Origin of the sequence: Cupriavidus consociatus (assembly GCF_017814975.1) — a bacterium.
Taxonomy (GTDB): domain Bacteria; phylum Pseudomonadota; class Gammaproteobacteria; order Burkholderiales; family Burkholderiaceae; genus Cupriavidus; species Cupriavidus consociatus.
Genome location: NZ_JAGIQA010000018.1, coordinates 57360 through 115030 on the forward strand (window position 1 = coordinate 57360; position 57671 = coordinate 115030).

The following is a 57671-nucleotide window of genomic DNA, read 5'->3' on the forward strand; positions in this document are numbered from 1 at the left end:
ACGACAAGCCGCGCTGGCTGGTGCTGAACAAGCTCGACATGGTTCCCGAGGACGAGCGCGCGGCGAAGGTGAAGGATTTCCTCAAGCGCTACAAGTGGAAGGGCCCCGTGTTCCAGATCTCGGCACTGACCGGCGAAGGCTGCCGCGAGCTGATCTACGCGATCAAGGACCACCTGGCGGCGATCAAGGCCGAAGAGGCGGCGGCGCTGGCCGAACCGGACATCCGGCTCGACGATCGGCTGCATAACGTCGGCCAGGACGAGCGCGAGGCATAAACAAAACCAACGGTCAAAAACGAATTCCGGAGACAGGATTCCCGCCATGCAATCGGTCATCGCGCAGGCAAAGCGCATCGTCGTCAAAGTCGGCTCCAGCCTGGTCACCAATGATGGCAAGGGACTGGACCACGACGCCATCGCCCGCTGGGCATCGCAGATCGCCAAACTGCGCGTGGCGGGCAAGGAAGTGATGCTGGTCAGCTCCGGCGCCATCGCCGAAGGCATGCAGCGCCTGGGCTGGGTGCGCCGGCCGAAGGAAATCCACGAGCTGCAGGCCGCCGCTGCCGTTGGCCAGATGGGCCTGGCGCAGGTCTATGAAAGCCAGTTCACGCGCTACGGCATCCGCACCGCGCAGGTGCTGCTGACCCACGCCGACCTGGCCGACCGCGAGCGCTACCTGAACGCACGTTCCACGCTGCTCACGCTGCTTTCGCTGGGCGTGGTGCCGATCATCAACGAGAACGACACCGTGGTCACCGATGAAATCAAATTCGGCGACAACGACACGCTCGGCGCCCTGGTCACCAACCTGATCGAAGGCGACGCGCTGGTGATCCTGACCGACCAGCGCGGCCTGTACACCGCCGATCCCCGCAAGGACCCCGCGGCGCAGTTCGTCGACGAGGCCATGGCCGGCACGCCCGAGCTGGAAGCGATGGCCGGCGGCGCCGGCACGTCGATCGGGCGCGGCGGCATGCTGACCAAGATCCTGGCGGCCAAGCGCGCCGCCAAGTCCGGCGCTCATACCACCATCGCCTCCGGGCGCGAGGCCAACGTGCTTGAGCGGCTGGCCGCGGGCGAGGCCATCGGCACCCAGCTGCTGGCCCCGACCGGCCGGCTGACCGCGCGCAAGCAGTGGATGGCCGACCACCTGCAGCTGCGCGGGCGCGTGGTGATCGACAACGGCGCGGTCGAGAAGCTGACCGGCGGCGGCAAGTCGCTGCTGCCGATCGGCGTGGTCGAGGTGCAGGGCGAATTTGCCCGCGGCGAGGTGATCGCCTGCGTCGATCCGCAGGGCAAGGAAGTGGCGCGCGGCATCACCAACTATTCCAGCGCGGAAGCGCGCCTGATCGCGCGCAAGCCGTCGTCCGAGATCGAATCAGTGCTGGGCCACCTGAACGAGCCCGAGCTGATCCACCGCGACAACCTCGTGCTGATCTGAGCGGCGCCGAGCGCCCCAGCAAAAAACGGCGGAACTGCCACGCAGTCCCGCCGTTTTTTTATCCCGATGCCGTCTGGCTCAGCGGCGGCTGGGCGCGCGCGATTGCAGTTCGCGCACCATGTCCTCCGGTTTGCCGGCCACCGTGCGGCCTTCGCAGAAGAACTCGATGGCCAGCGTGGCAGCATAGGCGTTGCGCACGCCGGTCTCCATGCGGTGCCAGGACTCGCCGTAGTCGCTGGTGTTGGGCACCCATTCGGTGGCGCCCTTGGGCAGCGTGGCGTAGAGCTTGCGCTCGAACGCGTCGCAGCGCATGCCTTCGAAGGTCACGTTGCGGGCGCCGCTCTGGCTGGTGGTGACCACGGTGTAGCGCACCACGTTGTCCTTGCCTACCGAGACCGACTTGCTGTCCACCGCGAACGACAGCGTACCGGTGCCGGAAACCGAGAACGGCACCAGGTTGGCATCCTGCGGTGGCGCCGGCAGCATTGCCTTGGCTTCCTCGAAGGTCTTGGGCGCGAAGGGGCTGAGCCAGGTGCTTTCTTCTTCCGCCATTTCCTTGCCGGTGGTCTTGCAGCCCGCCAGCGCCAGCGTGGCGGCGGCAAGCAGCAGGCCGGCAGCGCTCAGGCCGCCGCGGCGGCCCGGGCCGGTGCAACTAGTCATCAGTACTCCGTGAGTTGGTAACCGGCGCCGCCGGCGAAACAGTTTCTTGCGCGGCCACGCTGCCACCATCGGCAGCGGCGGGCCTTGACGGCTGGCCAACGGCTGCAGGCGGGACGCCGCGCTGCCCGCCGCCATGGCGGCCGTGCGCGTGCGTGCCATAGGGGCTGAGCGGCACGCGCGGATGCCGGTTCAGGAAGCGCGACAGTTCCGTCAGCGCCATCTGGTAGACATCGCGCTTGAATTCGATCACCGCCTCCAGCGGCACCCAGTAGTGGCTCCAGCGCCAGGCGTCGAACTCCGGATGGTCGGTTGCCCGCAGGTGGATATCGCAGTCCCTGCCCGCCATGCGGAGCAGGAACCAGATCTGTTTCTGGCCCCTGTAGTGGCCGCGGATCTCGCGGCGGATGAACTTGTCCGGCACCTCGTAACGCAGCCAGTCGCGCGTGCGACCAACGATCCTGACGTGCTCCGGGAGCAAGCCGGTTTCCTCATGCAGTTCGCGGTACATGGCCTGTTCCGGCGTCTCGCCGTACTTGATGCCGCCCTGCGGAAACTGCCAGGAGTGTTCGCCGATGCGCTTGCCCCAGAAAACCTCGTTGCGTGCGTTGAGGAGGATGATGCCGACGTTCGGGCGAAAGCCTTCACGATCGAGCATGACTGCACCTCGAATCCTTTAGAATTACGCTGATTATAAAGGAAGCGCGCAGCCGGGCTCTGGCGGGGGGATGCTGGTTTTCCCCGAGCAGAAGGGCAGTTTCAGGCGCGTGCGCGACAAATCAGTGCCGCCGCTCCCGGAATTGGCCGGGCAGGCGTTGCGGCCTCGAGAGAAAGCTACGGATGAAAGCCTCGCAATTCTTCATTTCCACCCTCAAGGAAGCGCCCGCCGACGCGGAAATCGTGTCGCACAAACTGATGATGCGTGCCGGCATGATCAAGAAGCTGGGCGCAGGCATCTACACCTACATGCCGATCGGGCTGCGCGTGATCCGCAAGGTGGAGAACATCGTGCGCGAGGAAATGAACCGCGCCGGCGCGGTGGAAATGTCCATGCCGGTGATCCAGCCGGCCGAGCTGTGGCAGGAGACCGGCCGCTGGGACAAGATGGGCCCCGAACTGCTGCGCCTGAAGGACCGCCACGAACGCGACTTCGCCGTGCAGCCCACCTCGGAAGAAGTGGTGACCGACATCGCCCGCACCGAGATCCGCAGCTACAAGCAGCTGCCGCTCAACTTCTACCAGATCCAGACCAAGTTCCGCGACGAGCGCCGGCCGCGCTTCGGCATCATGCGCGGCCGCGAGTTCACCATGAAGGACGCCTATTCCTTCGACCGCGACACCGACGGCCTGCGCAAGTCGTACGAGAGCATGTACGACGCCTATGTGCGCATCTTCCGCCGCTTCGGGCTGGAGTTCCGCGCGGTGGCGGCCGACAACGGCGCCATCGGCGGTTCGGGTTCGCATGAATTCCACGTGATCGCCGATACCGGCGAAGACGCCATCGTCTACTGCCCGACCTCCGCCTACGCCGCCAACATGGAGGCCGCCGAGGCGCTGCCGCTGCTGGCCGAGCGCGCCGCGCCCAAGGCGGACCTGGTCAAGACCTTCACCCCGGAGAAGGTCAAGTGCGAGCAGGTGGCCGAATTCCTGAACATCCCGCTGGAGACCAACGTCAAGTCGCTCGTGCTGGCTACCGACAGCGAAGCCGGCGCCCAGATCTGGCTGCTGCTGATCCGCGCCGACCATGAGCTGAACGAGGTCAAGGCCTCCAAGGTGCCGGGCCTGGCCGAGTTCCGCTTTGCCACCGAGAACGAGATCGTCGACGCCTTTGGCTCGCCCCCGGGCTACCTGGGCCCGATCGACATGAAGAAGCCGGTCAAGGTGGTGGCCGACCGCACCGTCGCCAACATGAGCGACTTTGTCTGCGGCGCCAACTACCGCGATTACCACTACACCGGCGTGAACTGGGGCCGCGACCTGCCCGAGCCGATCGTCGCCGACCTGCGCAACGTGGTGGCGGGCGACGCCTCGCCGGACGGCCAGGGCACGCTGGAAATCTGCCGCGGCATCGAGGTGGGCCACGTGTTCATGCTCGGCACGCGTTACTCGGAATCGATGAACGCCACCTTCCTGGACGAAAACGGCAAGACCCAGCCGATGCAGATGGGCTGCTACGGCATCGGCGTCACCCGTATCCTGGGCGCAGCGATCGAGCAGAACTTCGACGAGCGCGGCATCATCTGGCCGGCCGCGATCGCGCCGTTCGAGGTGGTGGTCTGCCCGGTGGGTTACGACCGCTCCGAGGCCGTCAAGGCCGAGGCCGACCGCATCCATGCCGAGCTGCTGGCTGCCGGCATCGACGTCATCATCGACGACCGCGGCGAGCGCCCGGGCGTGATGTTCGCCGATTGGGAACTGATCGGCGTGCCGCACCGCGTAGTGGTGGGCGACCGCGGCCTGAAGGAAGGCAAGGTCGAGTACCAGGGCCGGCGTGACGCACAGGCCACCGCGGTCAGCGTGGCCGACGTGGTCAGCCACGTGCGCAACCAGCTGGCGAACTGAGCCCGATGCGCGCCGCACGCGCAATGCCCGCTGCCCGCCGCCTTGCCGGCGGGCTGCTGCTGGCGCTGGCCGCGGCGGCCGCGCATGCCGGCGCGCAGAAGGAAGAAGACCTGGCAGATTCCGTGCGCGGCGCGCTGGCCGCGGCGATTGCGGATGACCGGCCCACGCGGCCGGTCTTTGCTTCTGGCGGCGAGCGCCTGGCCTACCTCAAGTGGCTGGGCGAAATGTCTTCCCGGCTGGCCACGCGCATCCCCGAGCCGCAGGTGCGCGTGGAACTGATCGAGGTCGCCTACTACGAGGCCAAGCGCGCGGGGCTGGAACCCGCGCTGGTGCTGGGCCTGGTCCAGGTCGAGAGCAATTTCCGCAAGTACGCGATCAGCTCGGCCGGCGCGCGCGGGCTGATGCAGGTGATGCCGTTCTGGGTCCGCGCCATCGGCGACAACGACCCGCGCAAGCTGTTCCACCTGCAGAGCAACCTGCGCTACGGCTGCACTATCCTGCGCTACTACCTCGACCGCGAGCAGGGCGACCTGTACCTGGCGCTGGGCCGCTACAACGGCAGCCGCGGCCGTCCCGAATATCCCAATGCGGTACTGGCGGCGTGGAAGCGCTGGCAGTATTCCGAAGCCTCGGTCACCGTCGCCGGCGATCCGGACAATACGCAGGCACGCGCTCCGCGCACGCAGCCGTCCGACCCGCCGGAACGCAACCCTTTCTCGCCGCGCCGCGTCGCCAACCCGTCATGATCCGCGAAGCATCCGTTGCCGGCGGCAGGGCCGGCTATACCGAATCCTCGCCCGAGCTGGAGCAATGGCTGGCCAGGCATATCGCACAAGGCTTTGGCGCCGATGCGCTGGTGCTGTCGATGCTGCGTTCGGGCTATGACGACAGCTTTGCGCGCCGGGCCGTGGCGGCGGCGTTCGGTGCGGACGCCGCGCTGGCCAGTGCGGACAAGCTGGCGCCGGCGCGCGCCGCGGCTCCGCAGGCCAAGGCCGTGGCAGGCGCCGTGTCCGGATCCCCGGCACGTCCGGCGTCCTATGTGGCCGACGGCGGCGATCGCCAGGTGCCGATCCTGTTCCGGCTCGCCTCGCCGCAGATCCGGCTGTACCAGCAACTGCTGAGCGCCGAAGAATGCGACGCGCTGGTGGCGCTGTCGCGCGGCCGGCTGGCACGCTCGCCGGTGGTCAACCCCGACACCGGCGACGAGAACCTGATCGACGCCCGCACCAGCATGGGCGCCATGTTCCAGGTGGGCGAGCATGCGCTGATCGAACGCATCGAGGCGCGTATCGCCGCGGTCACCGGCGTGCCGGCCGAGCACGGCGAAGGCTTGCAGATCCTCAACTACAAGCCCGGCGGCGAGTACCAGCCGCATTTCGATTTCTTCAATCCGCAACGGCCGGGCGAGGCACGCCAGCTGACCGTAGGCGGCCAGCGCATCGCCACGCTGGTGATCTACCTGAACACGCCCGAGGCCGGGGGCGCCACCGCGTTCCCTCGCGTGGGTCTGGAAGTGGCGCCGGTAAAGGGCAATGCGGTCTACTTCAGCTACCTGCTGCCCGACGGCATGCTTGACGAGCGCACGCTGCATGCGGGCCTGCCGGTCGCCGCGGGCGAGAAGTGGATTGCGACCAAGTGGCTGCGCGAGCGGCCGTATCGCAGCGAAGGCTGACCGCGCCATCGGGACGTTGCCCGTGATGGCCAAGCCCTTCCTGTATCGGCAATTTGCTGAAGAAGTGTACCGGTACTGTACCGCTGACTGACCGTAGACTGATTCCCTGAACGCCCTGGAGTCAGTCATGGAAGTATCCCAACTCGCCGCCGGTACCGGTGTCTTCGCCGCTTTTGCCGGTTTTGCGCTGGTGTCGTCGATCACCCCTGGTCCGAATAACACGATGCTGCTGGCTTCCGGCGTGAACTTCGGGTTCTTGCGCACGGTGCCGCACCTGCTCGGTGTCAGCATCGGCTTTGCACTGATGGTGGCGCTGGTCGGGCTAGGGTTGGGGTCGCTGTTCCATGCCTTCCCGTGGACCTGGCAGGTGCTGCGCGTGGTGGCGACGGTCTACCTGGTCTGGCTGGCGTGGAAGCTCGCCACGGCCGGCGGCGTGCAGGACCAGCAGGTGGCGCGGCCGATGGGCTTCTGGGCCGCGGCGGCGTTCCAGTGGGTCAATCCCAAGGCGTGGGTAATGGCCGTGGGCGCGTGCAGCACCTATGTGCTGCACGGCAACCTGTGGCTCAACGTGCTGCTGCTGGCCGGGATCTTCGGGGTAGTGAACCTGCCCAGCGTAGCGATGTGGGCGTTGTGCGGTTCGGCGCTGCGGCGCTGGCTGGCGCGGCCGAAGGTGCTGCGCGCGTTCAATGTCGGGATGGCGGTGCTGCTGCTGGCGTCGCTGTGGCCGATTTTGGCGTCGCATTAAAGCTGAGCAACGAAGTGACTCCCCTCTCCCGCCTGCGGGAGCGGGGCAGGGGGTGAGGGCAGGAGCCTCCACGAAGTGAGGGCCGTCGCTCTTGCAAGCGCCGGCCCTCTCCCCCAACCCCTCTCCCGCGCGCGGGAGAGGGGAGCAAACCATGAGTCGATCCGGTCAGGTCAGCGCCCGGATCGCCCCCAGGTTCCGCCAATACCCCTTGGCATCCATGCCGCACCCGAACACATAGCGATCCGGCACTGCAAAGCCGCAGAAGTCCGGATGCATCGGCTTGAGCTTGGTCAGCGTCTTCTCGCAGAGCACCGCGGCGTGGAATTCCTTCGCGCCCATGTCCATGATGCGCTCGCGGATCGCGGCCATGGTCTCGCCTTCATCCAGGATGTCGTCCAGCACCAGCACCACGCGGTCCTTGACCGATTCGCGCGGGGCCACGCGCCACTGCATCTCGCCGCCAACGGTCTTGTTGTTGTAGCGCGAGAGGTGGATGTAGTCGAACTCCAGCGGGAACGCCAGCTTGGGCAGCAGCATGCCGGTGAACACCACCGCGCCGCCCATCACGGACAGCACCAGCGGAAAGGCATCGCCCATCTTGGCGGTGATCTCGGCGGCCATGCGGTCCAGCGATGCCTGGACTTCCTCGGCCGAGACGATTTCTTCGGAGTTGGCCCACAGCTCGCGGGCCTGTACGGCGCTCATCATGATGTCTTTCCTGTTCTTTTGCGGGGGAGGCAGTGCAGCCCGGGCTCAACGATTGAAGAGGCCCTTCATGCCGCCCTTCATCGCGCCCATCTGGCGCATCATCTTCATCATGCCGCCGCCCTTGAGCTTTTTCATCATGGATTGCATCTGGTCGAACTGGTTCAGCAGGCGGTTGACCTCCTGAACCGGCACGCCGGCGCCCGCGGCGATGCGGCGCTTGCGGCTGGCCTTGATCAGGTCGGGCTTGGCGCGCTCGGCCGGCGTCATGCTGTTGATGATGCCTTCCATGCGCGCCACCTGCTTCTCGGCCTGGTCCATGTTGGCGCCCTGCGCCTGCTGGGCGAACTGCGCCGGCAGCTTGTCGACCAGGCTGGCCATGCCGCCCATCTTCTTCATCTGGCCGATCTGCGCCTTGAAGTCTTCCAGGTCGAAATCGCCGGTCTTCTTGATCTTCTTGGCCAGCTTCTCGGCCGCTTCCATGTCGACGCCGCGCTGGGCTTCCTCGACCAGCGCCATGATGTCGCCCATGCCCAGGATGCGCTGCGCCATCCGGTCCGGGAAGAACGGCTCCAGCCCGTCGAGCTTTTCGCCCACGCCGACGAACTTGATCGGCCGGCCGGTGATATGTCGCACCGACAGTGCCGCACCGCCGCGGGCATCGCCGTCCAGCTTGGTCAGCACCACGCCGGTCAGCGGCAGGGTGTCGTTGAAGGCCTTGGCGGTGTTGACCGCATCCTGGCCGAGCATGGCGTCAACCACGAACAGGGTTTCGGCGGGCTTCAGCTCGGCGTGCAGGGCAGCGATTTCCTGCATCATCAATTCGTCGATACCGAGGCGGCCGGCCGTATCGACGATCAGCACGTCGTGGTAGTGCTTGCGCGCCCAGTCGACCGCGGCGCGGGCGATCTCGACCGGCTTCTGGTCCGGCTGCGACGGGAAGAAGTCAGCGCCAACCTGCTCGGAAACGGTCTTCAGCTGGGCGATAGCAGCGGGGCGGTAGACGTCGCAGGAGACCGTCAGCACCTTCTTCTTCTTGTTTTCCTTGAGCCACTTAGACAGCTTGCCGACGGTTGTGGTCTTGCCGGCACCCTGCAGGCCGGCCATCAGGATGATGGCGGGCGGCTGCACGTTCAGGTTCAGCTCGGCTTCCTTGTTGTTGCCGCCAGCGGCCTCGGCGCCGCCGATGACCGAAGTCAGCTCGCGCTGGACCACGCCGACCAGCGCCTGGCCCGGCGTGAGGCTGGTGATCACATCCTCGCCCAGCGCCTTTTCCCTGACGCGGGCGATGAATTCGCGCACGACCGGCAGGGCCACGTCGGCTTCGAGCATGGCAAGGCGCACTTCGCGCAGCATCTCGGCGGTGTTGGCCTCGGTCAGGCGCGCCTCGCCGCGCATGGTCTTGACCACACGCGCCAGGCGTTGAGTGAGATTGTCCAGCATGGCAGGAATCGGGGGAGATATCGGAGCAGGAGCTCGGTCTGGAATCGGGGCAGGCCCGTGCCGGTTGCAGGGCCGGAGCACCGGTTCAACCGGCTGCCACCGTCCGTGGGCACTAAGGTAAACTGCGCAAATGGTCATTGTACTGTATGCCCTGACGGCACTTCTCTATTGCGGCCTGGCCTGGCACGGCTGGGCCACGCGCCATGCCGGCGTTGCCTCCACCGCCGCAAAGGCCGGACCAGCCGGCGGCGCGGCCTCTGCCGTGCTGGTCGCCGGCGGCCCCGGCAACGCCCTGCCACCGGCGGGCGGTGCGCACGGCGAGGGCCGGCCGGCCTGGTGGCACGTGCTGATGCTGGCGGCGCTGGCCAGCCACGGCATGCTGCTGCACGAAACCATCTTCCCGGCCGAGCGCATGGTGTTCGGCTTTGCCTTCGCGCTGTCGGCCATGCTGTGGCTGGGCGTCGGCATCTACTGGATCGAGAGCTTCTTCTTCTCGCTGGCCGGGCTGGGGCTGATCGTGATCCCCGTCGCGCTGGTCGCCAGCCTGATGCCGCTGGCCTTTCCCGGCTCGCAGATCCTGGGCTACGCGGCGCAACCGCTGTTCAAGCTGCACTTCATCATCGCCAACGTGGCTTATGGGCTGTTCACGCTGGCGGCGTTCCATGCCTTCCTGATGCTGCTGGCCGAGCGCCGGCTGCACGGTTTCCGCCACACGCCGGCACGCCCGGCCGATGGCAAAGCCACGCAACCCGGCCAGTGGCTGGGCCGCTGGCTGGACCTGCTGCCGCCGCTGCTGACGCTGGAAAAGCTGCTGTTCCGCCTGATCGGCGCCGGCTTTGTGCTGCTGACGCTGACGATCGGCTCGGGCCTGCTGTTCTCCGAAGAGCTGTTCGGCCGCGCCTTCCGGATGGATCACAAGACCGTGTTCGCGCTGATCTCGTGGGCCATGTTCGGCGGCATCCTGGCCGGCCGCATCTTCCGCGGCTGGCGCGGCAAGGTGGCGCTGCGCTGGGTCATCGCCTCGTTCGGCATCCTGCTGCTGGCCTATGTCGGCAGCCGCTTTGTGATTGAAGTGGTCCTGCACCGTCTCTGAACACCATGGCACGTATCCTGATCCTGCTGGCCGTGGTGCTGGGCGTCTTCTGGTGGTTGCGCGCCCGCGCCGAAGCGCGGCTGGCGCAGCAACGGGCACGGCAGCAAGCCAGCGAAGCCGCGGCCCGCGCCAACGCCAACGCCAACGCCAATGCCGGCCAAGCCGAATCCGCCGAACCGATGGTCCAATGCGCCCAGTGCGGTGTGCACCTGCCGCAAGGCGAGGCCATTGCCTGGCGCGGCCTGCACTACTGCCGGCGCAGTCATCTCCCTGACGAAGGCAGCAACGTTGATGGCGGCGGTGCGCGCCCATGACCCAGCCGGCGCCGTCAGGCTGGCAGCGGCTGAACGCCTGGCGCGGCCTGGCGCAGCTGTGGCGGCAGGCTGAACCGCCCGAATTCCACTGGCGCCTGCTGCGCTATTTCTGCTGGACCCGCGTCGCCGTGGGCCTGCTGCTGCTCGGCTACGCGCTGATGCGGCGCGGCGAGCCCGCGCCGGCACCATGGCCGCCCTCGCTGCTGCCCGATTTGCCCTTCGGACTGGCCGGCGCCGAGCACGCCGCGGCCATGACCGTCGCCGTGCCTTACCTTGGCATTGCGCTGGCGATGCTCGCCGGCACGTTGTGGCGCCGCCATTTCCACCTGCGCGTGCGCATGCAGGTGCTGGCCGACCTGGCGCTGCTGGCGCTGGTGTTCCTCGCCATCGGCCACCCGGCCAGCCAGGGCCAGGCCGACGGCCTCGCCATGATCTTCCTGCTGCCCGCGCTCGAAGCCGGCGCGCTCACCAGCCTGCCGTTCGCGCTCTTTGCCGCGTCGATCTCCGCGCTGGTGGTGATGGGCGGCCCCTTCATGCACACCATCCTGCTGCGCCAGGCCGATGCCGGGCTGCTGGGCTCGGGCCTGTTCGGCCTGGTGTTCATGATCGCGGCGCTGCTGATGTACATGCTGGCCAACCGCCAGCTCGCGCAGGAGCGGCTGGCGCTGGCGCGCGAGCAGGAATTGCGCATGCAGCAGCTGGTCAACCGGCTGATGGTCAACGACATGCAGGACGGCGTGATGCTGGTGCGCGCCAACGGCGCAGTGGTGGCAGCCAATCCGGCCGCGGTGGTGCTGCTGGGCGTGCAGGCGCACGAGCGCATCTATTCGCGCCGGCTGGCTGCGCCGGCGGGGCAGAGCAGCGATGGCGACACCGTGCTGTTCGACCTGCGCCGCATCCCGCGCCTGCAGCCGCTGATGGAAATGCTGCGCGACTGGCTGCGCAGCAAGGACGATGTGCCGCGCATCCTGCAGCTGCTGCCGATGGCGTCCGGCACCGCACTGGCGGACGGCACCATGCAGCACACCCGGCTGCGGCTGCGCTTCGTGCTGCCGGGGCTGGCGGGTTTGCGCTCGACGCTGGCGCACGGGCGCACCGTGCCGTCGCATCTCGATACCGCTGCCTGGAATGAACTGTCGCCCGAGGCCGCCGCCCGCCTGCGCCTTGCCATCGCGCAGAACGAGGCCATGGCCTGGTCGCAGGAAGACGAAGCGCTGCTGCGCAGCGAGATGCGCGACACCGTGCTGGTCCATATCGAAAGCTGGGAACGCATCGCCGAACAGGTGCAACAGGAAAAGCTGGCTGCGATGGGCCGCCTGGTGGCCAGCATCGCGCACCAGATCCGCAACCCGCTGGCGGCCATCAGCCAGGCCAGCGAACTGCTGGCCGACTCCGCGCGGCAGGAGCCTGTTGCCACGGACAGCGGCGCCGACGTCGATATCGACGCGCGCCTGCTGCGCATCATCAATGACAACGTGCGCCGCCTCGACCAGGTGGTGTCCGACGTGCTGCAGATGTCGCGCCGCCCGCGCACCGGCCGCAGCACCGTGCACCTGGCGCAGGCGCTGCCCGAGATCGTCGAGCGCTGGCGCCTGGAAATGCGTTCGCGCCGCCCCCAGGCCGGCGAGACCCGCCCGGCCGGCCGTGCCGACGTCAACGCCAACGCCATCCGCCTGACCGTGGACGTGTCCCAGGCGGTGGTGTTCGACGCCGCGCAGCTGCAACAGGTGCTGGGCAACCTGCTCGACAACGCCTGGCGCTACTGCAGCCGGCTGCCGGGCTCGATCCGGATGCTGGCGCATGCGCTGGACCAGCACCACGCCGAACTGATCGTCTGGAACGACGGCGCCGAGGTTACGCGCGAGCACCAGCGCAGCCTGTTCGAACCGTTCTTCACCAGCAACGCGCAGGGCACCGGCCTGGGCCTGTTCATGGCGCGCGAGCTGTGCGGCGCCAACGACGCGCAGGTGCGCTACGGCGCGGTCTCGGTGCCGGCGCTGATGGAGCGCACCGGCGTGCTGGCCGCCTCCGCACGCGATACACTGCCGGCCAAGGCCTTCGTGCTGACGCTGCGCATCGAGACCGCCGACGCGGCCGTCGCATGAACGGCGTCCGCCCATCCACACCCACCGCCATGCCACCCCGAACGCCCGATCCCATCCTCGTCATCGACGACGAGGCCGACCTGCGCGAGCTGCTCGACATCTCCATCCGGCGCATGGGTCATGACGTGGTGCTGGCCGGCTCGCTGGCCGAGGCCCGGCAAAAGCTGGCGCAGGGCCGCTACAGCCTGGTGCTGACCGACATGCGGCTGGGCGACGGCCTGGGCATCGAGATCGTGCGGCAGCTGTCGGCCGCGCCCGAGCGCATCCCGGTGGCGGTCATCACCGCCTACGGCAGCGCCGACAACGCCGTCGAGGCGCTCAAGGCCGGCGCCTTCGACTACATCGCCAAGCCGGTCTCGCTGGAACAACTGCGCAGCCTGGTGCTCAACGCGCTCGGCCGCCAGCAGCGCGACAGCACCGAAGCCGATGCCGGCGGCAGCGCCGGCGCGGACGCCGCCGCCGACCGCGCCGCGGCACTGCTGCCCGGCCATTCCGCCGCCATGCAGGAGGTGCGCCGCTCGCTGTCGCGGCTGGCGCGCAGCATGGCTCCGGTGGTCATCAGCGGCGAATCGGGCAGCGGCAAGGAACGCGCCGCGCGCGCGATCCACGCGATCAGCGCCCGCGCGTCGCACCCGTTCATCGCGGTCAACTGCGGCGCCATCCCCGAGACGCTGATGGAGTCGGAGTTCTTCGGCCACGTCAAAGGCGCCTTCACCGGCGCCGACGGCGAGCGCGGCGGCTTCTTCCACGCAGCCAACGGCGGCACGCTGCTGCTCGACGAGGTGGCCGACCTGCCGCTGGCGATGCAGGTCAAGCTGCTGCGCGCACTGCAGGAGCGGCGCGTGCGCAAGATCGGCGCCAGCCGCGAAGATGCCGTGGACGTGCGCGTGATGTGCGCCAGCCACAAGGACCTGGCCGCGATGGTCGCCGCTGGGCAGTTCCGCCAGGACCTTTATTACCGCCTGAACGTGCTGGCGCTGCGCATGCCGACGCTGCGCGAGCGCGGCGAAGACATCCCGGTGCTGGCGCGCGCCATCCTGGACCACCTGGCGGTGCGCTATGGCGACCCGCATCCCAAGCGCCTGGCACCGGCCGCGCTGGAGCAGCTGGCCGCCTACCGCTTCCCGGGCAACGTCCGCGAGCTGGAAAACCTGCTCGAGCGTGCCTACGCCTTTGCCGAGAGCGAGCAGATCGAAGTGGCCGACCTCGGCCCGCTGGATGCCGGCGCCCCCGGCGCCGGGCTGATGGCGCCCGCGCCCACGATCGCGTCACCGGTTCCGGTGCCTGCGACGCAGTACGCTCCCTGGGGCGCGCCGGGTATGTGGGCGCCGATGCCGCCCGCGGCGAAGCCCGCAGCCGTGGCCGCAACCGCGCCCGCAACCATCGCAGAACCCGCTGCGGCGCCACAGGTCGCCGCGCCGTCCCCGGCCGAGCCCGAACCTGCCGGCGACGCCACCGAGCGCGCCTGCCGCGGCGTCGTCTTCCCGATCGACCTGCCGGCCCGGCTCGAAGCCGTGGAGCGCGAGCTGATCCTGCAGGCGCTGGCGCAGACCAATTTCAACCGCACCGCCGCCGCGCCGCTGCTGGGCCTGAACCTGCGCCAGCTGCGCTACCGCATTCAGCAGCTGGGCATCCGCGAAGCCATGGACGCCGCCGACCGCGGCGTGGCCGACAACGCCGGCGACGGCGCGGGCGAGGGCACGCCATGACCAGGCCCAGCCAGCCCAGCCAGCCCGCGCCCGCCTTCCTGCCCGACGCCGACGGCTGGGTGCCCGCCGCCCGCTGCGTGCCGTCGCCCAATTTCGACCAGCGTCCGCCGGGCATGCCGGTAGACCTGGTGGTGCTGCACAACATCAGCCTGCCGCCCGGCCAGTTCGGCAGCGGTGACATCGAGGCGTTCTTCCAGAACCGGCTCGACCCGGACAAGCACCCGTTCTTTGCCACCATCCACCAGGTCCAGGTGTCCGCGCACTTCCTGGTCACGCGGCAGGGCGAGCTGGTGCAGTTCGTGCCGTGCACGCAGCGGGCCTGGCATGCCGGCCAGTCGGACTTCTTTGGCCGCACGCGCTGCAACGACTTCTCGATCGGCATCGAGATCGAAGGCTGCGACGACCTGCCGTTCACCTCTGCCCAATACGACACCGTGGCCGCGCTGGTGCCGGCCCTGATGGCGGCCTACCCGGTGCGGGCGATCGCCGGCCACAGCGACATCGCCCCGGGACGCAAGACCGATCCCGGCCCGCATTTCGACTGGGACCGCTTCGCCGCCAGTGCAGCCGTGCCGCAAGGCATGTTGCCCTATCGGCACCCCTCTGAGTGATGCGTTCGTAACGTCATTCCATGCAGTCGTGCGCGGCGTTTCGGCGCACACGCCGCATGCGGCCAAGAGCTATCGCATGCTCGCAACAATCAAAAAAATTTTTGTGAAATGTGCAGTTGCGAACGGTTTCTCTGAAACCCTTGTGTGTACTAGGCTGCCGGGCATGTGGCGCTGCCGCACCCGCCGGCCCGACCCCGGGACGACCCCGAAATAGCGGTTGTCAAGACTGGTCATTCGGATTCGTTTCACTATACTTAGCCAAGTTTTCAGCAGCACCCACTATATCTAGTAGTCAAACCGGGGGCTGGCCCAAGTGTGAGGTGGCGGTGGCGCAGTGAGTGCAACCCGTCCGGAAACCTCCGCAAGGCTGGCGAATCACAAAGAGTCCCTGGCGAAATGTTCACGCAGAGGCAGTTTGTCCGTGCGCGGTCACACCGAAACGGATCCTTCTTTCCGCCGCATTTCGCCAGGGACTCTTTTGTCTCTTATATCCAGGGTAAAAACCACATGCAAACGGCCCAGAACGAACTCACCACGGGTGGCGCCGCCGCCGGCGTTGCCAACCAGGCACCGAACGCACAGCAGTCCAGCACGGCTTCCACGAACTACCCGGATCACAAGATCATCCGTCGTAATGGCGCCGTGGTGGCGTTCGAGCCGTCCAAGATCAACGTCGCCATGACCAAGGCCTTCCTCGCCGTCAACGGCGGGCAGGGCGCCGCTTCCGCGCGCGTGCGCGAGATCGTCGAGCAGCTGACCGACAACGTGGTGCGCGCACTGGTGCGCAGCCGCCCGAGCGGCGGCGCCATCCATATCGAAGACGTGCAGGACCACGTCGAGCTGGCCCTGATGCGCTCGGGCGAGCATGAAGTGGCCCGCGCCTACGTGCTGTACCGCGAGAAGCGCGCCCAGGAGCGCGCCAGCGCCAGCGCCCAGGCCGTGGCCCGCGTGCAGGAAGGCGGCTACTCGGTCAACGTGACCGACGCCGGCGTGACCAGGCCGCTGGACATCGTCGCGCTGCATGCGCTGATCGACAACGCCTGCTCCGGCCTTGGCGATTCCGTCAGCGCCGAGCCGATCCTGAAGGAAACCCTGAAGAACCTGTACGAAGGCGTGCCGATGACGCAGGTGTACGACTCCGCCATCCTGGCCGCGCGTACCCTGATCGAAAAGGACCCGGCCTACAGCCAGGTCACCGCCCGTATCCTGCTGCACACCATCCGCAAGGAAATCCTGGGCGCCGAAGTGACCCAGACGGAGATGTCGGCCCGCTACGCCGAGTACTTCCCCAAGTTCATCGCCCGCGGCATCGAAGCCGAGCTGCTGGACGAAAAGCTGGCCACCTATGACCTGGCCCGCCTGGGCGCCGCGCTGGACGCCGGCCGCGACTTCCAGTTCAACTACCTGGGCCTGCAGACCCTGTACGACCGCTACTTCCTGCATATCGATGAAACCCGCATCGAAATGCCGCAGGCCTTCTTCATGCGCGTGGCCATGGGCCTGGCGCTGAACGAGAAGGACCGCGAAGCGCGCGCCATCGAGTTCTACCAGCTGCTGTCGTCGTTCGACTTCATGTCGTCCACGCCGACCCTGTTCAACTCCGGCACCCGCCGCTCGCAGCTGTCGTCGTGCTACCTGACCACCGTGTCGGACGACCTGGAAGGCATCTATGAAGCGCTGAAGGAAAACGCGTTGCTGTCCAAGTTTGCCGGCGGCCTGGGCAATGACTGGACCAACGTGCGCGCGCTCGGCTCGCACATCAAGGGCACCAACGGCAAGTCGCAAGGCGTGGTCCCGTTCCTGAAGGTGGTGAACGACACCGCCGTCGCCGTGAACCAGGGTGGCAAGCGCAAGGGCGCCGTCTGCGCCTACCTGGAAACGTGGCACCTGGACATCGAAGAATTCCTGGAGCTGCGCAAGAACACCGGCGACGACCGCCGCCGCACCCACGACATGAACACGGCCAACTGGATCCCGGACCTGTTCATGAAGCGCGTGATGGAAGGTGGCGAGTGGACGCTGTTCTCGCCCGCCACCTGCCCGGACCTGCACGACAAGGTCGGCAAGGAATTCGAGAAGGCCTACCTGGGCTATGAGGCCAAGGCCGCCAGCGGCGAACTGAAGCTGTTCAAGAAGCTGCCCGCGCTGCAACTGTGGCGCAAGATGCTGGGCATGCTGTTCGAGACCGGCCACCCGTGGATCACCTTCAAGGATCCGTGCAACATCCGCAGCCCGCAGCAGCACGTCGGCGTCGTCCACAGCTCCAACCTGTGCACGGAAATCACGCTGAACACCAATGACAGCGAAATCGCCGTCTGCAACCTGGGCTCGGTCAACCTGGTCGCTCACCTGACGAAGCAGGCTGACGGTTCGTACGCCCTCGACCACGCCAAGCTGCAGAAGACCGTGCGCACCGCCATGCGCATGCTCGACAACGTGATCGACATCAACTACTACGCGGTGGAGAAGGCGAAGAACTCCAACCTGCGCCACCGTCCGGTCGGCATGGGCATCATGGGCTTCCAGGACTGCCTGCACGTGCTGCGCACGCCGTACGCCAGCAAGGCCGCGGTGCAGTTCGCCGACACCTCGATGGAAGCGGTGTGCTACTACGCCTACCAGGCTTCGACCGAGCTGGCTGAAGAGCGCGGCCGCTACAGCACCTACGAAGGCTCGCTGTGGGACCGCGGCATCCTGCCGCAGGACTCGCTCAAGCTGCTGGCCGAAGAGCGCGGCGGCTACCTGGAAGTGGACCTGTCCAGCAGCATGGACTGGGACAGCCTGCGCGCCCGTATCAAGCAGCACGGCATGCGCAACTCGAACTGCATCGCGATCGCCCCGACCGCGACCATTTCGAACATCATCGGCGTGTCGGCTTGCATCGAGCCGACCTTCCAGAACCTGTACGTCAAGTCCAACCTGTCGGGCGAGTTCACCGTGGTCAACGACTACCTGGTGCGCGACCTGAAGGAACGCGGCCTGTGGGACGAAGTGATGGTCGCCGACCTGAAGTACTTCGACGGCTCGCTGTCGCGCATCGACCGCATTCCGCAAGACCTGCGCGACATCTACGCCACCGCGTTCGAAGTCGAGCCGACCTGGCTGGTCGAAGCCGCCAGCCGCCGCCAGAAGTGGATCGACCAGGCCCAGTCGCTGAACATCTACATGGCCGGCGCGTCGGGCAAGAAGCTGGACGACACCTACAAGCTGGCATGGGTGCGCGGCCTGAAGACCACGTACTACCTGCGCACGATGGCTGCCACGCACGTGGAGAAGTCCACCGTGTCACGCGGCTCGCTGAACGCGGTGTCGTCGGGCAGCGATGGTGGATCGGCGCGGGATGCAGCGGCGGCTTCGGCCCCGGCCATGCCGGAAGCGGAAGGCGCGGTCTGCACGATGCGCCCGGGTGATCCCGGCTTCGAAGAGTGCGAAGCCTGCCAATAAGGCAAAAAAGACTAGAGAGCAAAAACCACCCCTTGTTTGTTCCCCTCTCCCGCATGCGGGAGAGGGGCGGGGGTGAGGGCCGGCGCATCAACGAAGTGAAGCGTCAAACCTGACCAACGACCGCGCCCCCCAAAACCGAATCACGGAGAACAACATCATGCTGAGCTGGGACGACGACGTTCAAGCCACCCCGCAGGCCGCACCGCAGCCTGCCCTGCAACCCGCTGCATCGGCTGCCACCGCTGACCAGCAAGGCGTTCTGCCGCCGAGCGCCACGCAAGCCGGCATCCTGGGCAACAACCCCAACGCCGCCGCCGCGCAAAGCAACCGCCGCGTCAACGCCGCCGACAAGCGCGTCATCAACGGCTCGACCGACGTCAACCAGCTCGTCCCGTTCAAGTACAAGTGGGCGTGGGAAAAGTACCTGGCCGGCTGCGCCAACCACTGGATGCCGCAGGAAATCAACATGTCGCGCGACATCGCGACGTGGAAAGACCCCAACGGCCTGACCGAAGACGAGCGCCGCATCATCAAGCGCAACCTCGGCTTCTTCGTCACCGCCGACTCGCTGGCCGCCAACAACATCGTGCTGGGCACCTACCGCCAGATCACCGCGCCGGAATGCCGCCAGTACCTGCTGCGCCAGGCCTTTGAAGAGGCCATCCACACGCACGCCTACCAATACATCGTTGAATCGCTGGGCCTGAACGAAGCCGAGATCTTCAACGCATACCACGAAGTGCAGTCGATCCGCGACAAGGACGAGTTCCTGATCCCGTTCATCGACACGCTGACCGACCCGTCGTTCAAGACCGGCACGCCGGAAAACGACCAGAAGCTGCTGAAGTCGCTGATCGTGTTCGCCTGCATCATGGAAGGGCTGTTCTTCTATGTCGGCTTCACGCAGATCCTGGCGATGGGGCGGCAAAACAAGATGACTGGGGCGGCGGAGCAGTATCAGTACATCCTGCGGGATGAGTCGCTGCACTGCAATTTTGGGATTGATTTGATTAATCAGATCAAGCTGGAGAATCCGCATCTTTGGACGGCTGAATTCAAGGCGGAGATCACCGAACTGTTCAAGAAAGCTGTTGACCTTGAGTACCGCTACGCTGAGGACACTATGCCGCGTGGGGTGCTGGGTCTGAATGCGCCGATGTTCAAGTCTTACCTGCGGTTTATCTGCAATCGTCGTTGCCAGCAGATTGGGTTGGATCAGCTGTTCCCGAATGAGGAGAATCCGTTCCCGTGGATGAGCGAGATGATTGATCTGAAGAAGGAACGCAACTTCTTTGAGACTCGGGTTATTGAGTATCAGACGGGTGGAGCGTTGAGCTGGGATTGAGTTTGTCGCCGAGCGACAGACCCGTTGCCTTTTTTGACAATAGTTTTGCCTTTGCAATGACATCGTAGTGCCTTTCAGCACATCGTCACGAGATGGCGATTGCAAGAGACTATTCGAGGGGTCGGAAGGTGCGACGATCGTAATGATCGCCGCACTTTTTTTTGCCGAATCCGGGGAGAAACTGCCGTGCCGCACAAGCATACAGATTGGTCTGAGCTGGCATACCGGGCGTCGGAAGTCCTTTTTGCCAGGAAGGGGAAGAACGTAAAGGACGTCGTCGATCTTCTTGTCGAGGAAAAAGTGGCGAGTGCCCGTGGTCTCGAGGCCAAGTTGAAACGCGGAACCTACCGTTTCGCGCTTTTTCTTGAGTTGATGTCAGTGCTTGGCGTAGATGCCCCCCCCGAATGGCAGCCACTCTTTGTAACGAACGACCTAAGCTATGCAACCCGGGCTCGGCTTGTGTTGATCAGAGAGCTCAACAAGCGGAATCTTGATCGTAGCGGATTTCTTGCGCGTTTGAGAGACGCGCACATTCGCGTACCACGAAACGATTCTTCGGAGGAGGCCATGGAGGACGGAACGTTTACCATGGTGTTGATGTTGCAGTTGGCCGCACTGGCGCCAGTTGAAGGTATGGAACGCTTTGTCGATATGAGTGACGTGCTACGCGTTGCCTCTCAATCAGCCAAAGGTGAGATGTAAAGGCTGCGCCCCTGGAGGGGACGACTTCCAAAGCTGGCTAGTGGCTTGACTTGAGTAAGAATACATACGCAGTGAAACGTACATACAGGGTCAAGAATGGCTATCGATCAATGGGAATTGAGAAGTGCCGCTAGTAGAAGGGCTGCAACGCGTACGTACGCGACGTCGGGCTACGGGAAGAAGAAAGGGTTCCTTTGCCACAGCCATCAGGACCGCGATTTAGCCCTAGGTCTTCAACAAACGCTCAAAGAGGACGGGCTGGAACTGTATATCGATTGGCAGGACAGCGAGATGCCCAGTGCACCCAATCGTGATACCGCAAGTCGAATTCAACGAGCGATTCGCGAAGCCAACGTCTTCCTGTTTCTCGCGACACAGGCTTCCATGGCGTCTCGCTGGTGTCCCTGGGAAATTGGATATGCAGATGGTGTGATGGTGCCTAATCAAATCGCGATCGTGCCGACGCGCGACGGATATGGAAATTTCCACGGGAACGAGTATCTCCAGCTCTATCGACGCATAGATCGCATCTCACCGGGCGCCCCTCTATCGTGGTTTACCGCAGGCGGTTCGTATCCTTTTGGTATCAGCACTTTCTGAGGCTCAAGAATGACACCAAAGCATGAAGTCGAAGCGTTCATCAAGAGTTTCGTGAGTGACCTCGAGGAAGACAGTGTTGCCATCTTCGCTGGAGCCGGAATGTCGAAGGCATCCGGGTACGTAGATTGGCCGGAACTGCTTAGAGACATCGCGGCTGAGTTGGGGCTAAGGGTTGAGCTGGAGCACGATTTGATTTCTCTAGCACAATTCCATGTCAATCAACGGAAGACCAGCGACGGCCTCGCGAAGAAGATCTTGCAGGAGTTTTCGGAGCAGGCCGAACTTTCGGATGTCCATAAGGTCATCGCTCGGCTGCCAATTAAGACGTACTGGACCACGAACTACGATACCCTAATCGAGGACGCGCTGCGCCAGGCTGACCGTGTCGCTGACATCAAATCGGACGTGGATGATCTTTCTACCATCCGCCCGAAGCGAGATGCTGTCGTCTACAAGATGCACGGAGACGTTCGTTCTTCCGGTAAGGCAGTGCTCTACAAGAAGCAGTACGAGACCTACTATAAAACGCATGAGCGGTTCGTGACCGCTTTGAGCGGGGATCTTGTCTCCAAAACATTCTTGTTCATCGGTTTCAGCTTTACGGATCCCAATCTCGACTATGTGCTAAGTCGACTACATGGCGGCGGGGCGGGGAAGAAGACCCACTACTGCTTCATGAAGGCAATTGCGCGCGATGACAAAGACGACGACGAGGCGTTTCGCTACAAGCAGCGAAAGCAAGAACTTCGAATCGATGATCTTAAGCGTTTCGGAATTCAGACGCTGCTTGTTGGCGAATATGATCAGATTCCGCAGATCCTTCTCGAAGTTGAGAAACGCTTTCTCAAGAAAACTATCTTTGTGTCCGGTAGCGCGGAAGAGTACGGCACTTGGGACCGCAACGCAGCGCTTGGCTTCGTTCACTCTCTAGCTGAGGATTGCATTAAGGCGAACCTGCGAATCGTCAACGGATTTGGTTGGGGGATTGGTAGTTCAGTCATCAATGGTGCACTGAAAGCGATTTATGCGAATCCGCTGAAGTACTCAGAGGATCAACTGATATTGCGTCCATTTCCTCAGCATGGTGACAACATGCAGGCGCTCTGGGAAGAGTACCGTCAACGAATGATATCGCTGGCAGGTATCGCCATCTTCATGTTTGGAAACAAACTACAGGATGGAAAGATCGTCCCGGCCGGTGGTGTTCGCCGGGAGTTTGAAATTGCGATCGAGCACGGCCTCGTACCGATTCCTGTAGGTGCGACTGGATACATGGCTCGGGAGTTGTGGGTGGAGGTAATGAAGGATCCGAAAAAATACTATTCCGGCATCGAGTGGATCATTCCATTGGTCGAAGAGCTGGGAAAGGAATCGGCGGATCCTTCGGAGCTTCTCAAGACTGTTGTTAAAATCTTTAAGCAGCTAAATAAATGAACAATATTAAGCGAAAAGTTTTTTACAGCTTCCACTTCGATAACGATGTGTTTCGTGTTCAGCAGATTCGAAACATGGGTGTCATCGAAGGTGATGAGCCCGTACAGCCGAACACCTGGGAGGAGATCAAGCGGAAGCCGAGTGGCGTAGAGCGCTGGATCGATGACAATCTGCAGGGAAAGTCGTGTTTGATCGTGCTCGTTGGCTCTGAGACTGCGAACCGCCCATGGGTAAAGTACGAGATCAAGCGCGCCTGGGAACTTAGTAAGGCGATCTTCGGGATCAACATTCATAACCTCAAGTGTCCAAAGGCCGGGACGTGCTCGAAAGGGCGAAATCCGTTTGATGGGATCACGTTTAAGAAGGCAAATGGTCAAATCTATGTGCCGACGGTCTACGAACCCTCATCCACGGACGCATACAACGACATCAAGCAAAAAATCTCTGGTTGGATTGAAGCTGCAATCAAGGGTGCGGCCTAGACCAGTCCACTTGGCGGGGCCTTGAGTGCCCTGTCTTCCTGAGTTCAGCGGTTGCGCGACCGCGACATCGGTCGAGTCGTGCGCGTCGATCCACATGAGGAGCTGACATGAAGGCCGGAGTATGTAGGCTTACTGGTCAGCATGGAATTTTCCTGAAATCTCATATCATCCCGGCAGCGCTCACCCGCAGGGAGAAGGGCGAGGCCTTCATAGAAGCAGGCCTTGGCCGCGAGCCAAAGCGGGCATGGAATAGCTGGTTCGATGCCGAGCTCGTTAACCAGGACGGCGAGAAGATCTTGACGGCCCATGATACGTGGGCCATTAATTTCTTGCGCAAGCATCGGATGATTTGGAGTGGTTGGGGAGCGGAAGATGAGCTTGAGCCTTCCTCCGACCCCAATACCACTTTCGCCGTAGTCGATCGAGAAAGAGGCCTCGGCATTCGCAGCATCAGCGATGTTGATGCCCGGCCGCTTCGATTGTTCTATTTGAGTCTGCTTTGGCGAGCTGCGGCGACCCGGCGGTCGGAATTTGCTGAGGTGTGCTTAACATCAACCGAACTAGAAACACTTAGGCAGATCGTTACGGGAGAGTGCGCTGATCGCTTCGACCTTTTTCCGATCGCTCTCACCCAGCTTAGTACACGTGGACCACTTCACAACCTGACTCCAATTCGAAGCACCCAGGACTTCGTTTGGCAGAGAAGCAGCCAGTAACGCTTAACACTTACCGCTTTTACTTCGATGGTCTCATCGCGCATATGTATTTGCCGTCGAGTGAGCTCGATGTTTGCGCGACGATGAGCGGGATTGCTGTAGGAAACGAAGCACGGGAACTCGTTATACCCACCGTAGAGTACGAAAAGTCGTTTCAGCTAAAGAACGTGATGAATCTCGCCACGGAAACAGCCACTCGTTGGCCTGAGAAATCGACGCATCTCCGGAATGCCAGCGGGAAGCGGCGGTCGGTCTAATTCGACTGACTCCGTTTGGGTGCGTTGGTAGATTCGTCCGGAGGGTGTAGCGGACGACCCCGAGCCGGTGCCGTCCGCAAGGGAGGGCTCTAGCCCTCAGGCGTTGGTTACTTCTTTGACCTTTGCTTCGATCGCCATCGGTGCGATTGCCTTGATGCGGCGGACCTTTGCGGCGGCGGGCTTGGCCGGCGCTGGGGCTGTCTTTGCGGACGATACCGGCATGTCGCCCTTACTGCCTCGAAAGAGCTTGGCCCCATGGTTATCGCCATGATGACAGCGGAGATCATCTTGGATGGTCGTGAAACGTCGGAGGCGGACGAGATAGTGTTTGAGGCTGCGGAGCTTCTGAGAGATCGAGATTTTGGCGCACTGTGCGCCTGGCTTGAGCGCGGGCGATTCAATTCGCCAGCCAACAAAGCTGGACCAGCAAGTGAACGCTTGATGCCTAACAAGTTTCAGATCAAATCCAACCCGTCGCGGCTTTGACCTTCCGACGACTCCGGCAGATCCCCATCTTCCGGCCACCACTCGGGTGGCCAGGGCCTCCAACGAGGTCCGTCCACACTTGCCTGCAATTGAGCGAGCACGGGATCTGTACGCTCAAGCTCTTCCCGCACGACACGAATCCACACAGCAACGCGTTCGTTATATGGCTCAACAAATTCGTTGCAACGCACGGACAGACCGTCAAGAAACTCCCGCAGCCGAGCAATCTTTTCGTGCATCTCCACAATGCTTAGCGCCTGCTTGAATACCTCCTCGCGTGCTTGAAGCCGTCTGCGCACCCGTGCTTCCTCTTCGGCTCGCTTACGGCTCTCTTCCTCACGCGCTTCTCGCTCCCTTCTTGATATGCGCTGCAACGGCACTAACGCCAGTATCCCGTGAGTAATCTCACGCAGTTGCTCTTGCAACTTCTGCCCCGTGGCCTCCCAAATCTTGCTGGCGCTATATTCTGTGCCCTTGACCCTCAGCGAAAAGCGATCTGCTGGCTCGGATACATATTCGCTGGCCCACGACTTTTCCTTTCGGAGGTTTGCATATTCTGACGCTGACAGCTTCTTTCGGTGATAGCCCTGGACAAACTCCATGGCAAAGCGTTCGCCGCCCATGACGAGTTGTACGCGATTAGCTTGGCTACTTCCCGCTCTGCGGCCAGAATCCCCCTTGGTCCACTCAGTTTTCATGCCAGCCGCATTCAGCGCTTTCAGCAGACCATCATGGAAGCGCAGGATCCACTCCATGCTATCGAGGGAAGCTGTAATATTCAGAACACCCTCTCTGAACAACATGTAGCGGCCGTGCTCGCCGTACGGCGGATTTTCTTCCTCCGAAAGCCTTGACCATTCACCCAGTTTCCGTCGAGCTTGCGCAGCTATCAGCTTCGGCGTCCTATCCATCAAACGCTTGGTTGCCACGACCAAGGGGTGCGGTCGCTCGAGAACGGCCGGCATGACAACCTCGACCTCGCGAACAGCATTCTCAATTTCTGTTCTAATCGCGCTCTCGCGCTGGTCTCGTAGCGACTTCTGTCTCGCACGCTCCTCGGGATCATCAGTCGCGAAATCCACCATCGTGTCCAACTCAGGAGCCGGCAAGGCAATCTTTTGCGGGTGCTTTCCTGCCTGGAGCTTCGCCCAATATCCTCGCGGTGGCACTGGTATTGCATTTCGTCTGCAAGCCTTCGCCAATCCCGCATCGGAGATGCCTAATTCGGTCGACAGCTTGGAGACGGGCTTCTCCCAAACCATTTTGTATAGTTCGCTGCGCTTCAATGCCATTCTCCAGGTGAAAATGATGTGTTCCACGGTCTGTGCGACACCATCAAAGACCCGCCCTACCTTGCCTCCGCTACGCCGACAGTAACCGATCAGCTACGTCAAGCACGATGCTGACCGGTTGAATCCGCAGTGTGGATCCCAGGCCGCGAGTGTTCGAAGCCTGCCTAGCTTTTCAGCCCTCCAATCGAGGAGTGTGAACCGCCCATGGGTAGAATCTGGGGACTTCGTCAGCGGTCAGCTCGTTGATCTGTAAAATTCGCAGATTAATGCTGGGGGCATCCCCGGCCGAGACCAACGCACGGCCCACCCACACCGATGGCAATCAAGAAATCCGAGCTCTACTCTTCCCTCTGGGAATCCTGCGACCTGTTGCGCGGCGGTATGGATGCCAGCCAGTACAAAGACTATGTGCTGGTACTGTTGTTCATCAAGTACGTCAGCGACAAATACGCCGGTCAGCGCTACGCACCGATCACCATTCCCGACGGTGCCAGCTTCGCGGACATGGTGGCCCTGAAAGGCAAGCCGGACATTGGCGACCAGATCAACAAGAAGATCATCGGGCCGCTGGCCGCAGCCAACAAGTTATCGGACATGCCGGACTTCAACGACACCGGCAAGCTCGGCACGGGTGCGGAAATGGTCACGCGCCTGTCCGATCTGATCGCGGTGTTCGAGAGCCCCGATCTGGATTTCTCGAAGAATCGTGCCGACGGCGACGACATTCTCGGCGACGCATACGAATACCTGATGCGCCACTTTGCTACCGAAAGTGGCAAGAGCAAGGGGCAGTTCTATACGCCTGCCGAAGTCAGCCGCATTCTGGCTGCCGTCATCGGCATTGGAAGTGCCAAGACCAGCACCGAAACCACCGTGTACGACCCGACATGCGGTTCCGGTTCGCTGCTGCTGAAAGTAGGAGACGCAGCGCATACAGACGTCACCCTGTACGGTCAGGAAAAGGATTCGGCGACCAGCGGTCTCGCGCGCATGAACATGATCCTGCACGACAACCCCACAGCGTTGATTGGCCAGGGCAACACGCTGACCGACCCAAAATTTCGGGACGGCGCGTCCCTGAAAACGTTCGACTTCGTGGTCGCCAATCCGCCGTTCTCGGACAAGCGCTGGAGCACGGGGCTTGACCCGCTTCATGATCCGTACGGGCGATTCGATACGTTCGGTGTGCCGCCGGCCAAGCAGGGCGACTACGCCTATCTGCTGCATATCGTGCGCAGCCTGAAATCCACCGGCAAGGGCGCGTGCATCCTGCCGCATGGCGTGCTGTTCCGTGGCAATGCGGAAAGCGAGATCCGCCGGAACCTGATTCGCCACGGCTACATCAAGGGCATCATCGGCCTGCCGGCGAACCTGTTCTACGGCACCGGCATTCCCGCCTGCATCATCGTCATCGACAAGGAAAACGCCCAGGCCCGCAAGGGGATCTTCATGATCGATGCCAGCAGCGGCTTCATCAAGGATGGTCCGAAGAACCGCCTGCGCGAACAGGACATCCACCGCATCGTGGACGTGTTCACCCGCATGGACGAGAGCGACCCGCGCTATGCGCGACTGGTCGGCCAGGATGAAATCGAGAAGAACGACTTCAACCTGAACCTGCCGCGCTACATCGACAGCAGCGTGGCGGAAGACATCCAGGACCTTCATGGCCATCTGCAGGGCGGCATTCCACTCGCGGATGTAGACGCCCTGAACGACTACTGGGCCGTGTGCCCGCAACTGAAAGATGCGTTGTTCAAGCCACTACGCGAAGGCTATGTCACGCTGGCCGTGGACAAGGTGGATATCAAGCCGACGATCTTCCAGCATCCGCAGTTCGCCGGCTACCTCAGCGACATGGGCCGGCACTTCGATGCTTGGCGAGCAGCCACTGTTCCCACACTCAACGCGCTGGATACAGGTTTCCACCCGAAGCAGTTCATTGTGGGGCTGGCCGATGGCCTGCTGGAACACTACGAAGGCAAGCCTCTGGTGGATGCCTACGACGTGTACCAACACCTGATGGATTACTGGGCGGAAACCATGCAGGACGATGCTTACGTGCTGGCGGCCGATGGCTGGGTGGCGCGGACATACCGCGTCATCGAGAAGACGAAGAAAGGCAAAGGCGAAAACGCCAAGGTCGTGGAGAAGGACAAGGGCTGGGCCTGCGACTTGGTGCCGAAACCATACATCGTGGCGCGCTACTTCGCGGCCGAGCAGACTGCGATTGACGAAACCAGCGCCGCGCTGGAGGCCGCCAGCAGCGCACTGACCGAGCTGCAAGAAGAGCACAGCGGGGAAGACGCCGTGTTCAGCGGCTTCGACAAGATCAATGCGGCGGCGGTGAAGGAGCGCATCAAGGAGATCGGCAAGGACCCGGATGCGGCCGATGAACTGGCTGTGTTGAAGCAATGGCAATCGCTTGCCGATAAAGAAGCCGTGCTGAAGAAAAAGCTCAAGACGCTGGAACTCGAGCTGGACGCCAAGGCGTACGCGCGGTACCCCAAGCTCACGGTGGACGAGATCAAGACGCTGGTGGTGGAAGACAAGTGGCTTGCTGCCTTTTCTGCCACCGTGTTAGGTGAACTGGAGCGCGTATCGCATACGCTCACCAGTCGTGTGCGGGATCTGGCCTTACGCTATGAGTCGCCATTGCCAGTATTGGTGGATGAGGTTGCTACGTTGTCTGCCCGCGTTGAGGCGCATCTGCGCAAGATGGGGGCGGTGTGGAACTGAGGACGGGGTACAAGCAAACTGAAGTTGGTGCTGTCCCAGCGGACTGGGATGTGTCACCGCTTGGACGATTGGTTACGTCCGTCGAATATGGCTCGTCAGCAAAGTCCAGCACGAAGGGTTCGATGCCAGTGCTGCGCATGGGCAACTTGCAAGGCGGCAAGATTGATTGGAACGACCTTGTTTACACCGATGACGAGAGAGAAATTGCGAAGTACGCGCTTCGCCCCGGCGACGTTTTGTTCAATCGCACGAACACGATTGACCTTGTGGGCAAGACATCCATCTATTGCGGAGAAGAGCCTGCGATATTTGCTGGCTATTTGATTCGCATAAACGCCAAGAAAGATCTCTTGGATTCGTGCTTTCTCAACTACACGCTGAACACCGAATTTGCCAAGAAATACAGCCTCAAGGTTTTAAGCGTTGCCGTCGGCCAAGCGAACATCAACGGCCAAAAGCTCAAGACCTATCCTATTCCACTTCCCCCTACCGTCGGCGAGCAATCCGCCATCGCCGCCACCCTGAACGACGTCGATGCCCTGCTGTCTGGCCTGGACAAACTCATCGCGAAGAAGCGCGGCCTCAAGCAGGCTGCCATGCAGCGATTGCTTACTGGAAAGACTCGGTTGCCGGGGTTTAAGCTCAAGGCTGGCACAAAGCAAACCGATGCGGGTGTTATCCCGGAGGACTGGGATGTTTCACCTGTTGGTCGAGAATTTGACGTGAAACTCGGAAAAATGTTGGATGCCGAAAAGAACGTCGGTGATTTGAAGCCATATCTGGGAAATCGTTCAGTTCAATGGAATCAGATTGATGTCAGTGATTTGCAACTGATGCGCATGACCCGCTCCGACATGGAACGATTCCGTTTGCGTAAGGGGGACTTGCTGGTATGTGAGGGCGGGGAGGTTGGGCGCGCCGCGCTTTGGGATGAACCCATCGAGGAATGCTATTACCAAAAGGCTTTGCATCGGCTACGTCCGCTTAGAGGCTTTGATTCACGTTTGATGGTTGAAATGCTCCATCTTTGGAGTAATGCTGGCACTCTCGATAATTACGTGACCCAAACGAGCATTGCACATTTACCGCGGGAGAAGTTTCTGGAGGTGCCGATGCCAGTTCCTCCGCTTTCTGAACAATCCGCCATTGCCGAAGTGCTTTCTGACATGAATTCCGACCTATCGCTGTTGGAGGCGCGACGAAACAAAACCCGCCTGCTCAAGCAAGGCATGATGCAAGAACTGCTGACCGGCAAGACACGACTGATCTAGAGAACTCCAATGACGGACGAAATCGGCAAATCAGAAAAGGCCACGCAGAATCGCATCATCAAGCTGTTCACCGAACAGCTAGGCTATGCCTATCTCGATGACTGGACCGATCGCACCGGCAACAGCAACATCGAAGAAGGCCTGCTGACGGCCTATCTGACCGAAGCCGGCTATCGTCCCGCGCAAATCAGCCAGGCCATCTACCGCTTGAAGACGGAGGCGAACCATCCGCAGCGCAAGCTGAATGTGAACAACGAGGCGGTCTATCAGCTTCTTCGTTACGGCATCCCGGTGAAGGTCGAAGGTGACAAGGTAGCCGAAACGGTCTGGCTCATCAATTGGGACACGCCGTCCAGGAACCACTTCGCGATCGCCGAGGAAGTTACCCTGAAAGGCGGCTTCAAACGCCGCCCGGACATCGTGCTCTACGTCAACGGCATCGCCATCGGCGTGTTGGAGTTGAAGAACAGCCGCGTGAGCATCGGCAATGGCATCCGGCAAAACCTGTCCAACCAGTTGCCCGAATTCAACGAGTGGTTTTTCAGCACGGTGCAATTCGTTTTCGCCGGTAACGACTCGGAAGGCCTGCAGTACGGCACGACGGGCACGCAGGAGAAATTCTTCCTCCAGTGGAAGGAGGACGAAGCCCACAATAGTGGCTACAAGCTCGACAAGTACCTGCTGAAGATGTGCGAGAAGGCTCGGCTTGTCGAGCTGATGCACGACTTCATCCTGTTCGACGGCGGCGTCAAGAAGTTGCCGCGCGTACACCAATATTTCGGCATCAAGTCCGCGCAGGAGCACGCGCGCAAGCGGCAGGGCGGCATCATCTGGCACACCCAAGGCGCAGGCAAGAGCATCCTGATGGTGTTGCTGGCCCGCTGGATTCTAGAGAACAATCCGCATGCACGCGTGGTCGTCATCACCGACCGGGACGAGCTGGACAAGCAGATCAAGCGCGTCTTCGAAAGCAGTGGCGAAAAAATCCATCGCACCAGCAGCGGCCGCGACTTGATGACCCAGTTGAGCCAGCCGGCTCCGCGCCTGCTGTGTTCGCTCGTGCACAAGTTTGGCGCTGGCAAGGGCTTGGGCGATGGTGACTTCAATGCCTTTATCAAGGAACTGGAATCCCAGCCGAGCGCGGCAGTAGGCGATCTCTTTGTGTTCGTCGATGAGTGCCACCGTACGCAGGGCGGACGTCTGAACCGCGTGATGAAGGCGATGATGCCGTCAGCCGTGTTCATCGGCTTTACCGGCACCCCGCTGCTGAAGAGCGATGCGGCGACCAGCCTCGAAGTGTTCGGCGGCTACATCCACACCTACAAGTTCAGCGAGGCGGTTGAGGACCGTGTGGTGCTGGATCTGGTCTATGAGGCGCGGGATATCGACCAGACACTCGGCTCCCAGGAAAAGATCGACACGTGGTTCGAGGCCAAGACGAAAGGTCTGAACAACTGGCAGAAGAACGAACTGAAGAAGCAGTGGGGCACGATGCAACACGTACTCAGTTCGCGCTCGCGCATGGATCGCGTGGTCGAGGACATCATCTACGACTTCAGTACGAAGTCGCGATTATCCACCGAGCGCGGCAATGCGATGCTCGTGGCGTCCAGCATCTACGAGGCGTGCAAGTATTTCACGCTGTTCCAGAAAACCCCCTTCAAGGGTAAATGTGCGGTCGTCACGTCGTACAACCCACTGGCAAAAGACGTGACGCTGGAAGAAACCGGCGCAAATACCGAGACCGACAAGCAGTTCATCTTCAACACTTACACCGACCTGCTGGCCGACGTGCAGCCGAAGGCCGGTATGTCGAAGACCGAAACCTATGAGGATCAGGCCAAGGCCCGCTTCATCAAGGAGCCGGCCGGCATGAAGCTGCTGATCGTGGTGGACAAGCTGCTGACGGGCTTCGACGCGCCACCATGCAGCTACTTGTATATCGACAAGTCCATGCAAGACCATGGCCTGTTCCAGGCCATCTGTCGCACCAACCGGCTGGATTCCGACGACAAGGATTTTGGCTACATCGTCGACTACAAGGATCTGTTCAAGAAGGTCGAAAACGCCATCGCCGTGTACTCGTCCGAGCTGGACCATAGCGCAGGCGGCGTCGAGCCGGAAATCCTGCTTCAAAGTCGTGTACAGAAGGGGCGTGAGCGTCTGGATGCGGCACTTGAAGCATTGGCGCTGCTGGTCGAAAAGGTGGCCCCCCCCAAGGGCGAGCTGGAGTACATCCACTATTTCTGCGGCAACACCGAGATTGCCGATGACTTGCGGGCGCGCGAGCCGCAGCGCGTTGCCTTCTATACCGCTGTGGTCGGTCTGCTACGTGCCTATGCCAGCATTGCCGATGAACTGGATGAGGCCGGGTACGATGCGGCGCAGCAGGCATCGATCCGGCAGCAGCTTGATTGGTACGTGAAGCTGCGCGAAACGATTCGCCTCGCGAGCGGTGAGACACTTGATCTCAAGCCGTACGAGGCCGATATGCGTCACCTGATCGACACCTATATCGCAGCCAGCGAACCACGCAAGATTTCCGCATTCGAGAACATCGGCCTGCTCGATCTGATCGTGAAGACTGGCATTGCCGATGCGATCGCGAAGAAGCTTCACGCGATGAAGGACCGACAGTCGGTGGCGGAGACCATCGAGAACAACGTTCGCAGCAAGATCGTCAAGGATCATCTGACTGATCCGGCCTACTTCGCCAAGATGTCCGCGCTGCTCGACGAGATCATCAAGAAGCGCAAGGAAAAAGCCATCGACTACGAGGAGTATCTGAAGCAGATGGCGGCTCTTGCGACAAAAGTGCAGAGCGGCAAGGCCGACGATACGCCGGCAGCATTGGATACACCCGGTAAGCGAGCGCTGTTCAACAATCTGAAAATCGCAGATGGTCATACACTTGAGCAGGCGCTGGCACTTTCACTCGAAGTGGATGCCGCCGTCAGGCGTGTTCGCCCCGATGGTTGGCGTGGTGTGTTGCCGCGCGAAAACGTCATCAAGCAGGCGCTGTGGGACATCCTGAAGGACGATACGGAAGTGGAGCGCATCTTCCTGATCATCGAAGCGCAGCGGCAGGAGTATTGAACGTGGAGCCATCCAGCAGCATCGACCTCGGCGAGCTGAGTGTCGATGTGGTGAGGAAGGACATCAAGCATGTCCATCTCAGTGTCTATCCGCCGGATGGGCGCGTGCGTATTTCAGCGCCCCGGCATATGTCATCTGACCTCATCCGGGTGTACGCCATTACCCGGCTGGACTGGATCAGGCGGCAACAGCGCAAGCTGCTAGCACAGGAACGTGAAACGCCGCGCGAATATCTGGACCGAGAGAGTCACTACGTTTGGGGCAAGCGCTATCTGCTGCGAATTGTGGAAGCCGACGCCGCGCCGACCGTGAAGCTGAAGCACTCCACGCTCGAACTTGTAGTGCGCCCCGGTAGTGATGCTGGCCGGCGCCGTGAACTGCTTGATGCGTGGTATCGAGAGCAGCTACGAGGTGCTGTGCCGCCATTGCTGGAAAAATGGCAGCCGTTGCTGGGCGTCACGGCGCGACGTATTCTCGTGCAGCACATGAAGACGAAGTGGGGAAGCTGCAATCCGGTATCCGGCAATGTTCGGCTGAATACGGACCTGGCACGAAAGCCATCAGACTGCCTGGAATACATCCTTGTGCATGAATTGGTGCATCTGATCGAACCGACCCATAATGCGCGGTTCCAGTCGCTGATGGACCGGTTCATGCCGCAATGGCGGCAGATTAGGGACGAGGTGAACCGGTTGCCGGTACGTCATGAGGACTGGTCGTATTAGCGCCGCCAACAAGACCCCTGAACGCTCTCTCGAATTGCTGTCCGCCCAGTCCCGCGATAGCACGTATCTGGATGCCGCCCTTGACCCTGATTGAGCGATCGGTGTCGGCGGCGTACAAACCACGACCTGACTTACGTTCCTCGCATTAGAGCCGGGGGGATGGCTGCCTCCCGCTCGAAATCTAGTCGCCAGTCTGCTTTTATTTAGTACGGTCGTACAACGGCGCGTAGGTCAGCGGCGCGTCATTCTTTGTCTCCTCAACGCTGAAGGACATCCTTTAGCATAGAGCGGATGCCTTCTAGAGAGGCACTGTCCGGTCTCCCTTATTGTCAGTGCGCCATACGGCTTGGCCGCGTTGCATGTTCCTCAATTCGCGCTCGACCTCGGGGATTGGATGTAGGTAGGAATTCGAGCCGCATGACAGCACCGCTTGGATGTCAGGAAACGATGCGCACCAATCCTTGGCATCCGGTTTTCCCGCACGCCCACCGTGATGAGGGGCTACGAGCACGCAAGGTTTGCCACCGTACGAACTCCTGGCGACATCGAGAATCTTTTCATAGTGATGGTCGCCGGTAAGTAGCGCGATCCGACGTTCTCCCTCTACGCCGATCACAATACCGGTCTGGTTCCTGGACCCTCCTGGCGTCGCTCTAAATGCTGTAAAACGACCTTGCCGTAGGACAGCTTTCAACACGATTCTTCGTCCTGTGGTCGCGTCTGCACCCGCCGGAGGGACAAGGTGGAGGGGGATGCCATGACCCTGGAGGCTCTTACGCACTCGGTTGAAAGTGTCGGTGTTAGGCGTTTGGCTTGGGGCGTATACGTTCTTGAGCTTTTTCAGGTCAGCGGGCGTGAAACCTAGGATGGCGTGATAGTGATCTACGTCCCAGTGACTGATGACAACCGTGATCGGCCTCTTGTCTGAGCCAATGCTCATACGTTGCACTAGCGCCTGCACTTGCGCGGAGCTAAATGATCGGCTGGCTCCAACGTCATAGATCAGTCGATGGCGCGGTGTAGTGATCTCGTTCCAATTGGCATGACCGCAATTGACTACACAAAGCTCGATCTTGGGGGTGGTGCCCTTAGGAAAATCAATTGCCCTTTCACTTGAATGGGCCCAGAGAGGCCCTGTCAAAAACGGCGATGCATCAAGTTGCCGACGCGTCTTGATGGCTCCGCGGAGAAACGCGCCACCCTGATCTTCCGGCTGTACGGATTCGTATTGCATTGCTCGGAAGAAGTCGGGAGGGATGTCGTACCAGGAGCCGCTACGAAAGCTCTGGTGCCGATCTGCGACATACTCGATCGATAGCATAGATGCTGCGGGCTCGCCCTCATCCCGCTCACCGATCTCACTTCGCATCTCCGCGACAAGATCCCGGTGATCCTCAAAAGAAGCGAAGTCGAAAATGACTTTGCGAAGTTTGGTCTTCGCGTCGTATTCGGAATGCTGTGCAAAAAACCGCATATAGGAGTGGACGGAGTAGGGGCGCCGGCGCGACTGCCGATTATTACCGAAACGGCACCCTTTGCGTTGTAGTGGATAGGCGGGCTAGCCTCGCGTCTGGCTCCGCAGAGTGTCTTGTGCCCCGTTCGGGCAATGCGGCGGACGTTTCTCACGTGCGAACCTCTCGTGGTCGAGAAATCGACCCACCCTTTGCAGTATCGCCATGGCCCTATGGTGGGCCGTGGCCTTTCTGATCTGCCACTTCGCCTATCGCGTCTACTCCGCCCCACTATTGGGGATGCTGATCCTATGGGCTAGCCCTTAAGATCGCGCGACCCAACAATTAGGGCGGGAGGGGTACGTGAAAGCGATGCTTGTGATAGTTCTTCCTTTGGCTATTGTCGTCATCTCCTTGTCGATGCTGAAAGGAGCGGGAATTCCTCAAAAACTTTCGTTTTGCCTGTAGAGACCCATTCTTGCGCGGGGATGAGATACGACTCTATGAATACTTGTCGTCTGCCTTAAAGGATGCTCACGTCTTTCTGCAGGTAGCGATGCCTGCGTTTGTTCAGCATAAGGGCAAATCGTAGGCCGCGAGAAACGTGTTGCGGCCCCTTTACGTCATCGAACTTGATGGCGCATCCCACGGTACAGCTACGGCTCAGAAGCGTGATATGCAGAAGAATGATGTCGTTGCATCGGCCGGTAACAGGAGGGACGTCTCAAAAATAGCACTACCAGTCTGCACACTAATGACGAAGTGACGCTCACCAAACTTCCTGTGGCAGAATGGCGAAAGGAGGCGCCGCCGGCCTGAGGCAGGTGGATCACTCGCCACGTCGCGGGCCGCAAGCGATCGCGGCCAAGAGGGAAATCACCATGATTCAAGTTGAGCCGGACGTAGGGCCGGGCGCGTTCCTGCAGGACAAGGTGGTGGGAGAGATCGAAGGCAGCTTCTTCGTTGCCCGCTATCAGCGCGGATACCGCTGGACTGAGCCGGAGGTGCTCTGCCTGCTGCGCGACCTGCATGACAACGTTGGAAAGCCCTATTGCCTGCAGCCCGTGGTGGTGCAGGCTCGGGGCGATGGTGAATGGGAACTGGTGGACGGCCAGCAGCGCCTGACGACGTTGTACCTCCTGTTCCGCTACCTGCGCGACTCGGGGCTGAAACCGATGATCGAGCTGGATTACCGGATCACCTATGAGACGCGGGCAAAGAGTGCGGAGTACCTCGATTCCCTCGATGCCGAGCGCCGCGTCGAAAATATCGATTTCCACCATCTCCATCGCGCCTACCAGTGCATCCGCGGATGGTTCGAGCAGTTTCCTCCGAATCGCCGGCAGATGGTCGCCGACGACATCTTTGGTTCGCTGATGCGCCATGTACGGATCATCTGGTACGTGGCTCCGCGCGACCTCGATCCGACCGCACTCTTCACGCGGCTGAACGTGGGCCGGATTCCGCTGGACGACGCCGAACTATTCAAGGCGTTGCTGCTCTCCGCCGTGTCGGCCGAGAGTGGAACGGCGGACCGGGCGACCGAGGTCGCTGCGCAATGGGATGCCATTGAGCGCGACCTGCGCGACCCGGACATCTGGGCCTTCATCAGCAGCCGACCGGCCGAAACCAGGCCCACGCGGATCACGCTGCTGCTTGAAGTCTTGGTTGGGCAGGCCATCGACAACACGCCGGGCAGCTTCCGCGTGTTCGATGCGCTGCGACAACGCCTGGAGGAGTCGGATTGTCCTCAGGACGTGTGGAATGATGTGGTGGGCCTACATGCGACCGTCATGGGCTGGTTCCGCAGTCGCGACCTCTATCACAAGATTGGTTATCTCATCACGGTCGGTTGGTCAGTCGCCGAGCTCGTGCATCTTGCTCGAAAGCTCACTAAGCGCGAGTTCGAGGCTAAACTCGACGACCGGATCAGGCAGGCGCTCAATCTGACGCCGTCCGAAGCCGCGAACCTGAGTTACGAAAGGGCCGGCGACTGGACCAAGGCGGAGCGCCTGCTGTTACTGATGAACGTGGAGACCGTGCGCCGAAACCGGCACTCGACGGAGCGTTACCCATTCCGCTCGCACAAGGCGCACGCCTGGTCGCTTGAACACATTCACGCGCAGCACGCGCAGTCCCTCAACAAGGCCGAGCAATGGCGCGAGTGGTTGTGCCTCCACCGCGACGTGCTGGAGACATTGCCTGTCACGGAACCGGAGCGGCTTGCCACACGGGATCGCCTCCTAGACCGGCTCCGGAATCTACCGACCGAAATTGCCGGTGCGACCTTCAACGACCTAGCAGCGGAGGTCCAGGCGTTCTTCTCGCTGGCGGAGGAAGGGGCGGGCGCCGCCATGCATTCGGTCCACTCCATCAGCAACCTGGCGCTGCTCCCGAGCGGTGCGAATTCAGCGCTGAGCAATGCCGTGTTCGAGGTGAAACGGCAGAAGGTTATCGAAATGGACCGGCATGGGGCCTACATCCCGGTCTGCACTCGGCACGTGTTCCTTAAGTACTTCACTGGTGCGGATGCACAGCAGGTCCACTTCTGGAGCTTGCTCGACCGTGAGAGCTATCTCGACGCGATGATTGGTAGCGTGGGCGGCGCCGATTCTACGTCCAGTGGCATCGTTCGTCACTACCTGAAGCCGGAGGAGCATCTGGGATGAGGAGCCTGCAGACCTCGTACGCCGACCTATTTACGCATGTATTCGAAGGCGACGTCACCATCGCGCGCATCGAGGTGCCGATCCTGCAGCGAGACTTCGCGCAGGGGCGGCAGGACGCGCGAACACGCCGCATCCGCGAGAACTTCCTGGATGCTATTGTGGCGGCGATCACCGGAGGCCCGCCCCTGAGCCTGGATTTCGTCTACGGCGACGTCCAGGGCGATGCGTTGCTGCCGCTGGACGGACAGCAGCGCCTGACGGCGCTGTTCCTCCTGCACTGGTATCTCGCGGCTCGGTGCGATCGACTCGATCCCTCACTGCCGTGGCTGCGATTGACCTACGCGACGCGCGCGAGCGCGCGGATGTTCTGCCAACAACTCGCGAAGATCCTGCCCACGCAAGAGCAGGCGCCGCCGTCCCGCTGGATCACCGACCAGCCCTGGTTCCTGCAGACATGGGAAGACGACCCCACAATCCAGTCGATGCTGGTGGTGCTGGACGACCTCCATCGCAAGCTGCATGGCGTCGACCTGGAGCAGGCGTGGCGCCGACTGACCGATGACGAGCCAGCGGCCATTACGTTCCACATACTGCCGATGAAGGCGATGGGCCTTGGCGACGACATCTACATAAAGATGAACTCGCGGGGCAAGCCTCTCACTGAGTTCGAGCTGTTCAAGGCGCGCTTCGAGCGCTTGCTTGAGTCGTCGTCGCCTTCGTCGGCACGCGAGTTTGCCAGGAAGATCGATGGCGAATGGGCCGACGTCTTCTGGCGACCAGACGCACGCGACGGTGCGATGGATGCCGCGATGGTGCGCTACATCCGATACCTGACCGACGTCTGCGTCTGGCACGTGGGACAGGTCGCGAATCCGGCAGAGGACCTGGAAAGCCTGGCCCTTCGTATCTATGGCAGCGCTGGCGGGGATGCCGCCGCCCATGTCGACCGGCTCCTGAAAGGCATGGACGCTTGGGTAGGCGTGGAAACAAATACGTGGTTCGCGAGCAAGTTCGTCTCGCAGCATGCGGATGCCGGGCGGGGTGCGGGCCAGGTGTCGCCATTGAGGCTGTTCCGGCCTGCAGACCGCGGCAACTGCGACCTCTTCGCCGCATGCTGTCGAAGCCACGACACGGGCGCGCGCAATCGTGACTTCGGATGGCCGGAGGCATTGCTTCTTTACGCGAGCCTGCTCCATCGATTGCATCGCACCGAAGACGTAGGGCGCCGCCTGCGAGTCGTGCGCAACCTGATTGAGGGCTCCGCGGACGAACTTCGTGGAGACCGCATGCCCGAGTTGCTCGAGGACGTGCGGCGCATCATTGTCGATGGTCAACTAGACACGATCTCAGGCTTCAACCAGCGGATCCACGGGGCAGAGGAGCGCGCCAAGAGGGAATTGCTCCAAGCGCATCCGGCGCTCGAACCGGTAGTCTTTGAATTGGAGGATCACCCGCTGCTCCGTGGTTGCCTGGTCGCGTTCGAGCTCGACGCGCAAACCTTACCGCGGCGCGCGCGTGCCTTTGCGGAACTGTTCTCCAGTGAACGGCTTTTGCCGTTGATCACGGGTGCGCTGCTGGCCGCCGGCGACTACGCGATCCGAGTGCGTGGACGGTTCTTTCTGTTCGGATCGTCGCGCAACTTGGCGCCGTGGCGCGACGTGTTCTCCGCCACGTGGCGCGAGGACATGGGGGCGACGCGCGAGGCGCTCAGCCGCCTGCTCGATCATGTTGCCGCGCGCGGCGAGGCTTCGGTGCCCGATGCCTTGCAAGGATTCGTGGACGACTACCTGTCGCGGTGCGAGCAGGCGCAGCGACACGACTGGCGCTACTATTTCGTCAAGTACGACGCCATGCGAGAAGGCGCATCGGGTCGATATGTAGGTATCGACGGGCGACTGGGATACTCCGTCTGCATGCTGGACAAGCAGCAAATGAACAGCTACTACCGCGATCCATATCTGCACGCGGTCCGCATTCATAGCGGTGCGCACGACGACCTTGTCGACAAGGACTTCACCGGCTATGAGACTGTGCCGCGGTGGATGCCTTTGAAAAAGAGTGACATCGCCTTGCGTGCAGTTGCCGAGGGCTTTCATGTACAGGTCCCGAGCTCGGTGGACGGCGAGGCGGCGCGCCACGTGCTCGCCGCGCATGGCGCGACCCCAACCGACGGACGATGGTTGCTCTCGATCCCTCAGGCGCCATCATCCGATGGGCCCGTCGATACAGTCGATCGTGTGCAACGGGGAGCCGCGCTGGTGCGTGCTCTCGTGGAGGCAGGTTACTAGGCGCCGCATGGCCACGCCGTCCGGACCGATGGTCTTCGACCACGACGGATGGGCGAGGTGCGCGGGGCGCGCTCACGCCCCGGCCCGGGAAGCGAGCAAACAGGTGGCGGATAGCCCTGCTGCGGGGAGCTCGTAAAGTTGCGGGTTGGTCCCCGGAAGGGTGCGGCAGGTGAAGGATCCACTAGCCATCACGCTAGACATTCTGCGCGTTCTGTCTACTCTGCCACAGGCGGCATTAGGCGGCTTTCGCGTCCGGCTAAGACAGGTGATGCAGGGCGCATTTATGGGCAATTATGGATTGGCCATAATTATGGTCAGCCCATAATTCCACAACGACATGAAACCTAAGGCGAGCGGGACGCCACTTCGAAGGCGGCGAGCTCCTGGGCGAGTTCCGCCGGGTCGTAATCGACGATATATTGCGTCGCCGCACGGTATGCCAGCGTTTCATCCAGCGCCGCTTCCGCGGCCCGCGTCGAGGCCACCACCCGCGCGACCAGGATCAGGGGCCGATTGCGCCAGGCGCGCGTGCGGCGCTGGGCTCGTATTTTCATGGTGGCCCGTAGTCGGACCACGTCCGACCGTCATCTCGAACAAGCCGGTCAGGATGATTGCCGAAGCGCGGCAGGTCGTCGATGCCGACCGGCTCATCGTCCTCGGGCCGGGGGCCCACCTCGGCGGCCCACAGACGCCCAACCTTCGCATAGTCGCCAGCGCTCATGGCTGTGTAAATTTGCGCGAGTAGGTCCAGTGACAGACCCCGGCGGCGCAACAGCCGGCCCCGGGGATACTTGGCAGCGGCTTCCCGCAGACGGCGCAGGTCCTCCTCGCTAAGGGGCCCATCATCGGGTTCGTACCTTGGTGTGGTCATGCCCGGTACCTCTCGATTTGTGCGGTCGGGTCTGGTTCTGTCGCTCCAGCTTTTAGACGGCGATGGCTGGTCGGCGACTCAGGCGCCCAAGATCCTAAAGGCGCCGGTGACTAGGGGACGCTTTGCTCCTACCCCGGGGAGTGGTCTGAGCAGCACTGCTAGCCCGAAAACTGCATAAGTGCGCTCAACCGGCGGTGAGTTCCCATGCTACGCCACCCTCGTCTCCGCGCAAGTTGGAGGGCAGGCCACGCTGCCTCCTATTGTGCTGTCTGGATTTCAAGTCCAGTCATATCGAAGGTATCTTTAGTCACCTTGAAGGCTTTGCCGTCAGACGAAATTTTGACCGTTCGGCTTGAAATGGCTACCGGACGAGAGAAGGTCGAGGCCCGTCGCCAACCCATTGCGCTCGGCCTATGTCGACCTCGAGCCTTCAAGTTGCCCGGTGGTCAATGGTCAATGGTTCTTGGCATGCTGAGGCGCTTTGCATAGCGATCCTTTCAGGCTTGCTTTTTCACGCCGGCCGCCGCGAAAGTGGCTGCCATGAATTCACGCAGAGGCATGGCGTGGCTCCGTGGCGTCGTCCTGTGCGACCGCCTCAAGGAGGTCGGCGGCTTGCGACCCCTGCCGTCATTCGGGTCGATGCACCGGCAACGACTGCTCTCGAAGTGCAAGGGAAATCCGGCGGCGGGTGACGAGCGCGAGCCGCCCATCTTCAGCCTCTCGACTGAGGTCGTCGGAGCGTTCTCGCAGTTCGCGGATGGTGAAGGTCTGCAATTTTCGGTCCGTCACGAGTCGAGATCCGCCGGCCGCGCTCGTTCCCGAGGCCGAGGCAGATCGAGTTCAACCTCCTCGGACCCCGGCATGGCCAGTCGGTCCGCAATCTTTGACTGCTCCGCAGTGGCGTGGCGCGACGCCAAATCAGGGTCGCAGTCGCTCCAGTCACGGGTCGAGCCGTTGCGTCGACGCATGGATTCTTGCATCGCCTCCAGCGACTTCACCCGACCTGCGCGGACATCCTCGAGCCCTCGCTTGGCATCGGCCAACATCCGCCGCCGCGCTGCACGCGCCTGCTGCAGCGCCGCCTCGATCGCCTCACGAAGGGCGCCGGCCGCGAGCTGCCGCAGGATGAGCTCCGTGCGCCGCGCCACGCGCTGCGCTTCCTCGTCGCCGTCGTCGAGCAGGGCCTGCCATTCGTGCTCAAGGGCCGCCAGGCCGAACGCCGCCGCGGCGTCCAGTAGCACGTCCACCCCGCTGAAAATCAGCGCGCGGCGCAGATATATTGCATCCGCGGCGTCCGGATTCGACCACACAAGCGTGCGATGCCGCTGGCGAAACTCAGCGGGGGTGCGCGTGGGTTGCATCGGCGAAGCGCTCATGGTGCACAGCGATAATTATCGACTTTCAGATAAATTGAATAATGCACCATGCGTCACTATTATCCGTTTTGGCGGGATGCTCAACATGGCGATAATAAACAGACCCATCCCACCTCCTGATGCATAGTAGCTCGCAGAGCAATGGGAGGGATGGTGGTGCGCCCCTGAGATTGATCAGGCGCTCGCGGAGGCCGACATCCTCCCGCACCGTTGGCCATTCTGACCTATCAATCGCCATAGCCTCGGAGCACTCCGCGGTTTTCTCCATCGAGGGTTGTTCGACGCCTGCCAGTAACGCGCGGTGGCACGCTGACATTCCTGCGGGTGACGGCAGGGCATCGAACAACCCTAAACGGGTGCGGCCCGACGCCGAGCACAACCGAGCGTTCCTCCAGGACAGGTCCGCGTAGGGCAGAAGGCGACCCTGAAGCGCCCTTCGGGCGCACAAAAAGTCGACGGCAGCTTCCGAAGTGAAACAGCCATTCCCGGGTCGTCGTCTCAAACGCGTAGACGGGATGTGCGTCCCGATGCCGCGGGAATGTCATACACCAACTGAGTTTCACGCTGGCAGCATTCCCGCGCTATGTGGCGGCCGCCGCTGGGCGACGTCGTCCGCCCATTCAAGCAGTACGTATCCCGTACCTCGCTATCTTGCAATCGCCGCGTCGTGACATCGCTCGAAGCGCCGATCCTTGCAATCGCCGGACAGCTATGTCCTGGTCTTCTGACTGGCGGCGATGGTGAAGCGCACCGATGGTTGCACTGAGGTTGACTTCCGGTTACGCGCTCCCTTCCTTCATGGGCGTCAAGGGTAGCAAGGTCGGTGGCGGTATCCGCTTGCGACCCGGACCTGCTGCACGGGCACGCGATTGATGCAAGGGGGCGATCAATCCATAGGAACTATGCATTTCCCTCCCTTCAGCGGTGAGACCAAAATCAATTCGCGTGCAGGTGCCGCTCTGGCACGGACAGCAAGGAGAGAGCAGTGAACGAACAGGCAATGGACCCGCGGACATGGATCGGACGCAGGGAGCAGCATGAAGATACGATTACCGCGGTGCCGGCGACTGCTTTGCGGGCCACGTTGGACTATCCGGCTGCACCGCAGCCGACCGGTACGCCATTGCCGCCGCTGTGGCATTGGCTTTACTTTCTTCCCATGCACCGACAGAGCGAGATCGGTGCGGATGGTCATGCCAAGCGTGGTGGCTTCCTGCCGCCCGTGCCCTTGCCACGTCGCATGTGGGCTGGTGGCCAGTTTGAATTTCATGCTCCGCTGCGTGTAGGCGACCGCGTTGTGCGCACCTCGACCATCGATGAAGTCTCGACCAAGGAGGGCAGGACCGGCAAGTTGGTCTTCGTCAAGGTCCGTCATGAGGTGTGCGTCGAAGGGCTCCTTGAGCCCTCACTCGTGGAGTTTCATGACATCGTCTATCGCGAGGCACAGCAATCGGGTGATGTTGCCGCCGCACCCCAAGCGGCGCCTTCTGAAGCGGCCTGGCGGCGACAAATCGTGCCGGACGATGTACTGCTGTTCCGCTATTCGGCGCTGACATTCAATGGCCACCGCATTCACTATGACCGCCGCTATGTGACGGAAGTAGAAGGATACCCAGGCCTCATCGTACACGGGCCCCTTATCGCGACGCTGCTGCTGGACCTGCTTCGGCGCGAGCTGCCGCAAGCTGACGTGGCGAGCTTCCGCTTTCGCGCAGTGCGTCCGACATTCGACCTGCACCCCTTCCACGTCAATGGGCAGCCTCAGGCTGATGGCAAGACCATTCATCTTTGGGCGTCGGACCATGAAGGATGGCTGACCATGGACGCCACTGCCGTCTTGCGCTGATTTGCCTCCCGGATTCTCACAATGCAACCACTTAAAGACATCACCGTCGTTACGTTTGAGCATGCTATCGCGGCGCCGTTTGCGACCCGTCAGCTAGCCGATCTAGGCGCCCGTGTCATCAAAATCGAAAGGCCGGGCGTGGGCGACTTCGCTCGCGGATACGACGAACGGGTGCGCGGCTTGGCGTCGCATTTCGTTTGGACCAATCGTTCGAAGGAGAGCTTGACGCTGGACGTCAAGCATCCGGCCGCTGCTGGCGTGCTCGAGCGTCTCATCATGGATAAGGCGGACGTCGTGGTGCAGAATCTCGCGCCCGGGGCGGCCGCCCGGTTGGGACTGGGCTATGAGAGGCTCTCCGCAGTCAAGCCGGAATTGATTGTTTGCGACATTTCCGGCTACGGCGATGACCCGGTCAATCCAGGCCCCTATCGGGACAAGAAGGCCTATGATCTCCTGATCCAGAGCGAGGCCGGCTTCGTCTCGGTGACAGGGACCCCCGAGGAACCCTGCAAGGCTGGACCGTCCATCGCCGATATTGCCGCAGGCATGTATGCCTACACCAATATCCTGGCCGCGCTGCTCCAGCGCGCTCAGACCGGGCGCGGTCAGCGTATCGATATCTCGATGCTTGAATCGCTGGCGGAGTGGACAAGCTACCCGCTTTACTACGCATTCGACGGCGCGGAGCCGCCGCCGCGTACTGGCGCAAGTCACGCCACTATCTATCCGTATGGTCCTTTCCCTGCAGGCGACGGCGTCACGGTGATGCTGGGTCTGCAGAACGAACGGGAGTGGGCGAGCTTCTGCCTGAAGGTGCTGCAGCAGCCCGAACTTGTCGAGGATCCGCGCTTTACCTCCAACTCGAAGCGGGTGGCTGCGCGCACAGCCTTGCGGCAGATTATCGTGGACGCCTTCGCTTCCCTGACCGGCGCGCAGGTGGTGGAGCGGCTGGAAATCGCGCAGATCGCCAATGCCCGTGTCAACGATATGAACGGGGTCTGGGAACATCCGCAACTCAAAGCGCGGGGCCGCTGGACCGAGGTCGGGTCGCCCCAGGGCACGCTGCCGGCCCTGTTGCCGCCTGGCACCTGGAACGAAGGGCCGCGTATGGACCCGATCCCTGCCCTTGGTCAACACACCGACTCCATTCTTGCGGAACTCGGATACGCCTCCCACGAGATTACGGCACTGCGTTCGGACAATGCGGTGTGAATCCGACTCCATCCGTCGACTCGTTCGACAAGATCAAGCAGAGGTAGAACATTATGGCTTCCACAATTATTGACTCGCGCATCTTTGGCGACATGTTCAGTGATGCGCGCATGCGCGAGGTATGGTCGGACGAGAACCGGACCGCCAAGTACCTCGACATCGAACGCGCCCTGGCAAAGGTGCAGGGCGAACTCGGTATCATCCCGAAAGAGGCCGCCGACGAAATCGTGCGCAACTGCGAACTTTCGCAGATTGACTGGGTAAAGCTCAAAGCCAAAACCGAGCAAATCGGCTATCCAATCATCGCCGTGGTCAACCAGATTAACCAGAACTGCCGAGACGGCCTCGGCGAGTTCTGTCACTGGGGAGCCACGACCCAGGACATCACTGACACTGCGGCTGTGCTGCAAATGCGTGAGGGTCTCGCACTAATCGAGGCGGATCTGGACGACATTGCGGGGGCGCTCGCTAAGCTAGCGAAGACATATCGGGACACCCCAGTCATCGGCCGTTCTAACTTGCAGCAAGCCACCCCGATTACGTTCGGCTACAAGATGGCCAGCATCCTGGCTGGCATTGACCGTCATCGCGAGCGGTTGCAGCAGCTTAAGCCGCGTGTACTGATGGGAGAGTTCGGCGGCGCCTCCGGTACGCTTTCTTCTCTGCAGACGGGCGCTATGGAGACGCAAGCCGCGCTGATGAAAGAGTTGGGTTTGGCGCAGCCGCTCATCTCCTGGCATACGGTACGCGACACCGTAGCCGAGGTTGGCGCGTTCCTGGGTCTCGTCGGTGGATCGCTAGGCAAGATTGCCATGGATGTAAAGCTGATGATGCAGACGGAGGTGGCGGAGGTGTTCGAGCCATTCGCGCCCGGGCGCGGCTCGTCGTCTACCATGCCGCAGAAGCGCAACCCGATTTCGTGCCTGTACATCCACGCGAACATTTCAGTGGCGCGACAGCACGCAGCAGCCCTGATGGATGCGATGGTCGCCGACCATGAGCGCTCCACCGGGCCTTGGGAGATTGAATGGGTGTCGTTGCCCGAGATCTTCTGCCTGATCTCCGGCGCATTGAAACAGGCCAAATTTGTGCTGCAAGGGCTTGAAGTCGACGCCGTCCGCATGCGCGCCAACATCGATATGACCAACGGGCTTGTGATGTCCGAAGCGGTGATGATGGGGTTGGGCCCGTACATCGGCCGGGAATATGCGCATGACCTGGTCTATGACCTGTGCCGCAAGGCCATCGATGAAAACCGGCCATTGATCGACATACTCGCGGCTCACCCGGAAATCAGCGGGCATGTCACACGATCTCAACTCGAGGCGATGTGCGACCCCGCCAATAACCTCGGGCAGGCTGGCGTGATGGTCGACCGCGTGCTTGCAAGCCGGCGTTGAAGGATCGACACGCCTGGCGAAAAGACTCCGGCAACTCTGATGCCGGTCGCAATAATATAAGGAGACACCGTCGTGAATCTACGGAGCCCATTCAAGCACTTATACGTCCAGGTGCTCATCGGACTAATGCTCGGCATCACTGTCGGGCACTACTGGCCAGATATTGGTGCGTCCCTCAAACCGCTCGGCGACGGGTTCGTCAAGCTGGTCAAGATGATGATCGCGCCGGTCGTGTTCTGCACGATAGTGACCGGCATTACGTCGCTTAGCGATACCAGGGAGATTGGAAAGACTCTGCTGAAGTCGATGGGGTTATTTTACGTACTGACCATCATTGCCTTGCTAACCGGTCTCGTCACGGTATTTCTGATGCAGCCTGGCGCAGGCATGCACGTCGACCCTAAGCAGCTCGATGCCAGTGTTGCGGCGCGCTTTGCCAACGACATCCAGATCCACGGCTTTGCCGATTTTGCATTGCACATCATCCCTAATGCGTTCGTCGGGGCGTTCGCGCAAGGTGAGGTCCTTCCCGTCCTGCTGCTCGCGGTGTTGTGCGGCTTCGGGCTCACGCGCATTGGGTCCGCGGCTCGTCCCGTACTGGACACCATCGATGGCTTCTCGCACATGCTTTTTGCCGTCTTTGGCGTCATCATGCGGGCGGCGCCGATCGGGGCCTTCGGGGCGATGGCTTTCACGGTCGGACGCTATGGAATCAAGTCGATTGGTTCTTTGGGGCTTCTCATCGGAACCTTCTATGTTGCCTGTTCCTTCTTCGTCGTAGTGGTACTCGGCATCTTGTGTCGGCTGCACGGCTTCCGACTTTGGCAGTTGCTACGTTATATCAAGGAAGAACTGCTGGTCGTCTTGGGTACATCGTCAAGCGAGCCGGTGCTGCCCCGGTTGTTGCTGAAACTCGAGCGCCTGGGCTGCAAGAAGGGTGTCGTCGGGCTGGTACTTCCGACAGGGTATTCCTTCAACCTGGATGGCACTGCTATCTATCTGACGCTTGCGTCGATGTTTATTGCCCAGGCATGCGACATCCACCTGACCTGGCATCAGATTGCTGCCATGCTCGGCATCATGCTGTTGACCTCAAAGGGCGCAGCAGGGGTAACCGGGAGCGGATTCGTGGCACTGGTCGCTACGCTGACCGTCATGCCGGACCTTCCCGTTGCTGGCGTCGCGCTTATCGTCGGCATTGACCGCTTCATGTCCGAGGCTCGGGCCCTGACGAGTACGATCAGTAACGTCGTTGCCTGTATCGTGGTTTCGATGTGGGAGAAGGCTTGCGATCGTGAAGTACTGAAGCGCGAGTTGACATCGAACTACACGTCCACGGAGGAAAAGCTCGAGGCGGGCGATGTGCCGTCCGTGATCATGGCCGGTCCGTCGCCGCACTGAATGCGTGTGGCTGCTCCTAACTATGCGCGGCGACTGCCGCGCTTGCCCCGAGTTGACTTCATTTCGCTGAGGAAATCATAGAGCTGTTGCGCCGCGGGCGGCAACGAACGCCCCTTGCGGCGAATGAGTCCGATATTGCGCGTGATGACGGGATCGGTCAGCGGAACGCTTACGAGTAGCGGGTGGTCCGGCCCAGGCATGGCAATCGAAGGCACAGCCGCAACGCCGAGCCCGGCTTCGACTAGTCCCAGCGTTGTTGTGACGTGCTGAGTCTCATAGATGCTGTAGGGGAGGCCGGATACGTTGGATAGCGCCTGGTCTAACAGTAGTCGATTGCCGGATGCCTTGCTCACGGAAATATAGTCATACTCGGCCAAGTCTGCCCATTTGACACGTCGATGCTTCGCGAGTGGATGGTCGCGCCGGCATGCCGCCACGAATCTCTCTTCGAGCAGGGGCCGAAACTCGATTTCCGGCTCCTGGTTGCCCACGAAATTGAGTCCGAAGTCCGCTTCACCCCCCGATACCGCGGACAAGACCTCGTTTGCGCTGGCGTCAAGGAGCTTGACGCGAATCTTCGGATAGCGCTCGTGATAGCGCGAGATGACCTGCGACAAAAAGTAATAGACCGTTGAAGGTACGCAGGCGATGGTCACTTCCCCCATGCGTGTGGTCGTTACTCCTCGTATGCCAAGCAGCGTCTGGTCCAGGTCATCCAGAATCTGTTGGAGCTTGCGGTCGAACTCCCGCCCCACCGATGTCAGGCTAACGCGTCGCGTGGTGCGATCCAGCAAGCGGACACCCAGTGCTTCTTCCAGCTTTTCGATTCGGCGACTGAAGGCCGGCTGCGAAATATGCAGTGCGTCGGCCGCCTTCCGGAAGTTGTTCAACTCGGCAACTGCACGGAATGCCTGCAAGTCGTTGAGGTTGAAATTGATGGTCATCGGTGTGCCTGGCGTCGTCCTCACTGATCCATAGTGTGCATCAACCGTTCGTAATTATGCAATTCCATAGGTATCAGAAAAGTACGACGATACGTTCGCGGGCCGCAGAGGCCCTCGATCGAACGATAACGATTCGGAGCAGACAGATGCGGTTCACCCAACGACTCTTCCTCGGCAGTCTCGCCATCGCGGCCGCCATGGCCAGCCCGGGTGCCTGGAGCGCCTTCCCGGACAAGCGCATCACCCTGGTCGTGCCCACTGCCGCCGGAGGTGCCAACGACGCCATCGCACGTGTGGTTGCGCAAGCCATGTCGTCAATTCTCAAGCAGACCGTTGTGGTCGATAACAAGGCCGGCGCCAACGGCGCAATTGCCAGCGAGTTCGTCATGCGAGCCCCGCCCGATGGTTACACGCTCCTGCTTGGATACGTCGCCACCCATGCGATGAATCCGGCACTGCAGCGCCTGCGCTACGACCCGGTCAAGGACTTCGTGCCGGTCGGCATGGTCGGGTCGTCGGCGACGGTGATGGTCCTCAATCCCGGGGTGAAGGCGAACGATGCGAAGGCTGTCGTGGCTCTGCTGAAAGCGACGCCAAGCAAGGTCAGCTACGCATCCGCTGGCAATGGGACCGCGCCACACTTTGCTGCCGAGATGTTCAAGCTCTCCACGGGCACCGACATGCTTCACGTTCCGTACAAGGGGTCTGCACCCGCGATCAACGACACCATGGCAGGCCAGACACAAGTGATGTTTCCAAGTCTTTTTACTGCCATTCCTTATATAAAGGGTGGCAAGCTCAAGGTGGTCGGCGTCGCGGGCAGCAAGCGTTCTGCATTGATGCCCAACGTCCCCACACTAAAAGAGCAGGGCATCAATGATGTCGACGTTTCGCAGTGGTATGGAATCTTCGCGCCTGCCAATACCCCAATGCCCGTCGTAGAAGCGTTAAACAAGGCTCTCAACCAAGCACTGGCGGAGAAAAGCGTTGTTCAACGTCTGGAAGGCCACGGCGCGGAGGTCGCGACGATGACGCCGAGTCAAATGCAAGTTTTTATGCAACAGGAGCAAGTGAAATGGAAGGCGGTTGTGCAGGCGGCGAAGTTGAAGGCGGACTGAGATGAGTAAAACTATTCCCTGTGTCCTGATGCGCGCCGGCACCTCTCGCGGACCGTTCTTCCTGCGCGAATGGCTACCGGAAAACGATGAGGAGCGCGACCAGGCGCTGATTGGCGCTATCGGAGCATCGGATCCCCTGCAACTTGACGGCGTTGGAGGCGGCAGCACGCTTAACAGCAAGGTAGCCATTGTGTCACGGTCCGCGCAGCCCGATTGTGACCTGGACTATCTTTTTGTACAGGTGGGAGTCGGGAATTGCTCGGTGGATACACGCCCCAATTGCGGCAACATGCTGTCAGGCGTCGCGCCTTTTGCCATCGAACAGGGTCTCGTCCGGGCCGAGCGCGACACGACGCGGGTACGCGTGCATAACGTCAATACTGGAGCTCGAATCGACGTGACCGTACGTACGCCGGATGGCCGGATCACCTATGACGGTGACACCCGCATCGACGGCGTCGCTGGAACCGGCGCTCCGATCTTGCTTGATTTCCTGGATGCGTGGGGTGCCGTGACAGGTCAGGTATTCCCAACGGGAAACCGCATCGATGTGATCCACGGCGTCGAGGTGACTTGCATCGACGCGGCCATGCCGCTGATGATTGTCCGGGCCTGCGACCTGGGCGTCAGCGGCCGTGAAGCACCGGCCACGCTTGACAGTGATGCAGCATTGCTGTCGCGACTGGAGGCGCTGCGATTGCAAGCCGGCCTGCTGATGGGTCTCGGCGATGTGTCTGACAGCGTCATTCCGAAGCCAGTGCTGGTTAGCCCGGGCGACTCGCGGGATAGCATCACATCGCGCTACTTCACTCCGCGCAAGTGCCATGCCTCTCATGCCGTTACGGGAGCTATCGGCGTGGCCAGCGCCTTCGCATTGCCGGGTACCGTCGCGAGCCAGAACGAAAGGCACGCTGGCCGACATGCCCTCGTGGTGCTTCATCCTGCCGGGCGGATTGAAGTCGAAGTGGAACTGGAGGGCGAGGGTGATGCCACGAAAGTCACTCGTGCAGCGCTTGTCCGAACGGCCCGAAAAATCATGGCTGGTGAACTCCATCTGCCCGACTACGTCTTCTCTCGGCCCGAGCCAATAGCAAAGCCTTCGGTGGGATCGCGAGCGAAGCCTTTGCAAATCATCCTGCCTACACGCGCAGGCGGTGGCAATGACGCTGTGGCTCACCTCATCGGTCCCCGCATCGGGCGGCTGCTGGGGCAAGAGGGGTCATCGATAACCGGGCCGGTGCGAACGGAGGGATAGCCTGCGAGTATGTTGCGCGGGCGGTCCCCGATGGACATACGTTGCTCCTTGGCTACGTGGGAACACATGCGATGAATCCCGCACTTCAGAAGGTTGGGTACGATCCCCTCCGCAGCTTCGCGCCGATAGGTCTCATTGGGTCTTCTCCGATACTGTTGGTGGCAAATCCGTCGAACGTGCCGGCTGACGTGGAGGCTCTGGTCGCTCGCTTGAAACAAGAGCCACATGGTCTGCGCTACGCGTCCGCAGGCGACGGCACACCGCCTCATTTCGGTGCGGAACTCTTCCAGCTTGCCACTGGCACATCGATGCGGTCTCTCACCTTTGACGGCGCTGCGCCGGCAATTGCGTCCACCATCGAAGGGCGCACACAGGTGATGTTTTCCAGCCTGCTCACTGCGTATCGGCCGCTACGGGCCGGGCGCCTTCATGCGCTTTCGGTTGCCGGTCCAAAACGCCTTTCTTGTTTGCCGGATGTTCCTACGCTTGCTGAAGCGGGGGTTTCTGGCGTGCAACTGACACAGTGGTACGCGCTGTTCGCGCCTGCTGGCACTCACGCTGCTAAGGTGGATGAGCTAAATCAGGTATTGAACGAAGTTTTACGAGACCCGGACATCATTGCAGGTTTTGAAAATTATGGCGCGACGGCCGAGCCAAGCAGTCCCGAGGCGCTGATGGAAAAAGTAGAGTCCGAGCTGGCGCGATGGCGGCGCGTCGTTACGGAGTCAAGGCTGGCGCCAGCACTTGCCGCGCCACATCCTCAATTAGCCGACTCGTGTTAACTGCACTGTGATGAGCCGGCCAAGGACAGCCTACAGTCTTGCAACTGCATATCAGCCGGGTTCCGTGTCGGCTCGAAGGAAGTCGGCAATGATTTCGGCGGACCTGCAAGAGTTGATGAAGGGATTCCGGCCACGCTCCCCGGCATTACGTGGCGGAGGCTTGCACCGATTCGGTCGTCCCAATATGAGCATGGCGGCGAGTCCGATGTTTAAGCCGATGTCGGCGGCAAATTGAAATCCGCTTTAAACCTTCTACGGATTCAGCAATAGGAGAAATCATGACCATAGTCGAAGCCCACTTGGGCAGCGAAAAGAGGCTGGAGCTGGTATCCCGGCCTTGCTGTGCCGTCGCACCGGTTGCGCTGATGGACCCCGATCCAATGGCCATTTCTTGGAGACGGACACCGACCGAGGTGCTGATGGAGAATTTGAATGACCGGCAAGACGTGACCGATATCGCGTTCTTGGGATACAACTAACCCTTCTCGAAGAGGGCGAGCTCCGAAGGTTACGCCGCCGCTTCCGTGGCAAGCCACCGTCTTCATTTCTTGCATCAGGTCGACTGCGATCGCAGTTCGCCGTACTGCGCGGCGCTGATCCACGGCGCCTCGTCGCACATGATTGAGCAGGACGACGTGCACAAAGACTCCGTGATCCACCTTGCCGCCCGCTGAAAGGCACCGCCATGAACATCGCCACCACCTATCTCTTCGTGCCGGGCAACCGGCAAGAGCGCTTCGACAAGGCAGTTGCCGCCGGCGCAGACGTGACAATCTTCGACCTGGAGGATGCAGTCCACCCCGACGGCAAGGACGCCGCCCGCGTGGCAATCGCCTCGTGGCTCGCGGCAAGGCAGCTTTCAGGACAGGCGGGGAATGTCCTTGTCCGCATCAATGACGCCGCCTCGCCTTATTTCAGTGCCGACCTGGAGTGGCTCGCCAACCTGCCCGCCGGCACGCCGCTGGCCGGGCTAATGGTTCCCAAGGCCGAACAACCTGCGGCGTTGGGCGGCATCGCCGAGGCGCTGCGCAGGGTCAATCCGCACGGCGCATTGGTGCCGCTCATCGAGAGCGCCATAGGGGTGCAAAAGGCCGATGCCATCGCCACAGCGCCCGGCGTGGCCCGGCTGGCCTTCGGCTCGATTGACTACGCCGTCGACCTGGGCTGCGAGCACACCCGTGACGCACTGGCCTACGCGCGCGGCCGCCTCGTACTGGCCTCGCGCGTCGCCCGCCTGCCGTCGCCCGTTGACGGCGTAACCACGGCGCTGAAGGATGAGACCGTTCTGGCCGACGACGTCGCCTATGCCCGGGAACTCGGCTTCGCTGGGAAGCTGTGTATCCACCCGTCGCAGGTGGCCTGCGTGCGAGCGGGCTTTCGGCCGTCCGCCCAGCAGACGGATTGGGCCCGCCGCGTGATCGAGGCCACCTCGTCCGGCAGCCATGCCGTGCAGGTCGACGGCAAGATGGTCGACAGGCCCGTCATCGAGCAGGCGAAGCGCATTCTGGCTCTTTCTGGCTACTAGTAAGCGCGGTCCCGGCCGAGGCCACGAGCGGCCGTTCTCTCTACACTGCACAGCAAGGTGTCCAAGACGGCTGGTGTGACCGCTGACTTATCGCGCCGCGTTAAAAATGTGCAGCCTGTCGTTTCAGGGGCACCCCGCGGCGGGGGATTCTGCTTTGAGGCAGTGGAATGGAGGTGTGCACTGGATGCGGTCGATGTTGCGATACCATCTTTCGGTGATCGACGGCCGCTTGCCGAATGGAGCTGCCATGTGAGTGTCTCGGCTGCATGACCATTGCTCGCGATCCGATGTGCCTGCCTTGGCAGACATCTTGGGCGAGCAACCGAGTCAGGTCGCTAGCCCGAGGCGCTATCAATCGCAAGATTGAACAAAGCCAGTTCGCGGATGTTCGCAGACATCTGCAGCCTGGTTCGAATCGCCCAGATTTCTGGAAGCTTCAACGGAGGCTCTTGTCCGATCAGCTTGCCCTTGTTCCAAGGCTCGCGGGAGCGAGCGGTGTCATTGTGCGTTGCCATAACGATCTCCTTCCAGTTTGGAGGGAGATCCAGTGTGCGCCTATGCCAGAGGTCGCTGGCCGACCGAGGGTGTGTGAAAACGTCTCGATCACCTAGACTGGGTCAACGCATTCAGATTGGGGGGCAGGATGAAGCGATTCATAGAGGGAGAAGACCGCAAGCAAGCTACGCTGCTTCCTGAATGCCTCGATGATTTCATCGCCGAGTAGAACCCCGCCAGGATCATCGACGCGTTTGTTGAAGAGTTGGATCTCGAGTCGCTCGGGTTCGAAGGTGCCAATCCTTCGACAACAGGTCGCCCCTCTTATCATCCTGCCGTCCTTTTTGAAGATATACATCTATGGCTACCTCAATCGGATCCAGTCCAGCCGCCGCCTGGAGCGCGAATGCCAACGCAATATAGAGCTGATGTGGCTTACCGGTCGACTGGCGCCGGACTTCAAGACGATTGCAAACTTCCGCAGGGATAACGGCGCGGGCATTCGCAATGTCTGCCGTCGTTTCATAGTTCTGTGCCGGGATCTAAAATTGTTCTCGCAGGCCCTGGTCGCCATCGACGGCAGCAAGTTCAAGGCAGTCAATACTCGGGACCGCAATTTCACTGCGGGCAAGGTCGATAAGCGCCAGCAGCAAATCGAGGAGAGCATCCAGCGATATCTTTGCGCGCTGGAGACTGCGGATCGCACGCAGCCGGCGGAGATAGAACCCAAAACATCTCGACTGCGCGAGAAGATTGCGCAACTACGTCAGCAGATGCATCGCCTTGACCGGATAAAGGAAGAGCTCAAGACTGTGCCAGATGGTCAGATCTCGATGACTGATCCTGATGCGCGTTCGATGGCAACAAGTGGAAAGGGCTCTGGAATGGTGGGCTACAACGTACAGATGGCCGTTGATGCCAAGCACCATCTGATCGTCGCTCACGAGGTCACAAATGCCGACAGCGACCGGGCGCAGCTTAGCTCCATGGCTCAAGCAGCTCGCGATGCGATGGGTAAGACCAAGCTTAAAGCCATAGCTGATCGTGGCTACTTCAGTGCGCTGGAGATCAAGGAATGCGAGAATACGGGCATTGCTGCTATCTTGCCCAAGCCAAGCCAGCAAGGTCCAGCGCGAAGGTGGGCGGTCGATTCGTTCGGGCGGACTTCATCTACATTACCAGGGACGATGAATATCAATGTCCCGCCGGTGAACGTGCGATATACCGCTTCACCAGAGAAGAACATGGACTGCAGCTACGCCGCTACTGGAGTAGTGCCTGTCCTCAATGCACCATGCGATCTCAATGCACGCCGAGTCCGTACCGGCGCATCTCGAGATGGGAGCATGAGGAAGTGCCGGAGGCCGTCCAGCGCCGGCTCGACAAGACTCCTGATGCCATAACGGTTCGCAGGCGAACTGTCGAGCATGTCTTCGGTACCTTCAAACATTGGATGGGCTACACGCACTTCCTGACGCGTACGCTACCTAATGTAGGTACTGAAATGAGCCTGCATATTCTGGCGTACAACCTCAAGCGCGTCCTTTGAATTCTCGGGTTCTCGAAAACGATGAAGGCCATGCGCCTGGTGGGTGCGTAAGCACCTATTTGCGCCCAAAATTGGGACGAAGATCGCCCTCAGGGGCCCGCTAGCGCTGTTCGCACCCGTTTCGACGTCGTCCCGCGACCGGATGGGCCGAAATTCGATAAAGCAGGCTCCGCCCCGGAGGAGACGCGCATTGATGCGATTCGAGAGACGTTTCCAAACGGCCTCGACCCGTATCAGAAATCGGGAGCGCGCTGACGAATGTCCGCTCAAGTCGCCGTCGCGGACAATTGCATTCTTATGATGCATTTGGTGTTCCTGTTCGGCTGTTGCCGGCGAGTTGCGGTTGAAGCGATTTGCGGATACTAGAGCGGACGAAACAGCCGCCAAACTAAGCGTTTGTGTCGGCGTGCTGTCGGTCGAAGACCTCTCTAGCCTGCCGGAAGCGGTCCGCATTTTCAACGATCCAGGTCCACAGCGGGACCATCCGAACGAGAAGTTCCATGCCCGTGTCCGACAATTCGTACTCGACTCTCGGGGGAACCTCTTCGAAATCATGACGGAACACCAATCCGTCACGCTCCAACTGCCGCAGAGTGCGCGTCAGCATGCGTTGAGTCACCCCGTGCATGCGCCTGCCGATTTCTGCATGGCGCAGTCTGCCATAGACCCCGAGTGTGTGGATGACCCCCAGTGACCAACGGTTCCCGGCATGCGCGAGCAACTCACGCCGTAACCCGTCGTCATCGTCTCTCAAGCCGTCACAAACGGTTTGCGAATATTGAAGAATCTCGTTCCGATCCAATTATCAGCTCCCAGTATCACGCTTGTGCCTTCTTTCACGCGAGCCCATGCGTTGCTAGACTGCCGCAACGCATTCTCAGAGGACATATCATGAACCAATCGGATCCTAACGCCACATCTCAGAACATTCTCGTGCTCGGTGCCGGCGAGCTTGGGCTCCCGGTCCTGCGGAGTCTCGCGCGCCGAGCGAAGGATGTGGATGGTGCGAAGATAAGCGTGCTGCTGCGAGCGAGTGCCGTGGAGTCCACTGAGCCAGGCAAGCGACATGATATCGCGGAGATCCGAGAGCTTGGGATCGAGATCGTCGTGGGCGATCTGGTGAAAAGCTCCATCGATGAGCTGGCCGCAGTTTTCGCGGGCTACGACACGGTTATCGGTTGCGCGGGTTATGCAGCCGGTATCAACACGCCGATGAAACTAGCGCGCGCAGCCTTGCAGGCGCGAATTCCGCGGTATTTTCCTTGGCAGTTCGGCGTCGATTTCGATGTGATCGGTCGAGGCAGCCCTCAGGACATCTTCGACGCACAACTGGACGTGCGTGAATTGCTGCGAAGTCAGCACGAGACTGAGTGGGTCATCATCTCGACTGGAATGTTCATGAGCTATCTTTTTGAGCGCGACTTCGGAGTTGTTGATCTGGACAGCGACACCGTCCACGCACTTGGAACCCTCGACACCGCAGTGACGCTCACAACGCCAGATGATATTGGCGTGCTGACTGCCGAAATCGTGTTTGCCAAGCCCCGTATTCGAAACGAGATCGTGTATCTGGCTGGAGACACCGTGACTTACGGGGAGGTGGCCGACAAACTGCAGGCGGCTCTCGGCCGACCCATTAGCCGCTCGGAGTGGAGCGAGCAGTTTTTAATGGATGAGCTGGCGCGCGAGCCGACCAATATGATGCGGAAGTACCGGGCGGCTTTTGCTCAGGGGCGGGGTGTCGCGTGGGACAAGAGTGGAACTTTCAATCACACGCGCGCCATTCCGGTCACCGACGTGGCGTCGTGGATCAACGCGAATCTAACTTCCCGGCCTTAGGGAGT

At 61.5% G+C, this 57671-nt stretch carries 48 protein-coding genes and 2 pseudogenes (1 of these 50 only partly in view); 37 read left to right on the top strand and 13 right to left on the bottom strand.

Annotation, left to right across the window (positions count from 1 at the left end; all coding sequences use genetic code 11):
* On the top strand, positions 1-275 hold the end of the coding sequence (obgE, locus tag J8I82_RS23380) for a GTPase ObgE (protein ID WP_209761247.1). It extends 823 nt beyond the left edge of the window; only the last 275 of its 1098 coding nucleotides appear in the window; the start codon falls outside the window, past its left edge; it ends in the stop codon at positions 273-275.
* A gap of 46 nt (positions 276-321) precedes the next feature.
* Positions 322-1440 (top strand): glutamate 5-kinase, encoded by a 1119-nt coding sequence (gene proB, locus J8I82_RS23385; protein WP_209761248.1) that lies wholly within the window; start codon positions 322-324, stop codon positions 1438-1440.
* A gap of 78 nt (positions 1441-1518) precedes the next feature.
* On the opposite strand, the gene J8I82_RS23390 is transcribed toward proB, so the two are convergent.
* Positions 1519-2100 (bottom strand): CNP1-like family protein, encoded by a 582-nt coding sequence (locus tag J8I82_RS23390; RefSeq protein WP_209761249.1) that lies wholly within the window; start codon positions 2098-2100, stop codon positions 1519-1521.
* Positions 2093-2755 carry an RNA pyrophosphohydrolase gene (locus J8I82_RS23395; protein ID WP_209761250.1) on the bottom strand — a complete coding sequence of 221 codons (663 nt, stop codon included), beginning with the start codon at positions 2753-2755 and terminating at the stop codon, positions 2093-2095. The genes J8I82_RS23390 and J8I82_RS23395 overlap by 8 nt, the downstream gene beginning before the upstream one ends.
* A gap of 182 nt (positions 2756-2937) precedes the next feature.
* Between J8I82_RS23395 and J8I82_RS23400 the strand changes: the two genes are divergently transcribed.
* The 4 genes from J8I82_RS23400 to J8I82_RS23415 all read left to right on the top strand — a co-directional run bounded on the left by J8I82_RS23400 (position 2938) and on the right by J8I82_RS23415 (position 7076).
* Entirely contained in the window at positions 2938-4659 is a 1722-nt protein-coding gene (locus J8I82_RS23400) for a proline--tRNA ligase (RefSeq protein WP_209761251.1), read from the top strand.
* Positions 4660-4664: 5 nt separating this feature from the next.
* Positions 4665-5405, top strand: a complete 741-nt coding sequence (locus J8I82_RS23405) for a lytic transglycosylase domain-containing protein (RefSeq protein WP_209761252.1) — start codon at positions 4665-4667, stop codon at positions 5403-5405.
* Positions 5402-6331, top strand: coding sequence for a 2OG-Fe(II) oxygenase (locus J8I82_RS23410; protein WP_209761253.1), 930 nt, complete (start codon positions 5402-5404; stop codon positions 6329-6331). Before J8I82_RS23405 ends, J8I82_RS23410 begins: the two co-directional genes overlap by 4 nt.
* Before the next feature lie 127 nt (positions 6332-6458).
* Positions 6459-7076, top strand: a complete 618-nt coding sequence (locus J8I82_RS23415; protein WP_209761254.1) for a LysE family translocator — start codon at positions 6459-6461, stop codon at positions 7074-7076.
* Between the two features lie 165 nt (positions 7077-7241).
* Here J8I82_RS23415 and J8I82_RS23420 read toward each other — a convergent pair whose 3' ends face one another.
* Both J8I82_RS23420 and ffh read right to left on the bottom strand, forming a co-directional pair.
* Positions 7242-7784, bottom strand: coding sequence for a hypoxanthine-guanine phosphoribosyltransferase (locus tag J8I82_RS23420; protein ID WP_209761255.1), 543 nt, complete (start codon positions 7782-7784; stop codon positions 7242-7244).
* A 45-nt stretch (positions 7785-7829) separates the two neighbouring features.
* On the bottom strand, positions 7830-9224 hold the full coding sequence (gene ffh / locus J8I82_RS23425; protein ID WP_209761256.1) for a signal recognition particle protein: 1395 nt from the start codon (positions 9222-9224) through the stop codon (positions 7830-7832).
* A gap of 130 nt (positions 9225-9354) precedes the next feature.
* Between ffh and J8I82_RS23430 the strand changes: the two genes are divergently transcribed.
* The 13 genes from J8I82_RS23430 (at position 9355) to J8I82_RS23490 (ending at position 24522) form a co-directional block, all read left to right on the top strand.
* Entirely contained in the window at positions 9355-10317 is a 963-nt protein-coding gene (locus J8I82_RS23430) for a cytochrome C assembly family protein (protein WP_209761257.1), read from the top strand.
* Positions 10318-10322: 5 nt separating this feature from the next.
* Positions 10323-10631: a PP0621 family protein gene (locus J8I82_RS23435; RefSeq protein WP_209761258.1), complete on the top strand. Its 309-nt coding sequence runs from the start codon at positions 10323-10325 to the stop codon at positions 10629-10631.
* Positions 10628-12736, top strand: coding sequence for a sensor histidine kinase (locus J8I82_RS23440; protein ID WP_209761259.1), 2109 nt, complete (start codon positions 10628-10630; stop codon positions 12734-12736). The genes J8I82_RS23435 and J8I82_RS23440 overlap by 4 nt, the downstream gene beginning before the upstream one ends.
* 29 nt (positions 12737-12765) lie before the next feature.
* Positions 12766-14445, top strand: coding sequence for a sigma-54-dependent transcriptional regulator (locus J8I82_RS23445; protein ID WP_209761260.1), 1680 nt, complete (start codon positions 12766-12768; stop codon positions 14443-14445).
* Positions 14442-15056, top strand: a complete 615-nt coding sequence (gene ampD, locus J8I82_RS23450; RefSeq protein WP_209761261.1) for a 1,6-anhydro-N-acetylmuramyl-L-alanine amidase AmpD — start codon at positions 14442-14444, stop codon at positions 15054-15056. The genes J8I82_RS23445 and ampD overlap by 4 nt, the downstream gene beginning before the upstream one ends.
* A 507-nt stretch (positions 15057-15563) precedes the next feature.
* The gene (locus tag J8I82_RS23455) at positions 15564-18500 is read left to right on the top strand and encodes a ribonucleoside-diphosphate reductase subunit alpha (protein WP_209761262.1); all 2937 of its coding nucleotides are present in this window, start codon (positions 15564-15566) and stop codon (positions 18498-18500) included.
* Positions 18501-18657: 157 nt separating this feature from the next.
* Positions 18658-19845: a ribonucleotide-diphosphate reductase subunit beta gene (locus tag J8I82_RS23460; protein WP_029048109.1), complete on the top strand. Its 1188-nt coding sequence runs from the start codon at positions 18658-18660 to the stop codon at positions 19843-19845.
* 186 nt (positions 19846-20031) lie between these two features.
* On the top strand, positions 20032-20547 hold the full coding sequence (locus J8I82_RS23465) for a hypothetical protein (protein ID WP_209761263.1): 516 nt from the start codon (positions 20032-20034) through the stop codon (positions 20545-20547).
* Positions 20548-20643: 96 nt separating this feature from the next.
* Positions 20644-21147 (top strand): toll/interleukin-1 receptor domain-containing protein, encoded by a 504-nt coding sequence (locus J8I82_RS23470; protein WP_209761264.1) that lies wholly within the window; start codon positions 20644-20646, stop codon positions 21145-21147.
* Positions 21148-21156: 9 nt separating this feature from the next.
* Entirely contained in the window at positions 21157-22581 is a 1425-nt protein-coding gene (locus J8I82_RS23475) for an SIR2 family protein (RefSeq protein WP_209761265.1), read from the top strand.
* A complete protein-coding gene (locus tag J8I82_RS23480) occupies positions 22578-23063 on the top strand; it encodes a TIR domain-containing protein (protein WP_209761266.1) in 486 nt (161 codons plus the stop codon). Before J8I82_RS23475 ends, J8I82_RS23480 begins: the two co-directional genes overlap by 4 nt.
* Positions 23064-23170: 107 nt before the next feature.
* Positions 23171-23779 carry a hypothetical protein gene (locus tag J8I82_RS23485; RefSeq protein WP_209761267.1) on the top strand — a complete coding sequence of 203 codons (609 nt, stop codon included), beginning with the start codon at positions 23171-23173 and terminating at the stop codon, positions 23777-23779.
* Between the two features lie 512 nt (positions 23780-24291).
* Complete coding sequence (locus tag J8I82_RS23490) at positions 24292-24522, top strand: hypothetical protein (RefSeq protein ID WP_209761268.1); 231 nt, start codon at positions 24292-24294, stop codon at positions 24520-24522.
* Here the strand turns inward: J8I82_RS23490 and J8I82_RS23495 are convergent.
* Positions 24492-25841: a hypothetical protein gene (locus tag J8I82_RS23495; RefSeq protein WP_209761269.1), complete on the bottom strand. Its 1350-nt coding sequence runs from the start codon at positions 25839-25841 to the stop codon at positions 24492-24494. The two genes, J8I82_RS23490 and J8I82_RS23495, sit on opposite strands and share 31 nt — an antisense overlap.
* A gap of 288 nt (positions 25842-26129) precedes the next feature.
* On the opposite strand from J8I82_RS23495, the gene J8I82_RS23500 reads away from it, so the two are divergent.
* Genes J8I82_RS23500 through J8I82_RS23515 form a run of 4 tightly spaced genes read left to right on the top strand, consistent with a single transcriptional unit; the run spans position 26130 to position 33645 of the window.
* Positions 26130-28553: a type I restriction-modification system subunit M gene (locus J8I82_RS23500; RefSeq protein ID WP_209761270.1), complete on the top strand. Its 2424-nt coding sequence runs from the start codon at positions 26130-26132 to the stop codon at positions 28551-28553.
* Positions 28544-29824: a restriction endonuclease subunit S gene (locus J8I82_RS23505; protein ID WP_209761271.1), complete on the top strand. Its 1281-nt coding sequence runs from the start codon at positions 28544-28546 to the stop codon at positions 29822-29824. Before J8I82_RS23500 ends, J8I82_RS23505 begins: the two co-directional genes overlap by 10 nt.
* Before the next feature lie 9 nt (positions 29825-29833).
* Complete coding sequence (locus J8I82_RS23510) at positions 29834-32920, top strand: type I restriction endonuclease subunit R (RefSeq protein ID WP_209761272.1); 3087 nt, start codon at positions 29834-29836, stop codon at positions 32918-32920.
* On the top strand, positions 32917-33645 hold the full coding sequence (locus tag J8I82_RS23515; protein ID WP_209761273.1) for a M48 family metallopeptidase: 729 nt from the start codon (positions 32917-32919) through the stop codon (positions 33643-33645). The genes J8I82_RS23510 and J8I82_RS23515 overlap by 4 nt, the downstream gene beginning before the upstream one ends.
* 298 nt (positions 33646-33943) lie before the next feature.
* On the opposite strand, the gene J8I82_RS23520 is transcribed toward J8I82_RS23515, so the two are convergent.
* Positions 33944-35119 carry a ComEC/Rec2 family competence protein gene (locus J8I82_RS23520; RefSeq protein ID WP_209761274.1) on the bottom strand — a complete coding sequence of 392 codons (1176 nt, stop codon included), beginning with the start codon at positions 35117-35119 and terminating at the stop codon, positions 33944-33946.
* Between the two features lie 581 nt (positions 35120-35700).
* Between J8I82_RS23520 and J8I82_RS39650 the strand changes: the two genes are divergently transcribed.
* The 3 genes from J8I82_RS39650 (at position 35701) to J8I82_RS23535 (ending at position 40053) form a co-directional block, all read left to right on the top strand.
* Positions 35701-35862 carry a DUF2726 domain-containing protein gene (locus J8I82_RS39650; RefSeq protein WP_209761275.1) on the top strand — a complete coding sequence of 54 codons (162 nt, stop codon included), beginning with the start codon at positions 35701-35703 and terminating at the stop codon, positions 35860-35862.
* A 115-nt stretch (positions 35863-35977) separates the two neighbouring features.
* Positions 35978-37765 (top strand): GmrSD restriction endonuclease domain-containing protein, encoded by a 1788-nt coding sequence (locus J8I82_RS23530; RefSeq protein WP_209761276.1) that lies wholly within the window; start codon positions 35978-35980, stop codon positions 37763-37765.
* A complete protein-coding gene (locus tag J8I82_RS23535) occupies positions 37762-40053 on the top strand; it encodes a DUF262 domain-containing protein (protein WP_209761277.1) in 2292 nt (763 codons plus the stop codon). The genes J8I82_RS23530 and J8I82_RS23535 overlap by 4 nt, the downstream gene beginning before the upstream one ends.
* 344 nt (positions 40054-40397) lie before the next feature.
* Here J8I82_RS23535 and J8I82_RS23540 read toward each other — a convergent pair whose 3' ends face one another.
* The 4 genes from J8I82_RS23540 to J8I82_RS23555 form a co-directional block, all read right to left on the bottom strand.
* Complete coding sequence (locus tag J8I82_RS23540) at positions 40398-40607, bottom strand: hypothetical protein (protein ID WP_245180026.1); 210 nt, start codon at positions 40605-40607, stop codon at positions 40398-40400.
* On the bottom strand, positions 40604-40924 hold the full coding sequence (locus J8I82_RS23545) for a hypothetical protein (RefSeq protein WP_209761279.1): 321 nt from the start codon (positions 40922-40924) through the stop codon (positions 40604-40606). The genes J8I82_RS23540 and J8I82_RS23545 overlap by 4 nt, the downstream gene beginning before the upstream one ends.
* Before the next feature lie 627 nt (positions 40925-41551).
* On the bottom strand, positions 41552-41698 hold the full coding sequence (locus tag J8I82_RS23550) for a hypothetical protein (RefSeq protein ID WP_209761280.1): 147 nt from the start codon (positions 41696-41698) through the stop codon (positions 41552-41554).
* Positions 41699-41709: 11 nt separating this feature from the next.
* On the bottom strand, positions 41710-42300 hold the full coding sequence (locus tag J8I82_RS23555; RefSeq protein WP_209761281.1) for a hypothetical protein: 591 nt from the start codon (positions 42298-42300) through the stop codon (positions 41710-41712).
* A 1000-nt stretch (positions 42301-43300) separates the two neighbouring features.
* Between J8I82_RS23555 and J8I82_RS23560 the strand changes: the two genes are divergently transcribed.
* The 4 genes from J8I82_RS23560 (at position 43301) to dctA (ending at position 48159) form a co-directional block, all read left to right on the top strand.
* On the top strand, positions 43301-44146 hold the full coding sequence (locus tag J8I82_RS23560) for an HTD2 family dehydratase (protein ID WP_209761325.1): 846 nt from the start codon (positions 43301-43303) through the stop codon (positions 44144-44146).
* Between the two features lie 21 nt (positions 44147-44167).
* Positions 44168-45358 (top strand): CaiB/BaiF CoA transferase family protein, encoded by a 1191-nt coding sequence (locus tag J8I82_RS23565; RefSeq protein WP_209761282.1) that lies wholly within the window; start codon positions 44168-44170, stop codon positions 45356-45358.
* A 53-nt stretch (positions 45359-45411) separates the two neighbouring features.
* Positions 45412-46758: a class-II fumarase/aspartase family protein gene (locus J8I82_RS23570; protein ID WP_209761283.1), complete on the top strand. Its 1347-nt coding sequence runs from the start codon at positions 45412-45414 to the stop codon at positions 46756-46758.
* 72 nt (positions 46759-46830) lie between these two features.
* Positions 46831-48159, top strand: a complete 1329-nt coding sequence (dctA, locus tag J8I82_RS23575; RefSeq protein WP_209761284.1) for a C4-dicarboxylate transporter DctA — start codon at positions 46831-46833, stop codon at positions 48157-48159.
* A gap of 20 nt (positions 48160-48179) precedes the next feature.
* Here dctA and J8I82_RS23580 read toward each other — a convergent pair whose 3' ends face one another.
* Complete coding sequence (locus J8I82_RS23580) at positions 48180-49103, bottom strand: LysR family transcriptional regulator (protein ID WP_209761285.1); 924 nt, start codon at positions 49101-49103, stop codon at positions 48180-48182.
* 146 nt (positions 49104-49249) lie between these two features.
* On the opposite strand from J8I82_RS23580, the gene J8I82_RS23585 reads away from it, so the two are divergent.
* The 5 genes from J8I82_RS23585 to J8I82_RS23600 all read left to right on the top strand — a co-directional run bounded on the left by J8I82_RS23585 (position 49250) and on the right by J8I82_RS23600 (position 53783).
* Positions 49250-50221, top strand: coding sequence for a Bug family tripartite tricarboxylate transporter substrate binding protein (locus tag J8I82_RS23585; protein ID WP_209761286.1), 972 nt, complete (start codon positions 49250-49252; stop codon positions 50219-50221).
* A gap of 1 nt (position 50222) precedes the next feature.
* Positions 50223-51476 carry a 4-oxalomesaconate tautomerase gene (locus J8I82_RS38455; protein WP_245180028.1) on the top strand — a complete coding sequence of 418 codons (1254 nt, stop codon included), beginning with the start codon at positions 50223-50225 and terminating at the stop codon, positions 51474-51476.
* Entirely contained in the window at positions 51473-52258 is a 786-nt protein-coding gene (locus J8I82_RS38460; RefSeq protein WP_284183137.1) for a Bug family tripartite tricarboxylate transporter substrate binding protein, read from the top strand. The genes J8I82_RS38455 and J8I82_RS38460 overlap by 4 nt, the downstream gene beginning before the upstream one ends.
* A gap of 278 nt (positions 52259-52536) precedes the next feature.
* On the top strand, positions 52537-52737 hold the full coding sequence (locus tag J8I82_RS23595) for a hypothetical protein (protein ID WP_209761287.1): 201 nt from the start codon (positions 52537-52539) through the stop codon (positions 52735-52737).
* Positions 52738-52943: 206 nt separating this feature from the next.
* Entirely contained in the window at positions 52944-53783 is an 840-nt protein-coding gene (locus J8I82_RS23600; RefSeq protein ID WP_209761288.1) for an HpcH/HpaI aldolase/citrate lyase family protein, read from the top strand.
* Positions 53784-54039: 256 nt separating this feature from the next.
* Here the strand turns inward: J8I82_RS23600 and J8I82_RS23605 are convergent.
* A pseudogene (locus J8I82_RS23605) lies at positions 54040-54298 on the bottom strand (integrase); the annotation flags it as partial.
* Between the two features lie 128 nt (positions 54299-54426).
* Between J8I82_RS23605 and J8I82_RS23610 the strand changes: the two are divergent.
* Positions 54427-55827, top strand: a pseudogene (locus tag J8I82_RS23610) (IS1182 family transposase).
* A 388-nt stretch (positions 55828-56215) separates the two neighbouring features.
* Here J8I82_RS23610 and J8I82_RS23615 read toward each other — a convergent pair.
* Entirely contained in the window at positions 56216-56629 is a 414-nt protein-coding gene (locus tag J8I82_RS23615; protein ID WP_209761289.1) for a winged helix-turn-helix transcriptional regulator, read from the bottom strand.
* A gap of 89 nt (positions 56630-56718) precedes the next feature.
* Between J8I82_RS23615 and J8I82_RS23620 the strand changes: the two genes are divergently transcribed.
* Positions 56719-57666, top strand: coding sequence for an aromatic alcohol reductase (locus J8I82_RS23620; protein WP_209761290.1), 948 nt, complete (start codon positions 56719-56721; stop codon positions 57664-57666).
* The last annotated feature ends 5 nt before the right edge of the window (positions 57667-57671 follow it).

Bases quoted from the DNA above. Each gene is read 5' to 3' on its own strand.
- proB (WP_209761248.1), top strand. From the start codon at position 322: ATGCAATCGGTCATCGCGCAGGCAAAGCGCATCGTCGTCAAAGTCGGC.
- J8I82_RS23390 (WP_209761249.1), bottom strand. From the start codon at position 2,100: ATGACTAGTTGCACCGGCCCGGGCCGCCGCGGCGGCCTGAGCGCTGCC.
- J8I82_RS23395 (WP_209761250.1), bottom strand. From the start codon at position 2,755: ATGCTCGATCGTGAAGGCTTTCGCCCGAACGTCGGCATCATCCTCCTC.
- J8I82_RS23400 (WP_209761251.1), top strand. From the start codon at position 2,938: ATGAAAGCCTCGCAATTCTTCATTTCCACCCTCAAGGAAGCGCCCGCC.
- J8I82_RS23405 (WP_209761252.1), top strand. From the start codon at position 4,665: ATGCGCGCCGCACGCGCAATGCCCGCTGCCCGCCGCCTTGCCGGCGGG.
- J8I82_RS23410 (WP_209761253.1), top strand. From the start codon at position 5,402: ATGATCCGCGAAGCATCCGTTGCCGGCGGCAGGGCCGGCTATACCGAA.
- J8I82_RS23415 (WP_209761254.1), top strand. From the start codon at position 6,459: ATGGAAGTATCCCAACTCGCCGCCGGTACCGGTGTCTTCGCCGCTTTT.
- J8I82_RS23420 (WP_209761255.1), bottom strand. From the start codon at position 7,784: ATGATGAGCGCCGTACAGGCCCGCGAGCTGTGGGCCAACTCCGAAGAA.
- ffh (WP_209761256.1), bottom strand. From the start codon at position 9,224: ATGCTGGACAATCTCACTCAACGCCTGGCGCGTGTGGTCAAGACCATG.
- J8I82_RS23430 (WP_209761257.1), top strand. From the start codon at position 9,355: ATGGTCATTGTACTGTATGCCCTGACGGCACTTCTCTATTGCGGCCTG.
- J8I82_RS23435 (WP_209761258.1), top strand. From the start codon at position 10,323: ATGGCACGTATCCTGATCCTGCTGGCCGTGGTGCTGGGCGTCTTCTGG.
- J8I82_RS23440 (WP_209761259.1), top strand. From the start codon at position 10,628: ATGACCCAGCCGGCGCCGTCAGGCTGGCAGCGGCTGAACGCCTGGCGC.
- J8I82_RS23445 (WP_209761260.1), top strand. From the start codon at position 12,766: ATGCCACCCCGAACGCCCGATCCCATCCTCGTCATCGACGACGAGGCC.
- ampD (WP_209761261.1), top strand. From the start codon at position 14,442: ATGACCAGGCCCAGCCAGCCCAGCCAGCCCGCGCCCGCCTTCCTGCCC.
- J8I82_RS23455 (WP_209761262.1), top strand. From the start codon at position 15,564: ATGCAAACGGCCCAGAACGAACTCACCACGGGTGGCGCCGCCGCCGGC.
- J8I82_RS23460 (WP_029048109.1), top strand. From the start codon at position 18,658: ATGCTGAGCTGGGACGACGACGTTCAAGCCACCCCGCAGGCCGCACCG.
- J8I82_RS23470 (WP_209761264.1), top strand. From the start codon at position 20,644: ATGGCTATCGATCAATGGGAATTGAGAAGTGCCGCTAGTAGAAGGGCT.
- J8I82_RS23475 (WP_209761265.1), top strand. From the start codon at position 21,157: ATGACACCAAAGCATGAAGTCGAAGCGTTCATCAAGAGTTTCGTGAGT.
- J8I82_RS23480 (WP_209761266.1), top strand. From the start codon at position 22,578: ATGAACAATATTAAGCGAAAAGTTTTTTACAGCTTCCACTTCGATAAC.
- J8I82_RS23485 (WP_209761267.1), top strand. From the start codon at position 23,171: ATGAAGGCCGGAGTATGTAGGCTTACTGGTCAGCATGGAATTTTCCTG.
- J8I82_RS23490 (WP_209761268.1), top strand. From the start codon at position 24,292: ATGGTTATCGCCATGATGACAGCGGAGATCATCTTGGATGGTCGTGAA.
- J8I82_RS23500 (WP_209761270.1), top strand. From the start codon at position 26,130: ATGGCAATCAAGAAATCCGAGCTCTACTCTTCCCTCTGGGAATCCTGC.
- J8I82_RS23510 (WP_209761272.1), top strand. From the start codon at position 29,834: ATGACGGACGAAATCGGCAAATCAGAAAAGGCCACGCAGAATCGCATC.
- J8I82_RS23520 (WP_209761274.1), bottom strand. From the start codon at position 35,119: ATGCGGTTTTTTGCACAGCATTCCGAATACGACGCGAAGACCAAACTT.
- J8I82_RS23530 (WP_209761276.1), top strand. From the start codon at position 35,978: ATGATTCAAGTTGAGCCGGACGTAGGGCCGGGCGCGTTCCTGCAGGAC.
- J8I82_RS23535 (WP_209761277.1), top strand. From the start codon at position 37,762: ATGAGGAGCCTGCAGACCTCGTACGCCGACCTATTTACGCATGTATTC.
- J8I82_RS23540 (WP_245180026.1), bottom strand. From the start codon at position 40,607: ATGAAAATACGAGCCCAGCGCCGCACGCGCGCCTGGCGCAATCGGCCC.
- J8I82_RS23545 (WP_209761279.1), bottom strand. From the start codon at position 40,924: ATGACCACACCAAGGTACGAACCCGATGATGGGCCCCTTAGCGAGGAG.
- J8I82_RS23555 (WP_209761281.1), bottom strand. From the start codon at position 42,300: ATGAGCGCTTCGCCGATGCAACCCACGCGCACCCCCGCTGAGTTTCGC.
- J8I82_RS23560 (WP_209761325.1), top strand. From the start codon at position 43,301: ATGGACCCGCGGACATGGATCGGACGCAGGGAGCAGCATGAAGATACG.
- J8I82_RS23565 (WP_209761282.1), top strand. From the start codon at position 44,168: ATGCAACCACTTAAAGACATCACCGTCGTTACGTTTGAGCATGCTATC.
- J8I82_RS23570 (WP_209761283.1), top strand. From the start codon at position 45,412: ATGGCTTCCACAATTATTGACTCGCGCATCTTTGGCGACATGTTCAGT.
- J8I82_RS23580 (WP_209761285.1), bottom strand. From the start codon at position 49,103: ATGACCATCAATTTCAACCTCAACGACTTGCAGGCATTCCGTGCAGTT.
- J8I82_RS23585 (WP_209761286.1), top strand. From the start codon at position 49,250: ATGCGGTTCACCCAACGACTCTTCCTCGGCAGTCTCGCCATCGCGGCC.
- J8I82_RS38455 (WP_245180028.1), top strand. From the start codon at position 50,223: ATGAGTAAAACTATTCCCTGTGTCCTGATGCGCGCCGGCACCTCTCGC.
- J8I82_RS23595 (WP_209761287.1), top strand. From the start codon at position 52,537: ATGACCATAGTCGAAGCCCACTTGGGCAGCGAAAAGAGGCTGGAGCTG.
- J8I82_RS23600 (WP_209761288.1), top strand. From the start codon at position 52,944: ATGAACATCGCCACCACCTATCTCTTCGTGCCGGGCAACCGGCAAGAG.
- J8I82_RS23620 (WP_209761290.1), top strand. From the start codon at position 56,719: ATGAACCAATCGGATCCTAACGCCACATCTCAGAACATTCTCGTGCTC.